Raw genomic sequence first — 57,032 nt, forward strand, 5'->3', positions numbered from 1 at the left:
GGGAATGGCGAAGCCTGCGGGCGAATATTGCAAGCCTTAAAAGATAACAGAGCCAACTTATGAGTTTTGAAACCATTTCCGTTATTGGACTGGGTTACATTGGGCTGCCAACCGCAGCCGTTTTTGCCTCAAAGGGAAAGAAAGTGGTGGGCGTCGATATCAATGCCCACGCGGTTGACACCATCAATCGTGGTGCCATTCATATTGTCGAACCCGATTTGGATCGGGTGGTTCAGGCTGCGGTCGAGCGTGGAGATTTACGTGCTACGACGCAACCCGAAGCCGCTGACGCTTTTTTGATCGCCGTGCCCACGCCCTTTATGGCGGAGCGCCAACCGGACTTACGCTTTGTGCGTGCGGCTGCGCTGTCGATTGCGCCGGTACTGAAAAAAGGCGATCTGGTGATTCTGGAATCGACTTCTCCGGTTGGCAGTACAGAGCAGATGGCCGACTGGCTGGCCGCGGCGCGACCTGATTTGCGTTTCCCACAGCACGACGGGGATCCTGACGTCTTTGTCGCCTACTGTCCCGAACGCGTTTTACCCGGTCAGATCATGACTGAGCTGATCAGCAACGATCGCGTGATTGGTGGCATGACGCCAGCCTGTTCTGCCCGTGCGAGTGATTTGTATCGTATTTTTTTACAGGGCGAGTGCGTCGAGACAAATGCACGCACCGCTGAAATGTGCAAGCTGACAGAAAACAGCTTCCGCGACGTAAACATCGCCTTTGCCAATGAGCTGTCACTAATTTGTGCTGCGCAGCAGATTAATGTCTGGGAGCTTATTGCACTGGCGAATCGTCATCCGCGCGTCAATATCCTGCAGCCTGGGCCAGGCGTCGGCGGGCACTGCATTGCGGTCGATCCCTGGTTTATCGTGGCGCAGAATCCGGACTTAGCACGCCTGATTCGTACCGCTCGCGAAGTAAATGATGCCAAGCCGCACTGGGTGCTGGACCAGGTAAAAAAAGCGCTGGCAGACTGCCTGATGCAGACCGGAAAACGTGCCAGCGATCTGACCATTGCCTGCTTTGGCCTGGCGTTTAAACCGAACATTGATGACCTGCGTGAAAGCCCAGCCATGGAAGTGGCGCACCTGATTGCCGACTGGCATCAGGGCCGCACGTGGGTAACCGAACCGCATATTCAGCAGATTCCCGACATCCTGGCGACACAGGCCACCCTGGTTTCAACCGAGCAGGCGCTGCAGGAGGCGGATATTTTGGTGATGCTGGTCGATCACCATGCATTCCGCCGTGTTGATGCTGCGCACATTACTCAGCAATGGGTTGTTGATACGAAAGGTGTCTGGCGCTAAAAACCTCTGGTTAACAAGGATCCGATTAACTTATGTCTGTCCACGTTAAGGTTAATCCACTCACCTGGGAGAGCCAGTTCTTCGGCTTTGACGCCGTGAGGCTGGAAACCGGGGGGGATCTGTCGCTCGAAAACGCGCTTCGGCACGCCTGCGCGCTGTTTCAAATCAAAGTGTCAGCGGAACAAACCGACATCATCGATGCGTTAAATCAGCATCAGTTTCACCTGGTGGAAGGTGAAGTGGATTTGTCGTTGACGATCAAACGCACCGAACGCCAGACTGGCATTCGTATTGCGCGGGAAACACAAATCCCAGCATTACGCGAAGCCGCATCTCTGGCCTTCCGTCAAAGTCGTTTTCGCACGCCGTGGTTTGCGCCTGATGACAGTGCCCGCTTCTATGCGCAGTGGATCGAAAATGCGGTCCGCGGCACCTTCGATCACCAGTGCCTTGTCGCCAGTGATGAACGCGGCGCGCTTCAGGGCTTTGTCTCTTTACGCGAGGTCGAAGGCGATGCGCGTATTGGCCTGCTGGCGGTGGTGCCTGAGGCGCAGGGACAAAGTATCGGTCAGCGCCTGATGCTGGCTGCAGCGGACTGGGGCCGTGCGCGTCAGCTCGAACGTCTGCGGGTTGCCACGCAAATCAGTAATCTTACGGCGATGCGTCTTTATCTACGCAGTGGCGCGCGTCTTGAAAGCACGGCGTACTGGTTTTACAGGAGAGGTCATGATTCCCTTTAATGCGCCCCCGGTTGTGGGAAGCGAAATCGAGTATATGCAGTCTGCCATGAGCAGCGGCAAGCTGTGTGGCGACGGCGGTTATACTCGCCGTTGTCAGCAGTGGATGGAGCAGCGCTTCGGTAGTGCGAAAGTGTTACTGACGCCTTCCTGTACCGCCTCGCTGGAGATGGCCGCGCTGCTGATCGATATCCAGCCGGGTGATGAAGTGATCATGCCGAGCTACACCTTTGTTTCAACCGCCAACGCCTTCGTATTACGTGGCGCGAAAATTGTGTTCGTGGATGTGCGCCCCGACACCATGAACATGGATGAAACGCTGATTGAAGCGGCGATAACCGATAAAACCCGCGCTATCGTGCCGGTCCACTATGCGGGCGTTGCCTGTGAAATGGATACGATTATGGCGCTGGCGGCACAGTATAAGCTGTTTGTTATTGAGGATGCTGCGCAGGGCGTGATGTCAGCGTACAAAGGCCGGGCATTAGGCACCATTGGTCATATCGGCTGTTTCAGCTTTCACGAAACCAAGAATTACACCGCAGGTGGAGAAGGCGGCGCGACGTTAATTAACGATGCCAGCCTTGTGGAGCGTGCAGAAATTATTCGTGAAAAGGGCACCAATCGCAGTCAGTTTTTCCGGGGACAGGTAGATAAATATACCTGGCGCGATATGGGGTCCAGCTATCTGATGGCTGACCTGCAGGCGGCTTATCTCTGGGCGCAGCTGGAGTCCTCTGTTCGAATTAATCAACAGCGCTTGCGCTTGTGGCAACGTTACTACGATGCCCTGAAGCCGCTGTCGGAAAACGGCAAGATTACATTGCCTTCCATCCCGGCTGATTGTCAGCACAACGCCCATATGTTTTATATAAAGCTGCGTGATGAGAAGCATCGTCAGGCCCTGATCAACTGGCTTAAAGAGGCCGAAATCCTGGCCGTTTTCCATTATATCCCTTTGCACAGTTCGCCTGCGGGCCAGCGTTTTTCACGTTTTGCCGGTGAGGATCGTTTTACTACAGCAGAGAGTGAGCGCTTATTACGTTTACCGCTGTTTTATAATCTGTCGGATAACAATCAGAGCACCGTGATCGGCTCGCTACTGAGCTTTTTTTCCTGATGTCATTAGCCAAAGCATCGTTATGGACCGCCTCATCGACAATAGTAAAAATTGCGGTTGGGCTGCTGGTCGTCAAGTTACTGGCCATCAGCTTTGGTCCGGAAGGCGTGGGCCAGGCCGGTAACTTTCGCCAGCTCATCACCGTGCTGGGCGTGCTGGCCGGAGCGGGTATCTTTAACGGCGTCACCACGTATGTTGCACAATATCAACAACAGCCCCGGCAACTCCGCGCGCTAATCGGCACCGCCTCGGCAATGGTGACGGGCTTCTCAACGCTGCTGGCGCTGGTCTTTTTATTGGCTGCGGCTCCCATCAGCACTGCGCTGTTTGGTCACGATCGCTATCAAAACGTGATACGTATCGTTGCCTTTCTTCAGTTTGGTATTGCGTGGGCAAACCTGCTTCTGGCGTTCATAAAAGGCTACCGTGATGCGCGCGGTAATGCGCTGGCCCTGATTTGCGGTAGCATAACGGGCGTGCTCGGCTACGTGCTGTGTTGGTGGCTGGGGGGCTATGCGGGCGCATTGACCGGGCTGGCTTTGGTACCCGCGTTACTCGTTTTTCCAGCGCTGGTAATACTGAAACGTCGTGTCCCGCTCCCCTTGAGCTGGCTGCGGCCCACCTGGCAGCCGGAAATGGCGCGTCATCTGGCAAAATACACGATTATGGCGCTGATCACCGCCGTCACCCTGCCGGTTGCCTGGGTGATGATGCGAAATCAACTGGCGGCCAGTAACGGCTGGGCCCAGGTAGGATTATGGCAGGGCGTAACCAGTATATCTGATGCTTATCTGCAGTTTATCACCGCGACCTTTAGCGTCTGGCTACTGCCGACACTGGCCCGGTTAGATAACAAAAAGGATATTGCGCGTGAGATCGGCCGGGCGTTACGCTTTGTGTTACCGGCGGTCGCGGCGGCCAGCTTGAGCATGTGGATGATGCGTGATATCGCCATCAGCCTGTTGTTCTCCGCGGCATTTCACGACATGCGGGATTTGTTTGTCTGGCAACTCTGTGGCGATGTTTTCAAAGTCGGCGCCTACGTTTTCGGCTATCTGGTCATCGCGAAAGCCTCATTACGCTTTTATGTGCTGACCGAAATCAGTCAGTTTATTTTGCTGACGCTGTTCTCGCGCTGGCTTATCCCGTTACAGGGGGCCAGTGGGGCAGCGCAAGCCTATATGTTCACCTACGTTACCTATTTCGCGCTCTGCTGTGGCGCATTTATTCTTTACTGCCGAAAAAAATGACTTTAATTCACGTTTTGGGATCCAATATTCCCCATCACAATCTGACGGTGTTGCGTTTTTTTAACGACGTGATGAGCATCGAGCAGCGTGTTACTGCACCGCGTCACTTTATGGTGGTGACATCGCAGCCTGAAAACCTCACCGGTTTTGGCGCTTTGCACATTGAAACCTTTAGCAGTAAGAAAGCGCTGGCTGAGGCGCTGTTGCAGCGGGCGAAAAATCGCGACCAACGCTTCTTTTGCCACGGGCAGTTTAACCCCTGGCTTTGGCTGGCGTTGCTGAGCGGCAGGTTACGCCGTTCTCAACTGTTCTGGCACGTCTGGGGAGCGGATTTGTATGAAGATTCACGCAGCCTGAAGTTCCGGCTGTTTTATTTCCTGCGCCGTGCTGCGCAGGGGCGCGTTGCACACCTGTTCGCCACCCAGGGCGATCTTTATCACTACCAGCAACGCCACAAGTCTGTACCGCAGTCTTTACTGTATTTTCCCACAAAGTTACCTGCAGTCGCCATTACGCCTCATCCAGACAAGACGTTTACCGTGCTGCTGGGTAATTCTGGTGACGCCAGTAACCGCCATATTGAGGGGCTTGCAGCGATCAAGGCTCAGTTTGGCGAAGATGTGCGCATTGACGTGCCGCTGGGTTATCCGCCTGACAATGATGAGTATATCGGACAGATTCAGAACGCCGCCGACAGACTCTTTCCGCAGGGGCAGGTAAGGTTACTGCGGGATAATCTTGCTTTTGACGACTATCTGGCGCTGTTGGCACGCTGCCATTTGGGCTATTTTATGTTCGAACGGCAGCAGGGCGTGGGAACGCTATGTTTGCTGATTCAGGCTAATGTGCCTTTCGCCCTGACGCGTAAAAATCCGTTCTGGCGGGATGTTACCGCGCAGCAGCTTCCTGTCTTGTTCAACGACGATGCGCTGACGCCTGATATCGTCGCAGAGGCGCGTCGGCAACTTGTGGGATGCGATAAACAGCGCATTGCTTTCCTGGCCCCAGGCTATCTGGAAGGCTGGCGAACAGCGTTGCGCCTTTGCGAAGGAGAGCCCTCATGAGTCTTATGGCATTTAGTGGTCTGCTGATCGTGTATGTGCTGTCACTGGTGACCATTGTGACCCTGAACATGCGCGAACTTAAACAGGAACGGTTTAACTTCCACCTGTTTTTTACCTTATTGTTTTTACTGACCTTCTACTTCGGTTTTCCGCTAACCAGTATTCTGGTCTTTCGGTTTGATACGCAGGTGGTTTCGGCGGATTTTCTGCTGCAGGCGATGCTGTCGGCCACGGCGTTTTATGCTATTTACTTTGTCAGTTACAAGGTGCGCCTCAGGCCGGCATCCGCAGCGCCTGCCCGGCCCTGGCTACAAATGAACCGGGTCGAAACGCATCTGACCGGTGGGCTACTGGCGCTGGTGGCGGTTGCAACCGTAACGGTGTTCTTTATCCATAACGGATTTTTGTTATTCCGACTGACGGCCTATAACCAGATCTTTTCCAGTGAAGTGTCTGGCGTTGCACTGAAGCGGTTCTTTTATTTCTTCATCCCGGCGATGCTGATTCCCTATTTCTTGCATCCCACGCGCCGTAACTGGCTGCTGTTTCTCATCATCACGGTCAGCTTTGGCTTACTGACCTACGCGCTGGTTGGTGGCACGCGTGCCAATATCATTATCGCTTTTGCGTTATTTCTGTTTATCGGTATTACACGTGGCTGGATCACATTGTGGATGCTGGCCGCTGCGGGCGTGATGGCGATTGGGGGAATGTTCTGGCTGGCGTTGCGTCGCTACAATCTGGCTGTCATGGGCGACGAGGCTTTTTACACCTTTCTGTACCTGACGCGCGATACGTTTTCGCCATGGGAAAACCTGGCTTTGCTGCTGGAGAATTACCATAAGATAGACTTTCAGGGCTTAGCGCCCATGTGGCGCGATTTCTATGTGTTTATCCCAACCTGGCTGTGGCCCGATCGTCCTCTGTCAGTACTGAACAGCGCTAATTACTTTACCTGGGATGTACTGAACAACCATTCCGGACTGGCGATTTCGCCTACCTTAATCGGTTCGCTACTGGTGATGGGCGGCGTCTGGGCCATTCCGCCAGGCGCTGTGGCCGTTGGGCTCATCATCAAAGCTTTCGACACGCTCTATAAGCGCGGACGCAATGAATCGAATCGTTATACCGGGGCGATTCTGCAAAGCTTTTGTTTCGGTGCCGTATTCAACATGATTGTGCTGGCGCGCGAGGGGCTGGATGCGTTTGGCTCACGTGTTGTGTTTTTCTGTATTATTTTTGCCGCCTGTCTGGGGATGGCGAAATTGCTTTTCTGGTTACTGGATCATGTCGGCCTGATTCGCAGCCGACGTGAGCGGGCGCTTCATAGCCCATCCTGATTAACCTCTGGGATCTAAGGGAAGAATTAAAAAGAGATGAGTACAGTTTCCGAAACGCCACGCTATGTGATTCGCGGCATCACGCTGTACGGCTTTGACAGCATGGCTTCATTTGTGGATTTCCTGATGCCGCATTCCGCTGTCCGGAGCGGCACGCTGGTGGCCATCAATGCGGAAAAAGTGCTGAATGCCGAACAGGATGCAGCGCTGCGTGCTCAAATTCAGCAGGCTGAATTCAAATATCCGGATGGCATCAGCATTGTACGCTCTGTTCGCAAGAAATATCCGCAGGCCTCAGTACAGCGGATTGCAGGGGCCGATCTGTGGGAAGCCTTAATGGAACGTGCCGGACGTAACGGAACGCCGGTGTTTTTGATCGGCGGTCGGCAGGCAGTGTTGGACGAAACCTGCGATAAACTGCGTCGTCAGTGGAACGTGAATATTGTGGGTGCACAGGATGGCTATTTTGTCCCGGCGGAACGCGATGCACTGTTTGCCAGGGTTGCGGCCAGCGGAGCCAGGCTGGTAACGGTAGCGATGGGCTCTCCGCGTCAGGAACTTTTAATGGCCGAGTGTCAGAAGCACTGGCCTGATGCGTTGTATATGGGCGTAGGCGGTACCTATGACGTGTTTACCGGTCATGTAAAGCGCGCGCCTGTAATCTGGCAGAAGCTTGGACTGGAATGGTTTTATCGCTTAATCAAACAGCCCAGTCGCCTACGCAGGCAGTTGAAGCTGGTGAAATATTTGCGTTATCACTGGCGTGGCGATCTGTAAGATCGCTGATTAACGCCAGGTTTTTCGCACGAGTAACGGCATAAATGCGTTAATTGTCGACGAAATGCACAAAGCGTAATCAAACGCGCTATTTTCTTTAAAAAGCACTAGACAGCGTGGGCGCTTATCTCTAGTATGCACATCCGCAACGGCGCTACGCGCCCGTAGCTCAGCTGGATAGAGCGCTGCCCTCCGGAGGCAGAGGTCTCAGGTTCGAATCCTGTCGGGCGCGCCATTTAGTTTGTGCGTAAGAGCTTCGGTGGTTTGAGTACCGCGTTAGTAACAAAGATTTAAATGCTGTGGGTTTGACTTGCAACATTCAGTACAGTGGTGGCTATAGCTCAGTTGGTAGAGCCCTGGATTGTGATTCCAGTTGTCGTGGGTTCGAGTCCCATTAGCCACCCCAGATTTTGCTGGGATACGCGAAGGTGGCGGAATTGGTAGACGCGCTAGCTTCAGGTGTTAGTGTCTTAACGGACGTGAGGGTTCAAGTCCCTCTCTTCGCACCAGGCAAAACAAAATAAAAAAATCGGCGAGTAGCGCAGCTTGGTAGCGCAACTGGTTTGGGACCAGTGGGTCGGAGGTTCGAATCCTCTCTCGCCGACCATTTTTAGAAACCTGTCTGCAAAGACAGGTTTTTTTTCGCCTGAATAAAAGAGGGTGAGAACCTCCGAAGGCGGTTTGCGCCGAGCGCAGCGAGACAACGTTGCGAACGCAACGGCCCGAAGGGCGCGTCCCGCAGGGGCGCGTAATCCTCTCTCGCCGACCATTTTTAGAAACCTGTCTGCAAAGACAGATTTTTTTCCGCCTGAATAAAAGAGGATGAGAACCTCCGAAGGCGATTCGCGCCGGGCGTCAGCGAGACAACGTTGCGAACGCAACGGCCCGAAGGGCGCGTCCNCGTTCAGCGAGACAACGTTGCGAACGCAACGGCCCGAAGGGCGCGTCCCGCAGGGGCGCGTAATCCTCTCTCGCCGACCATTTTTAGAAACCTGTCTGCAAAGACAGATTTTTTTCGCCTGAATGAAAGAGGATGAGCACCGCCGAAGGCGGTTCGCGCCGGGCGTCAGCGAGACAACGTTGCGCAGGCAGTGTCGTCTTTCAGGGGCGAAAATCCGCTCAGACGGGCACGTCATTTCTCCCGGAAGTGAGTCAGAGCGGAGTCATAGTAATGGCTGTCGCAAAAATGAGACGCTTAAGTTACTGTTTTAACAAGGATTGACAAGTCTTTACCTTGTTTGTCGCCTGTATGCGACATCCATTGTCTGGTTTGTCGTAATAACACGACGCTCATCGCAAAGAGAAAGAACCCCAAAAAAAGTATTAAGATATAAGTGACTGATTTATAAAAATAATTAAAATAATAATAACAACTGGCATGGATTATGCAATAATTAACGCGTAGATGCTCATTCCACCTCTTATGTTTGCTTCGGCTACATAAACCTGGGAATGACGCAGAGCCAATTTTGGGTACCTGTTGTCTGCCTGCCTGTATCGCGAAAGTCTTACAGGGTTATCAGACACCACGTTGAGTCGGGTACCTCTCGGTTGTCTAACCGACCTGATCTTACACCTGCTTTTAGCAGGTGTTTTTTTTTGCCTGAAAGCGCAGACACAAAAAAACCGGGCGAGCCCGGTTTTTTACTTAACGCGATGCTGTGCTATCAGGCATCAGGGTTATTTTTCAGCGTCAGCAACAGGCCTTCACGACGCATTTTTGCCGCCTCTTCCGGACGGCGAAGGCGATCGTAAACGTCGGCCAGCCACGCGTAGTCAAAGGCGTCAGGGCGCTGAGCCAGTGCCTGCTGAAGTGCTTCCGCTGCCTGCTGCCATTCACCGTGGCGCATTAACAACTGCCCCAGGGTACTGTGCAACAGGGGCGTCGCGCCATGCTGTTTGATTTGCTGACGTAAGGCTTTTTCCAGTGCCTCTGGGTTGCCGCTCTTAATACGTGGCATCAGCAGCACCAGACGATCATCGTAATGACGTTTAAGCCCATCCAGCAAGATGTCCTGCGCGGTATCGTGGTCGTCACACTCAATCAAATGGTCAATCATCGCTACCTGCAATGATGTCTCATGGCGAGTTTTACGGCTCAGATTGCCCCACCAGCGCTTCAGTCCCTCGCTGCCCTGATCGGCCATCGCCTGGTTCATCAGGCCCAGCCAGGCCTGTTGCTGCAGCAGGGTGCGTTGCTCTTCTGTCCCGACCTCGGATTTTTCCATGGCGGGAAGAATATCCAGCAGTGCGCTCCAGGCGCTGGTGCGGACATATGCCTGCTCAGCCAGACGAAGTACTTCCGGATGACGAGGCGCGACTTCGAGCAGGCGATCGATGCTGTGGCGCGCTGCATGATCTTCACGACGCGCCAATTGAATGCGGGTACGGGTAATTTCGACCGGAATCACATCATTGCCAGCCAGCTCAGCCGCCCGTTCTAGGTGCTGGTTGGCCCGCATTTCATCGCCACGCTGTTGTGCGGCTTCTGCAGCTAGCAGGTAGTTAGCGACAGGCACATCAGCATGCTCTGCGTCTTTAGACAGCAGTTTCTCTACCTGTCTGAAATCCCCTTCCGCCAGTTTCATCAGGGCATTTTGCGTATGGCGCTGGGCACGACGACGCTTACGGCCAGTGAACCAGCCGCGGGTACGCGCGCCGGTGCGAAATAAACGGCGCAGTATCCATTCCACAGCCAGGATCACAAGCAGGCTAATAATCAGGATGATGGCCAGGCCCGTCACGCTGGTTTCAACGTTCCAGTTGTCGGTCTGAATCAGCACGTAGCCCTGATGACCCGCAATCATCGGCCCCAATACAATGCCGGCAATCAGCAGAACAAAGAGGATAAATACCTTAAGCATGATTAGCCTCCCTGCTGATTAGCGGCGGCAGAAGGCTGTGCCATCAGATTACGAACGCGGGTTTGCATCAGCTTTTCAAGCAGCGGCTGGCTCTCCAGGCTGTCGGGCAGATCCATATTGATGTTCTGCTGGCTTAATTCATCCAGCTGGGCCAGAAACGCTTTGGTTGAGGCATCATTGGTGTCATACCACGCGCGTACCCATGTTGAGACGGTTTCAAGCGACTGCTTGTAAATCTCTTCCTGGTGACGTGGTACGGCCTGAGCAGCGATGAGCAGGCGCGAGCGGATGTTCTCACGCAGATAAACATCCTGATTCGGTGCCAGCAGCGGCTGTGCGGTATTATCGCGACGGCGGATGGTAATAAAGTCATCCATAAAGTTATGCCAGCTCTTCACCAGATTCTGACGCCATTCACGAATGGAACTGGAAAGTTCACCGCTGTCGCTGTCCATAGGCGCATCATCGCTGTCGTTATCTGCCAGCCGCAGATTATCCACACCGTTTGATAACTGATTAAGTTTCAAAATGATGCCGTCATAATCCACCTGGGAGATGGCGGAGAGCGTACTGATATCCTGAGTTAACGCACGACGCACGTTCATGACGCTGGGATCGTTCATGTCTGCCAGGCTGGCATCTGCACTTTTCAGCAGCGCTGCAGCGGTGGTCACGTCCTGATCGCTCCACAATTTACGTCCGGCCAGCTTCACCAGGTAGTCAGCCTGGGCCACTAACCAACTGCGCACGTCATTACCTGAAATTGAAGCCATTTTTTCACGCAGCGTTTCCAGCTCTTTGGCCGATGCCGCCTGCTGTGACTGAGCGGTCTCTAATGCTTTTTCTGTCGCGCTCAACTGTTGGGCCAGCTGCTGTTTGTCGCTGTTTGCCTGTTTCTGCAGCGTGGACAGCTGATCACTCAGTTCCTGGTTGGTTTGTGCCTGCAGTTCGGCCTGGTGTTTATCGTTCAGGTATAACCCTGCGCCAATCGCCAGTGCGATGACAATCGCGACTGCTCCCAGCACCATGCCACCATTATTGCGATTGCGCGGTGATTTTTCCTGGGTAGAAGAGGGGCGATCAACCGCTGGTGTGGTTTCGTCAACCACGGCGGAGGTGTCTTTTTGTTCCGTCATATCTGGCACATCCCATTGTTAAGTTCAACATAACGCGCGCAACAGCGCATCGTTATCGGCACCATCGGCTACCTGAATAGTCTGCCAACCAAGATCGGCGGCCAGGGAAGCCAAACGTTCGCTGACGACGACTAGTCGACAGCGGAGCAGCCATTCCTCACGATCGACCTCGGGGAACAGCGAATACAGCTGATGCAGCATCTCACCGCTGGTCACGACCAGCGTGTGAATATTACGATCGCGCCAGCGACGGCCTTCGATGGCGCCGTCATAGTGTTTTTGGCAACGTTGATAGCACTCTGCATAGGTGACCTGCGCGCCACGTGCCGCCAGCGTTTCTGACAGCAGCTCTCGGCCCTGATTCCCTCGAAGGATAAGCGCATGCTTACCCGCTATTTGCTGCAATGTCGCCAGTTTTATCAACTCTTCGCTGGTTTCATGCGCGTGAGGGTAGGTCACCTGCAGGCCGCTGATCGTATGAAAAGCCAAAGCGGTGCTGCGACCAATTGCATAATAGTCTACGTCAGCGGGCCATGCTTTGATGGCGTGCTGTGCAAAGTGAATAACCTGCTGCGAAAGGAGGAAAACGAGATCGCCGCGTTTCAACGTGGCAAGGGTGGCCGGTAACTGCAGGAGATCGTTACCCGGCGCGAATTCTATCAGCGGCAGGCTCCACGCCTGTTTACCCTGGGCGTGCAGGCGCGAGACCAGCTCCGCCGCTGCGGGTTCCGGGCGCGTCACCAGAATCGTCATACGGGAGGTTGCCCCTGATAAACGTCGCGCAGAATTTCACGTGCGCCACCGTTGAGCAACTCGTCTGCCAGCGAAATGCCCATTTGCTCTGCCTGATCGCGAGGCCCACGGCGTTCACCGCTCACCATGACGCTCCCATCGGGTGCACCCACCAGACCGCGAAGCCAAAGTTCGTCGCCTTCAAGTACGGCAAAGCTGCCAATCGGAACCTGGCAGCCGCCTTCAAGTCGGGTATTCATGGCGCGTTCCGCTTTCACACAGACCGCCGTATCATCGTGATTCAATGCCTGTAACAGCGCAATTAACGTGCTGTCGTCTAACCGACATTCGATGCCAACTGCGCCCTGACCCACGGCGGGTAAGGAAATATCCGCAGGTAGCGGTTGGCGAATACGATCGGCCAGGCCAAGTCGATTCAACCCGGCGGCGGCAAGAATAATGGCGTCATATTCGCCAGCATCAAGCTTACTTAATCGTGTGCCCACGTTCCCGCGCAGCGAGCGAATCACCAGATCGGGACGTCGCGCGCTAATCTGGCACTGACGCCGCAGGCTTGACGTTCCAATGACAGCGCCCTGTGGAAGTTCATCAATTGACGCGTAGTGATTGGAGACAAACGCATCGCGCGGATCGTCCCGCTGGCAAATGGTGACCAGGCCCAGGCCTTCCGGAAATGCCACGGGCACGTCTTTCATCGAATGTACGGCCAGATCGGCACGGTTTTCTAACATTGCCTGCTCGAGCTCTTTAACGAACAGCCCTTTCCCCCCCACTTTCGCGAGCGGTGTATCAAGAATGATATCGCCCTTTGTCACCATAGGTACCAGCTCCACGCGCAGGCCAGGATGGGCACTGATCAATCGTTGCTGTACATATTGTGCTTGCCACAGGGCAAGTGGGCTTTGTCGTGTAGCAATTCTGAAAATTTTGTTTAACATGCCGTTAACCATTTAGATCGTTCATCGAATATCCTATCATCGTTGAGGGAATGCTGTCAGTTTCAACGGATTGAAAAGAACCGCCTGCGGATTAAACCTGATATATCAGACAGTAATCTCAGGCCAGGCGCAGAGTGAGCGAAAAGTAGACGAAACCGTGCTAAAATGCAGGTAGCGTAACTTTCTTTACGGTCAATCCAGCGAGTGATAGATTGATCACGTTTCCAGCAATTATCTGCCCGACATCTCTCTTATTAAGCGGCAGAGACTGGAAACAGGGTGCTTAAACTCCAGGACAACCAGGCGAAACGTCTTGTACCTCTATATTGAGACACTAAAACAGAGACTGGATGCAATTAACCAGCTGCGCGTTGATCGCGCACTCGCTGCCATGGGGCCCGCTTTTCAGCGAGTCTACAGTCTGCTTCCGATCTTACTACATTATCAACATCCGCTGATGCCGGGTTACCTCGAAGGTAGCGTTCCCCACGGCATCAACGTTTTCACGCCTGATGAAAACCAACTGCAGCTGCTTGCAGAGTTAACGGGTAAACAGGAACTCTCCCTGGTCGAAGCCCCTAAAGGTGAACTGCCTATCACCGGCATCTACTCAATGGGGAGCACCTCTTCCGTTGGGCAAAACAGCGTGTCCGATTTGGATATCTGGGTTTGCCATCAATCCTGGCTGGATAATGAAGAGCGCCGGAATCTGCAGCGTAAATGTGCGCTGCTGCAAAAATGGTGTGCCTCGCAGGCCATCGAAGTCAGCTTTTTCCTCATTGATGAAAACCGCTTCCGCCACAACGAAAGCGGCAATCTTGGTGGTGAAGACTGCGGTTCTACCCAACATATTTTGCTGCTGGATGAGTTCTACCGCACGGCGGTAAGAATGGCCGGTAAACGTATTCTGTGGAATATGGTGCCAGGCGAAGAAGAGCATCACTATGATGACTACGTGATGTCGCTGTATGCGAAAGGCGTGCTCACGCCAAACGAGTGGCTGGATTTGGGCGGCCTCAGCACGTTATCAGCAGAAGAGTATTTCGGTGCCAGCCTGTGGCAGCTGTATAAAAGTATCGATTCGCCCTATAAAGCGGTGTTGAAAACGCTGCTGCTGGAAGCTTATAGCTGGGAATACCCGGATACCAAACTGCTGGCGATGGATATCAAGCAGCGTCTGCACGACGGAGAAATCGTCTGCTTTGGCCTTGATCCTTACTGTATGATGCTGGAACGCGTTACACGCTATCTCACCAGTATTGACGATCAGCCCCGCCTTGATTTGGTTCGCCGCTGCTTCTATTTAAAAGTTTGCGAAAAACTCAGCAGTGACGATCACCCACAGCGTAGCGGCTGGCGCCGTGAGATCCTGTCGCAGCTGGTTAAAGCCTGGGGCTGGGACGACGAAAAGATTGCTATTCTGGACAACCGTGCCGAATGGAAAATCGAGCGTGTGCGCGAAGCGCACAATGAGTTGCTGGATGCGATGATGCAAAGCTATCGCAACCTTATCCGCTTTGCCCGCCGCAACAATTTAAGCGTCAGCGCCAGCCCGCAGGATATCGGCGTGCTGACCCGTAAATTGTACGCCGCCTTTGAGGCCTTGCCGGGCAAGGTGACGCTGGTTAATCCGCAGATTTCTCCCGATCTGTCCGAATCCAACCTGACCTTCATTCACGTGCCGCCGGGCCGTGCCAACCGGCCAGGCTGGTATCTTTATAACCAGTCGCCGGACATGAGCTCAATCATCAGCCATCAGCCGCTGGAATATAACCGCTATCTTAACAAGCTGGTCGCCTGGGCCTGGTTCAACGGACTGCTGACCAGCAAAACGCGGTTGCACATTAAGGGCAATGAGCTATGCGATCTGGCGCGCCTGCAGGAACTGGTCGACGATGTCTCCAGCCATTTCCCGCTGCGTCTGCCTGCGCCCACGCCCAAGGCGCTCTACAGCCCGTGTGAAATCCGCCATCTGGCCATCATTGTTAACCTTGAGCACGATCCCACCTCGGCGTTTCGTAACCAGGTGGTGCATTTCGATTTCCGCAAACTCGATGTGTTCAGCTTTGGTCAGCAGCAGCAGTGTTTAATCGGCAGTATCGACCTGCTGTACCGTAACTCGTGGAATGAGGTGCGTACGCTGCACTTCAGTGGCGAACAGGCGATGATAGAAGGCCTGAAAACCATCCTGGGTAAAATGCATCAGGACGCTTCCCCGCCTGATACCGTTGAGGTGTTCTGCTACAGCCAGCATTTACGTGGATTGATTCGTACCCGCGTACAGCAGCTGGTGTCAGAGTGCATCGAACTGCGCCTTTCCAGTACGCGTCAGGAGCCAGGGCGGTTCAAAGCACTGCGCATGGCGGGCCAGACCTGGGGGTTGTTCTTTGAACGCATGGGCGTATCGGTTCAGAAGCTGGAAAACGCCGTTGAGTTTTATGGCGCCATTTCCAACAACAAGCTTCACGGCCTGTCGATTAAAGTCGAGTCTAATCAGACGCCACTGCCGCCTGTGGTTAACGGCTATGCCAGCGAAGGGATCATTCAGTTCTTTTTTGAAGATACTACCGACGATCGCGGTTTCAACATTTATATTCTGGATGAAAGTAACCGCGTCGAGGTCTATCACCATTGTGAAGGCAGCAAGGAAGAGCTGGTGCGGGACGTCAGCCGTTTTTACTCCTCGTCGCACGACCGTTTTACCTATGGCTCAAGTTTTATCAATTTTAACCTGCCGCAGTTCTATCAAATCGTGAACACAGGTGAACGTTATCAGGTCATTCCATTCAGAAATCAGGTCCTCACCGATCTCTGTGCCTCACAGCCTGATAACGACAATAACGATTATCAGCCACGCTATCAGGTACATTGAGTTCGGTAAGCCCGCAATGATGCTATCTTGAGGGCTTGCCACAACGCTCACGTGATTAGCTGGCATTTCCTGTTGCTTTTCCAACTTCAACTGCGATGATAAGCATCCAGGTCACAGGACATGAAGAGCATAAAGAATGAAGAAAGCGATAAGCCTGTTAGCAATGACAATGGCATTAACAAGCCTTGCAGGCTGTGGATTAAAAGGACCGCTCTACTTCCCGCCGCAGGACACGCCAAAACAAGCTGCGCCAACGTCAGCACCCACGCAAAAACAGAAAGCCGACGCGTCTAAAGCGGATGTAGGTGGTCTGGTGACGGGTGGTTCAAGCTCAAGCTCACAAATGAAATAACACTTATGGCGCATCCGGCGGAGCAAAAAATGCAGTTCTCCAAAATGCACGGTCTCGGCAATGATTTCATGGTTGTGGATGCCGTAACGCAAAATGTCTTTTTTTCGCCGGAATTGATCCGCCGGCTGTCCGATCGCCATCTCGGGATTGGCTTCGATCAGCTGCTGGTCGTTGAGCCGCCTTACGATCCCGATCTCGACTTTCACTACCGCATTTTTAATGCAGACGGGAGTGAAGTCGCGCAGTGTGGGAATGGCGCCCGCTGCTTCGCCCGTTTTGTTCAGTTAAAAGGGCTGACGAATAAAAGCGATATTCGCGTGAGCACCCAGGCTGGTCGCATGGTTCTGAGCGTTACACCAGACGATCTGGTACGTGTGAATATGGGCGAGCCGAATTTCGAACCCCAGCAGGTGCCTTTCCGCGCCAATAAAGCTGAAAACCTTTACCTGTTACGCGTGGCAGAACAAACGGTGATGTTTGGTGCCGTCTCGATGGGCAACCCTCACTGCGTAATCCAGGTGGAAAGCACGAAAACGGCCCAGGTTGAGCTTCTGGGACCGGTCCTGGAAAGCCATGAGCGTTTTCCGGAACGCGTCAACGTGGGCTTTATGGAAATTATCAGCCCTGAACACATCCGGCTGCGTGTTTATGAACGCGGTGCAGGGGAAACTCAGGCGTGCGGTAGCGGTGCCTGTGCGGCGGTTGCCTGCGGTATCCAGCAGGGTATTTTAAGTCAGAAAGTACGCGTTGATTTGCCAGGCGGCACGTTACATATCGCCTGGAAAGGCGTCGGACAGCCGCTCTACATGACCGGTCCGGCCACACATGTCTACGATGGGTTTATTCACTTATGAAAAATATCGAAGAGCAGGTGGAAAATACTGTCCTGCTGGACGATCAGGCCGTCAGTGATTATCTGCGTCAGAATCCTGATTTCTTTATGCGCAACGCCCGTCAGGTGGAACAGATGGCGGTGCCGCACCCGGTTCGCGGTAGCGTATCGCTGGTGGAATGGCACATGGCGCGCCAGCGCAACCACATCCAGCGTCTGGAAGAAGAAATTACGCTGCTGATGGAGCAGGCGACCGCAAATCAACAGTTATTCTCACGTCTGCTTTCACTGCAAAGTCACCTGGCCGCCGCCAGCTCACTCCAGGATATGCTCAATCGCCTGCATCGCTGGGCGCGCGATCTCGGACTGGCGGGAGCCAATATCCGCTTGTTTAACGACAAGTGGCGACTGGGTGCGCCGTCTGACTTTGTGCAGCTTGGCCTGGCCCGTCAGGCTTTCGAACCGTTACGCATTCAGCGCTTCGGTAATGAGCAGCACTATCTGGGGAATATCAATGGCCCGGAGCTGCTGCTGCTGCTGCCTCAGGCAAAGGCCATTGGTTCAGTCGCCATGTCCCTGATGGGTGACGAGGGCGAGCTTGGCATCATTATCTTCAGTAGCCGTGACAGCCTGCACTATCAGTCGGGCATGGGCACCTTACTGCTTCAGCACCTTTCGCAGATGATACCTGCGCTGCTGGAACGCTGGGTGGAGCGCGCATGAGCAGCGTGTTGCAGGAGACCGTTGACGGCTTTCTGCGCCACCTGAAGGTTGAACGCCAGCTCAGCCCGCTTACCCTGAGCAGCTACGCGCGTCAGCTTGCCGCACTGGTGACAATTGCCGATGAGATGAAAATCAGCGCGTGGTCACAGCTCGATCCCGCCATGGTGCGTAGCATGGCCGCCCGCAGCCGTCGTGCAGGCCTGGCTGCAAGTAGTCTGGCATTACGTCTTTCCGCATTACGCAGTTTCCTTGACTGGCAGGTGAGCCGCGACATGCTGGCGGCTAATCCGGCGAAAGGGATCGCCACGCCGCGCAACGGTCGTCATCTACCGAAAAATATCGATGTTGATGACGTTAACCAGTTGCTGGAGATTGATCTCACCGATCCGCTGGCGATCCGCGATCGTACGATGCTGGAAGTGATGTACGGCGGAGGGTTACGTCTTTCCGAGCTGGTCAATATGGACTGCCGCCATGTCGATCTTGAGGCGGGAGAGGTTTGGGTTTTAGGTAAAGGCAGCAAGGAGCGGCGCGTGCCGATCGGTCGCACCGCCGTCAGCTGGATCCAGCAGTGGTTGCCGCTACGCACCGCGTTTAACCCTGGGGATGATGCGCTGTTTCTCTCCAGCCGTGGCTCTCGTATCTCTGCGCGCAACGTCCAGAAACGCTTTGCCGAGTGGGGAATTAAGCAGGGTCTTTCCAGTCATATACATCCCCATAAGCTGCGCCACTCTTTTGCCACCCATTTGTTGGAGTCGAGTGGCGATCTGCGCGCGGTGCAGGAATTACTGGGCCATGCGAATCTGTCGACCACCCAAATTTACACCCATCTTGATTTCCAGCATCTGGCATCGGTGTATGATGCTGCGCATCCCCGCGCCAAACGAGGAAAGAGTGAATGAAGTTTTATCGCCCTCTGCGTGACATCAAAGCGATCACTTTCGATCTAGACGACACGCTCTACGACAACTATCCGGTGATCCGTAAAACCACGGAAGCCTCTCATGCTGCGCTGCAGGCTTTCCACCCGGCGCTGCGAGCCATAACGCCGGAAGATGTAGCCGCCTCGCGCAGTCAGTTACGTGCAAGCGAACCTGAGATCTACCATGATGTCTCTGAGTGGCGTCGGCGTTCAGTAGAACATGTCATGTGCCAGGCCGGTTTAACGCCATCCGAAGCCGCGGCGGGCGCGACGCAGGTTATGGATGTGTTCCATCAGTGGCGCAGCCAGGTCGATATGCCTGCTGAAACCCATGACACGCTGAACGCCCTGGCGAAGAAAGTGCCGCTGGTGGCGATCACCAATGGCAACGCGCAGCCTGAAAAACTCGGGCTGGCACACTACTTCCAGTTTTCACTCCGGGCGGGGCCAGACGGGCGCGCTAAGCCGTGGCTGGATATGTATCAGCTGGCTGCGCAACGTCTTAATATCGCCCCGGAACACATTCTGCACGTTGGCGACGATCTCACCACCGATGTGGCAGGCGCGATTCGTTTTGGCATGCAGGCCTGCTGGATTAACCTTCGTGAGGGTAATCTCATGCAGATCGAGGATGCCCGTCTGCTGCCACACGTTGAAATTTCCCAGTTGGCATCACTCACCTCGCTGTTATAATGGCTGTAAATTTATCCAGTCTTATGCTTCGCATTTTCTGACTTATTGGTGCTTATGGACGTTTCTGAACTGCTCGACGGTTTGAATGACAAACAGCGCGAGGCCGTTGCGGCGCCGCGCAGTAACCTGCTGGTGCTGGCGGGCGCGGGCAGCGGAAAAACACGCGTTCTGGTGCACCGCATCGCCTGGCTGCTGTCGGTAGAAAACTGCTCGCCGTACTCCATTATGGCCGTGACCTTTACCAACAAGGCAGCCGCAGAGATGCGCCACCGTATTGAGCAGCTCATTGGTACCAGCCAGGGGGGAATGTGGATAGGCACTTTCCACGGTCTGGCACACCGCCTGCTGCGCGCGCATCATCTTGACGCAGGTCTGCCGCAGGATTTCCAGATCCTCGACAGTGAAGACCAGCTGCGCCTGCTCAAGCGCCTGATTAAGGCGATGAACCTGGATGAGAAGCAGTGGCCAGCGCGCCAGGGCATGTGGTACATCAACGGCAAGAAAGATGAAGGTTTGCGGCCGAAGCATATTGAAAGCTACGGCAATCCGGTCGAACAAACCTGGCTGCGGATATATCAGGCCTACCAGGAAGCCTGCGATCGCGCCGGGCTGGTCGACTTTGCTGAACTGTTGCTGCGTGCTCACGAGCTGTGGTTAAACAAACCCCATATCCTGAATCATTACCGTGAGCGCTTCAGTAACATTCTGGTGGATGAGTTTCAGGATACCAACAATATTCAGTACGCCTGGATTCGCATGCTGGCGGGCGACAGCGGCAAAGTGATTATCGTGGGTGACGACGATCAGTCAATTTACGGCTGGCGCGGTGCGCAGGTCGAAAACATTCAGCGCTTTTTAAAGGATTTTCCCGGCGCGGATACCATTCGCCTGGAGCAAAACTACCGCTCGACCAACAACATTTTGAAGTCAGCGAATGCCCTGATCGCCAATAACAACGGCCGACTGGGGAAAGAACTGTGGACTGACGGCAGCGATGGTGAGCCCATTTCGGTTTACTGCGCCTTTAACGAGCTGGATGAATCCCGCTTTGTGGTCAACCGTATCAAGGCCTGGATGGAAAACGGCAATGCGCTGGCGGATTGCGCCATCCTGTATCGCAGCAATGCCCAATCGCGTGTGCTGGAAGAAGCCCTGCTACAGGCCAGCATGCCGTACCGTATCTATGGCGGTATGCGCTTTTTCGAACGTCAGGAAATCAAGGACGCGCTGGCTTATCTGCGACTGATGGCCAACCGCAACGACGACGCCGCCTTTGAGCGCGTGGTGAATACGCCAACGCGTGGTGTGGGCGACCGCACGCTGGATGTGGTGCGTCAGACGGCTCGGGAAAAGCAGATGACCTTATGGCAGGCAACGCGCGAGCTGCTTCAGTCGCGCGCCCTGGCCGGTCGTGCGGCCTCTGCGCTGCAACGCTTCTGTGAGTTAGTGGATTCGCTGGCAAGCGAAACCGTGGATATGCCGCTGCACGTGCAGACCGACAGAGTCATCAAGGATTCTGGCCTGTGGATCATGTACGAGCAGGAAAAGGGTGAAAAGGGCCAGGCCCGTATCGAAAACCTGGAAGAACTGGTGACGGCAACGCGCCAGTTCAGCTACCAGGATGAAGACGAAGATTTGATGCCGCTGCAGGCATTCCTTTCTCATGCGGCTCTCGAAGCCGGGGAAGGCCAGGCGGACAAATGGCAGGATGCGGTGCAGCTGATGACGTTGCACTCCGCGAAAGGCCTGGAGTTTAGCCAGGTGTTTATTGTCGGGATGGAAGAGGGCATGTTCCCGAGCCAGATGGCGCTGGATGAAGGCGGGCGACTGGAAGAAGAGCGTCGCCTGGCTTACGTCGGCGTCACGCGTGCCATGATGAAGCTGACGCTGACCTATGCGGAAACCCGTCGTCTTTACGGTAAAGAAGTCTACCATCGACCTTCACGTTTTATTGGCGAACTGCCTGAAGCCTGTATTGAAGAAGTCCGTTTACGCGCCAGTGTGACGCGACCGGTCAGTCATCAGCGCATGGGCACACCGATCAGCAAAAACGACACGGGATTCGCCCTGGGGCAACGCGTTCGCCACGCCAAATTTGGTGAAGGCACTATTGTGAATCTCGAAGGCAGCGGAGAACACAGCCGCTTGCAGGTGGCGTTTCAGGGCCAGGGGATCAAGTGGCTGGTGGCCGCCTACGCTAAACTGGAAACCGTCTAGGCGCTGGTTGACGACTTTTTCGTCTCAGCGTAACATGCGCGCACTATTATCATGAGAGGACAATGCCTTGGACACGCCCAGTCGATGCTGGCTCATTAACCTGGTTTTCAGGAATAACATCTAAGGCTATCTCATTACGCTGGTAGCCTTAGCGGTTATCAGCGACCTCCCTTTTTAATCCGTCGCACGAGTCAGCACTGATTTATCCTTTATCCGTGTTCAGGTTCGCGGGTCTGCATTCAGACCGGCCGACAGCGTTGTCCCATAAAGTCTGCAATGGGGAGTCTTGCTATGCTGAGCGCATTTAAACTTGATAACAGTCGCCTGACGCGTCTGGAACTGGAAGATGAAAGCGATAAACTGACCACGTCAGTGTGGGTTGACCTGGTCGAGCCTGAAGAAGGCGAGCGCGACCGCGTGCAATCTGAACTGGGCCAGAGCCTGGCAACGCGCCCTGAACTGGAAGATATCGAAGCCTCGGCGCGTTTCTTCGAAGATGAAGACGGCCTGCACATTCACTCCTTCTTCTTTTTTGAAGATGCCGAAGATCACGCCGGTAACTCCACCGTTGCGTTTACCATCCGCGAAGGGCGTTTATATACGCTGCGCGAGCGCGAGCTTCCCGCTTTTCGTCTCTATCGAATGCGTGCCCGTAACCAGACATTGATCGATGGCAATGCCTATGAGCTGCTGCTTGATCTGTTCGAGACGAAAATCGAACAACTGGCAGATGAAATTGAGAACATTTACAGCGCACTGGAAAAGCTCAGCCGCGTCATCATGGAAGGCCAGCAGGGTGAGGAATACGACCAGGCACTCTCGCGTTTAGCCGAGCTGGAAGATATCGGCTGGAAGGTGCGCTTGTGTCTGATGGATACGCAGCGTGCGCTTAATTTTCTGGTCCGAAAAGCCCGTTTGCCGGGTAATCAGCTGGAGCAGGCGCGCGAGATCCTGCGCGATATCGAATCCCTGCTGCCCCACAATGAGTCGCTGTTTCAAAAGGTCAACTTCCTGATGCAGGCGGCGATGGGCTTTATCAACATAGAGCAGAACCGCATCATCAAGATCTTCTCGGTGGTATCCGTGGTTTTCCTGCCACCGACGCTGGTGGCATCCAGCTACGGCATGAACTTTGAGTTTATGCCTGAACTGAAGTGGAGCTTTGGCTATCCTGGCGCCATTTGCCTGATGATGCTTGCAGGCCTGGCACCTTATCTCTATTTCAAGCGTAAAAACTGGCTTTAATCATCAGCACGGGCTGTTAATACGGCCCATTTTGCTGGCCTGCCGCCTTAATTCTGCTACTCTAGCCGCTCAATTTTCATAATTGATTAATCATTCTATGGACGCTCTTTCGTTGCGCTGGCAATGGCTGCTGCTGTTAGTGTCATCTGTATTACTTGGCGCAATCTTCCAGTATTTTCACGTGCCGGCCGCCCTGTTGCTGGGACCCATGATCGTTGGCGTGGTCATGGGCCTGTCCGGTGCCACACTGCGTATTAACAAGCGGTTATTTCTGCTGTCGCAGGCGGTGCTGGGCTGCATGATTGCGCAAAGCCTGTCACCTTCTATCCTGACGCCGCTGCTGCAGGACTGGCCAGTCGTGTTAGCGGTCCTGCTGCTGACGCTGGCCGCCAGCGGGCTGTCGGGTTTTCTGCTGGTGCGTTTCAGCCAGCTTCCGGGCCCGACGGGCGCATGGGGATCTTCCCCTGGTGGTGCCTCTGCGATGGTCGCGATGGCGGGCGAATTTGGCGCGGACGTCCGGCTGGTTGCGTTCATGCAGTATCTGCGGGTGCTGTTTGTGGCGGGCGCGGCGGCCATGGTGGCGCGGATCGGGCTGGGCGATGGCGGTCATGCCGGCTCGCTGGTGTGGTTTCCGGCGCTTAACAGCGGTTTCCTGGTGACAATGTGCCTGGTGGTTTGCAGCGCATGGCTTGGCCCATGGCTGCGTATCCCATCTGGCGCGTTACTGATACCTGCGCTGATTGGTGCAACCCTGCATTCAACCGGTACGGCGGTGCTTCAGATGCCAGAATGGCTGCTTGCCCTGGCGTACGCCATGATTGGCTGGAGCGTGGGGTTACGTTTCACCCGGCCGATCTTCAGGCTGGCGTTAAGCACGCTGCCGCAGATGCTGCTGTCCATTTTTGGCCTGATGCTGCTGTGCGGTGGGCTGGCATGGATGTTAACCCGCGTGTTGCATATTGACCTGATGACGGCGTATCTCGCCACCAGCCCAGGCGGGCTGGACACGGTGGCGATTATCGCTGCCGGAAGCCGGGTAGATATGGCTTTTGTGATGGCGATGCAGACCCTGCGATTATTCACCATCTTACTGACCGGGCCGGCAATGGCGCGCTTTCTTTCACGCTTTGCGCATTCGGCTCCGCGCTGAAAACGCCACGGCATCCAGAATAAAGACCAGCAGAGCCAGCCAGATAAAACCAAAGGTTACCATTTTATCTGGCGTAACGGTTTCACCATAAAACAGCACCGCCAGCAAGAACATCAGCGTAGGGCCCAGATACTGAAAGAAGCCCACCGTTGACAGGCGCAGTCGGGTACAAGCCGCGGCGAAGAACATCAGCGGAATCGTGGTAACAATGCCTGCGGCGATCAGTAACAGGTTCAGGCTCATGGGGTTCGCGCTAAGGTGGCTGGTGCTGCTGTCAGCAAAGCCAAACAGATAGAGCGCGGCCAGCGGAAACAGCCACAGCGTCTCTATCAGCATGCCGCTCTGGGCATCGACCTGAATTTTCTTCCTCATCAGGCCATAAAACGCGAAGCTGAACGCCAGCCCTAAGGCAATCACCGGCACTGAGCCAAATTTCCACAGTTGCAGAAGCACGCCGCCAGCCGCCAGGGCGACCGCCAGCCACTGCAGGCGACGGAAACGTTCACGCAGGAAAATCATGCCAAACACAACGTTAATCAACGGGTTGATAAAATAGCCCAGGCTGGCTTCAAGCATATGCTGATTGTTCACCGCCCAGATAAACAGCAACCAGTTTCCCCCTACCGTTACCGCCGTAAGGGCCAGTAGCAGCACTTTTTTTGGCTGGCGCAGCACGCTTCTGACCTGTCCCCAACTGCGACTCAGGGTAATCAGTAACAACATGAACAGTGCTGACCAGATCACCCTGTGGGTCATGATTTCAGTCGCCGGTACGGCCTTCACTAATTTGAAGTAGGCGGGCGCAATGCCCCAAATAAAGTAAGCGCCAAGCGCAAAGCCGATGCCCTGACGGGTTTGCTGGGTATCCATAATTCATCCTGAAAATTTGTACTGTACCGGAGGTCACTGAAATACAGCGGCGTGACAGAGGGCCGCAATGGTAACGCAGTCCTCGTTATCTCTGTAGCCCGATCTGGCGATAATGCTGGGTCAGTCTTTCTCCTGCTCCAGCGCGCGCTGGCGAGAAAGGCAGATGGCCTGATGATTGTTATCTGCCCATGCAATTAATTGCTGCATGGGTTCGAGAAATGAACGGCCTAAATCCGTCAGGCTGTACTCAACGCGCGGCGGCACTTCCGGATAAAGTGTGCGCAGGATATAGCCATCCATTTCCAGCCGTTTCAGACTGCGTGACAGCACCTGACGGGCAACATCGCCAATATGACGGTGAAGTTCATTGAAACGTAAGGTCTGTTCGGCCAGCGCTTCGAGAATCAATAAACTCCATTTGTCGCCTATCCGGTCAAGCACATCCCGGATGGGGCAAGGTTGTTGATACGTAAAGGTTGCGGGTGAAGATTTGGGCATCGGGTCGGTTCCTGTGCATCGCTAAGCGTCACTTTCAGGTGATTAAGTCACTCTGGTGTGACTTCTTGTTATCCATTTTGCGCGAATGTAACATCCGTCACGACGTCAGTCTATTTTTGTGACCAGGTGTCTGAGCGAAACCCTGTATCGCATTCGACAGACGTCAGGCAATCCCTGTGTACTCAAAATCTGGTGCCTCGCGACCAGCGCTATGACGAACGATCAAGGAGAATAATGATGGTAGCTTTTCTGAAAACCCTGTTACTGGCGGCAGGTATCCTGACCGCGGGTGCAGTTTACGCGGCACAACCTGGCGAAGGCCGCGATATCAAGGTGGAAGAGGCCAATCGTGCACTGGTGATCCATTTCTATGATCAATTTTTTAATCACCACAAGGTCGCTGAAGCGGCCGGGGTTATCGCGGATAATTACCGTCAGCACAATCCCGGCGTGCCAAACGGCAAGGCACCGCTTGTTAACTTTTTTACCGACTATTTCAGGAAAAACCCGCAGTCAAAAGCACGCATCGTCCGAAGTGCGACCGATGGCGATTTGGTCTGGCTGCATGTTCACTCCACCAACGGTGAACACGATCGTGGCCAGGCCGTTACGGATATTTTTCGCGTGAAAAACGGCAAAATTGTCGAGCACTGGGATGTGATTCAGGCTGTACCGGCGACGTCGGCGAACACCAACACTATGTTTTGATTCAGGCAGGATAACGCGTGGCAGTACCCAAACGCTGCCACGCGTTCAGTTCTGTGATCAACCTGTCAGATAGGTGGCTGTGGCGGTCGCGATGTAAACGCCCTGATCATTGTGTAACTCCACCCGCGCCACAGAGACTTTATTGCCGGCACGCAGTAAACGACTGGTGGCGATAAAACGCTCGCCGCGACCGGGACGCAGATAGTCTACCCGCATATCAATCGTTCCCATGCGAGACAGTCGCTGGCGGAGCATTTCCTCACTGATTGTTTCCTCACGCGTCAAGGCATGACTGACGCACACCATGCCTGCCGCCACGTCCAGTACGGCGGCGGTGACCCCACCGTGGAGAATCTGTTGAGCGGCATTGCCGACCAGCATGGTTTTGTTCACAAAACTGATTTCAGCGTAGTCGGCGTCAAGGTGATCCAGTTCCAGACCAAGTGCCTGGTTAAACGGCATATGATAAATAAAAATTTCACCGACCAGGCGGCGAGCGTCCTGCTGAGTCAATAGCACGGATGACATGGTGTTTAGTCCTGAACAGCTGACAAATGAACTGTAGATGTTAATGAGTTGTTTATTCTATGCTTCGCTCGACAGGGTTTCCAGTTTAGGAAATCAGCGCTGATGTTCGCTCACATTTGTGTGTAGAATGTCCTGCTTTTTACAACACCCATTCGCTTTTATGAATACGCAGTTTCCACTGGAGAATCCTATGCGTAAGCATCGCGCCTTGCTGGCGGCAATGTTACTTCCTGCTTTGGCGCAGGCGGACGAAGCCACGATCAAACACGTTCACGATGCACCCCAGGTTCGTGGCAGCATTATTGCCAACCTGCTGGAGCAGCATGACAACCCGTTTGTGCTTTATCCTTACGAAAATAACTATCTGCTTTACACGTACACCAGCGACATTAATAAAGAGGCGATTTCCTCTTATAACTGGGCGCAGAATGCCCGTAAAGACGAAGTGAAATTCCAGCTTAGTCTGGCATTTCCACTGTGGCGCGGCATCCTGGGTGACAACTCCGTGTTAGCCGCGTCCTATACTCAGCGCTCATGGTGGCAGCTATCTAATAAAAAAGAGTCGTCGCCCTTCCGCGAGACAAACTATGAGCCGCAGATTTTCCTGGGCTGGGCGACCGATTATTCGTTTGCCGGCTGGACGCTACGTGATGTTGAAGTGGGCGTGAATCATCAGTCCAATGGCCGTAGCGATCCCACGTCACGCAGCTGGAACCGTGTTTATACCCGCCTGATGGCGCAAAACGGTAATTTCCTCGCAGAGATCAAACCCTGGTTCCGTATTTCTGAGAGCGCCAGCACGGACGATAACCCGGATATTACAAAATACATGGGCTACTATCGGGCGAAAGTGGGCTATGCGATGGGTGACAGCATTTTCAGCGTGGAAGGCAACTATAACTGGAATAGCGGTTACGGCGGCGCTACGCTGGGCTGGAGTTATCCCATCACCCAGCACGTGCGTTTTTACACCCAGCTTTTTAGCGGCTATGGTGAATCTCTCATTGACTATAACCACCGTCAGACTCGTTTAGGCGTAGGTGTGACCCTTAACGATTTGTTCTAACCAACCATTAAGTCAGGAATACAGTGGCAACCTCGGCAGTTCTTAATCAGGAAGCGTTGGCGCAGCAGGTATTGCAGGATACCTTCGGCTACCAGCAGTTTCGTCCCGGTCAGCAGACAATCATAAATGAAGCGCTGAGCGGGCGGGATTGCCTGGTGGTGATGCCGACCGGCGGCGGTAAATCACTCTGCTATCAGATTCCGGCGCTGGTGCGCGAGGGGCTGACACTGGTGGTGTCGCCACTCATCTCTCTGATGAAAGATCAGGTGGATCAGCTCCTGGCAAACGGCGTGGCCGCGGCCTGCCTGAACTCGACCATGACGCGCGAGCAGCAGCAGGTTGTCATGGCCGATTGCCGCAACGGGCGCGTGAAGCTGCTCTATATCGCGCCAGAACGTCTGATGATGGACAACTTTCTTGACAGTCTGGCGCACTGGCAGCCCTGTATGCTGGCCGTTGATGAGGCGCACTGTATTTCCCAATGGGGACATGATTTCCGACCGGAATATGGCGCGCTGGGACAGATGCGCCAGCGCTTTCCCGATCTGCCCGTCATGGCGCTGACAGCGACCGCTGACGAAACGACCCGTCTTGATATCATTAACCTGCTGCATATGCAGGATCCGCTGATTCAAATCAGCAGTTTTGACCGCCCCAATATTCGTTACACGCTGGTGGAAAAATTTAAACCCACTGAGCAGTTGCTGCGTTACGTACAGGATCAGCGCGGTAAATGCGGCATTATTTACTGTAACAGCCGGGCAAAAGTTGAGGATACCGCCGCACGTCTGCAAAGCCGGGGGTTAAGCGTTGGGGCATATCATGCCGGAATTGACAGCGCCCAGCGCGCCCGCGTACAGGAAGCGTTTCAGCGCGACGATTTGCAAATCGTGGTGGCGACCGTGGCATTTGGGATGGGCATCAACAAGCCTAACGTGCGTTTTGTGGTGCACTTTGATATTCCGCGCAACATTGAATCCTATTATCAGGAAACAGGACGTGCCGGACGTGACGGCCTGCCGGCAGAAGCCATGATGCTCTACGATCCTGCTGATATGGCCTGGCTGCGCAAATGCCTGGAAGAGAAGCAGCCTGGCCCGTTACAGGATATTGAACGTCACAAGCTGAATGCGATGAATGCTTTTGCCGAAGCGCAGACCTGCCGTCGTTTGGTGCTGCTGAACTACTTTGGTGAAGGACGTCAGCAGCCCTGCGGGAACTGCGATATTTGCCTCGATCCGCCTAAGCGCTATGACGGCCTGGTGGAAGCCCAAAAGGCACTCTCCAGTATTTATCGCGTCGGCCAGCGCTTTGGTATGGGCTACATTGTTGAAGTATTGCGCGGTGCCAATAATCATCGCATCCGCGAACAGGGACACGACAAGCTGCCCGTTTATGGGCTGGGTAAAGAAAACAGCCACGAGCATTGGGTCAGCGTCCTGCGTCAGCTGATTCATCTGGGGCTGGTGACGCAAAACATCGCCATGCATTCTGCGCTGCAGCTAACTGAAGCGGCCCGACCGGTATTGCGCGGTGAAGTTCCGCTGATGCTGGCGGTGCCAAGACTGATTACCGCCAGACCGAAAAGCAGCGGGTCGGCCAAAGTGTATGGCGGCAACTACGACCGCAAGCTGTTTGCCAAGCTGCGTAAACTGCGTAAAGCGATAGCCGACGAAGAGAATATTCCGCCCTACGTTGTGTTTAACGATGCAACCTTGCTGGAGATGGCAGAGCAGATGCCGGTGAGCGCCTCAGAAATGCTCAGCGTGAACGGCGTGGGGCACCGCAAACTGGAACGTTTCGGTAAGCCGTTTTTGCTGATGATTAAAGAACATCTCGATGAAGAGTAAAGAGGAGTTACCATGTTGATTTTGTTCGGCACGATTGCCCTGGTCCATCTTGTTGCCCTTATGAGTCCCGGCCCGGATTTCTTTTTTGTCTCGCAAACCGCCGCCAGCCGTTCGCGCAAAGAAGCGATGTTGGGCGTTCTGGGCATTACCCTGGCGGTCATGATCTGGGCCGCGGTAGCGTTGATGGGCCTGCATCTGATTTTGCAAAAGATGGCCTGGCTACACCAAATCATCATGGTCGGTGGCGGACTCTATCTACTATGGATGGGTTGGCAGTTAATTGGCTCAGCCCGTCAGCGCCACAAACAGCCCGTACAGCAGGAACCTGTCGTCGAACTGCCCAGGAAAGGCATGAGCTTTATTAAAGGCCTGCTGACCAACCTGTCGAATCCCAAAGCGGTTATCTACTTTGGTAGCGTCTTTTCCTTGTTTATCGGTAACGATGTGGGGGGGCTGGAACGCTGGGGGCTGTTCGTCCTGATAAGCGTTGAAACCTTCGCCTGGTTTTCCCTGGTCGCGGCTGTTTTTGCCCTGCCGTGGATGCGGGATAAGTATCAACGTGCTGCGAAGTGGGTAGACGGTGTTGCGGGCGTGCTGTTTGCCGGTTTTGGCATTCATCTGATCCTGTCGCGCTGAGAGTCGCTTACCGGACACGTCAGTCGTTACGGCAAGCCGCCGACAGCGTCACTGTCGTGCGGCAGCCTCAGCCGGGTCAGGCGATACGTCTGGCGCTGGCCAGCAGTCCCCCAATCGCGATGAATAAGCCGCCGAAAATGCGGTTCATTAGCTTCATCTGCCTGGGCCCTTTGATCCATCCTGCAATGCGCGTGGCTAATGTGGCATAGCCAATCATGACGATGATATCCACCAGAACGGTTGTGACGCCCAGCACCAGATACTGCAGCATCAGCGGCTGGTGAGGCAGGATAAACTGGGGAAACAGCGCCGCCAGAAACACAATGCTTTTGGGATTCGTCAGGTTCACCATTACTGCCCGCTTGAACAGGCGACGACGCGGCATGGCTTTCGACATAGCGTTGAGGTCAATCGCGCCCGCAGTGCGCCACTGTTGGATGCCCAACCAGACCAGATAGCCTGCACCGGCCCACTTTAAAATCTCAAACGCCAGCAGCGACTGGGAAAAAAGCGCCCCAAGACCGATCCCCACCAGGGCGATATGCAGGGCAAGACCAACTTGCAGGCCTGAAATAGACGCGACCGCACCACGATAACCGTGGCTGATGCCCGTGCTCATGGTGTTAATGGCACCAGAGCCGGGTGAAAGGCTAAGAATTGTGGTGGTAAGAAGATAAGTCAGCCACCATTCGATGGTCATGGGTTGTACTCCCTGTCACGTCTGAAGTGTGACACAATACGCCAGAATGCTGCGCAGGGCTATGGACATCATGCGGCCGTTCAGACTCTTTTTTTCCGGCAATCAGGAGGGCGGATGAAGCAACACAGAGCAAGCTGGCTGCAACGCGAAAAGGCCTTCGCTGCCTTCGCGACCGGCCCACTGCTTGATTTCTGGCACAGCCGTGAAGAGTGTGAATTTACCGGTGTTGAAAATCTGACCTTGCGTTACGTTCGGTTCATTTCACCGCAACACAAGCGCGTGATTGTAATCGTTCCCGGGCGCATTGAGAGCTACGTTAAATATCCCGAGCTGGCCTACGATCTGTTTCACTGTGGGTTCGATGTGATCGTGCTCGATCACCGTGGTCAGGGGCGATCCGATCGGCTGCTGGATGATTCGCATCTTGGACATGTGGTGGAGTTTTCCCACTATGTCGATGACCTTGAAACGCTCTATCTGAAAGAGATTGTGAGCCGTCATTATCAACAACGTTATGCGTTGGCGCATTCAATGGGGGGCGCAATTCTGGCCCTGTTCCTGGCGCGTCAGCCTGGCGCGTTTCACGCTGCGGCTCTGGTTGCGCCGATGTTTGGCATCGCGCTGCCGTTACCCTCTTTTCTGGCGCATAAGATCCTCGACTGGGCAGAGAAACGACCTGCCGTTCGCGATGGTTATGCATTAGGCACGGGGCGCTGGCGGGCTCATCCCTTTGGCATTAACCGTCTGACGCACAGTCATGAACGTTATCGTCGCAGCCTGCGTTTTTATGCGGACGACCCGGCGATTCGTGTTGGCGGTCCCACCTATCACTGGGTTCGGGAAGGCATTCATGCCGGACGCAACATATTCAGTCAGGTTGATAAAATAACGACGCCGCTACTGCTGCTTCAGGCAAGCGAAGACAGCGTGGTGGATAACCGCTCACAAGATCTGTTTTGCGCCGCCATGGCGGCAGCCGGTCATCCCTGTGAGGGCGATAAGCCCCAGGTTATTAAAGGTGCACGCCACGAGATTCTGTTTGAAAAAGACAGCATGCGCGCCGAAGCATTGAATGGGATCGTCGATTTCTTTTTATCGCATCACTAGTTATCCGTTTACATTACCGGCTACGGCCAACCGACACAGATACCCGAGGTTTTCATGTACCACATTGTTGTGTCCGACCTGGACGGCACACTGCTCTCACCCGAACACCGCCTCACGCCTGATGCCCGAGAAACGTTGCAGCAGCTGGTGGCAAAAGGCATTCACTTTATTTTCGCCACGGGCCGACATCACATTGATGTCGGACAAATGCGCGACAAGCTGGGGATTCCGGCGTATATGATTACGTCAAACGGTGCCCGCGTGCATAATCCAGCCGGCGAACTGATTTTTAGCCATAACCTGGATTGGGATATCGCCCAGGACCTGTTCGGCCTGCAGTACCATCATCCGGAAGTGCTGACGCATGTTTATCGTGACGATGAGTGGTTTGTCAGCCGCTGCAGTCCGGCAGAGAAAGATTACTTTCGCGAATCTGATTTTCATTATCAGGTTTATGAACCGGGCATATTGCCCACTGACGGCATCAGCAAAGTCTTTTTCACCTGCGAAGAGCCTGAACACCTTATTCCAATGGAGCTGGCGATTGAAGCGCGTTGGGGAGACAGGGTCAACGTCAGTTTTTCACTGCCCACCTGTCTGGAAGTGATGGCGGGCGGCGTTTCAAAAGGCCACGCGCTCGAATCTGTGGCAAAACAGTTAGGCTTTACGCTGAAAGACTGTATTGCCTTTGGTGATGGTATGAACGACGTCGAAATGCTGAGTATGGCGGGCAAGGGCTGCATTATGGCTAATGCGCACCAGCGCCTGAAAGATACCCTGCCAGAGCTGGAAGTGATTGGCAGCAATGTTGAGGATGCCGTGCCGGCGACGCTCAGAAAGTTGTATTTATCGTAGTGCGCCTGAGCAGAAGGCCGGTTAACCGGCCTTCTGACGGCTAGGCCAGTTTTTGCTTGTGTTTATGCTCGCTGACCATGGTGAGCAGCAACAAAATCACTGCCAGCACACAGCCCACAATCATGACTAAAAATCCGCCATCCCAGCCAAAATAGTCCACCGTGTAACCCACAATGGCGCTGGCTGCAACCGATCCTCCCAGATAACCGAACAGCCCGGTAAAGCCCGCGGCCGTCCCGGCGGCTTTTTTCGGCGCCAGCTCCAGCGCGTGGAGTCCTATCAGCATCACCGGCCCGTAGATCAGGAAGCCAATAATAATCATACAGGCCATGTCCACACCGGGATGACCCGGCGGATTTAACCAGTAAACCACCGTTGCGATGGTCACCAGCGTCATAAAGAACACGCCCGTCGCGCCACGGTTTCCGCGAAACACCTTATCGGACATCCAGCCGCACAGTAGCGTGCCAGGGATCCCCGCATACTCATAGAAGAAGTAAGCCCAGGACGACTTATCCAGCGTGAAGTGTTTCACCTCTTTGAGGTAAGTCGGTGACCAGTCCAGAATGCCGTAACGCAGCAGATAAACAAACACGTTTGCCAGGGCGATATACCAAAGTAATTTATTCGGCAGAACATACTTCATGAAGATTTGTTTCGCTGTGAACTCTTCTTCATGGCTTTCGTTGTAGTCAGCCGGATAATCGTTTTTGTAGGCTTCGATGGGCGGCAGACCGCAGGACTGCGGCGTATCCCGCATCAGGGCAAAGGCCAGGATGGCGATGACAATGGCGCCAAAGGCCGGCATATAAAGGGCCGCCTTCCAGTCGTTAAACCAGGCCATTCCCAGCAGAAACAGCAGGGGAGGAATGCCGCCGCCGACGTTATGGGCACAGTTCCACACCGAGACAATGCCGCCGCGTTCCTTTTGCGACCACCAGTGCACCATAGTGCGTCCGCAGGGTGGCCAGCCCATTCCCTGAAACCAGCCACAAATAAACAACAGCACAAACATCACCATGATGCTGGAGGTTGCCCAGGGAACAAACCCCATGAACAGCATCACGAAAGCGGCCAGGATCAATCCTGCGGGTAAAAAGACCCGTGGATTAGAGCGGTCGGACACCGAGCCCATAATAAACTTGGAAAAGCCGTAAGCGATGGAGATACCGGAAAGCGCAAACCCCAGATCGCCTCGTGAGAAACCCTGTTCAACCAGATAAGGCATGGCCAGGGCAAAATTCTTTCTGACGAGGTAGTAAGCCGCATAGCCAAAGAAAATACCGATAAAAATTTGCCAGCGCAGGCGGCGGTAGAGTGGATCGATACGATCCTCTGCCACCTGAGGCTGGTGTGGTGCAGGTTTAAAAATACTTAACATTAGGGTGGCCCTCCGGGCGCATTATGGTTTTGATTCCCAGCAGGTTGGGTCGAAAGAAAAAAGGGTGCTCGCAATGCACCATTTCGCGCAGAGAATAGACAGAGGCGGACTGGGTTACTGTGATGAATGACAAATTTGTTACAGTTTTATTACAGTAAGGCGCGAAAATGCCAGGCAGATGCGCTTTTTCGCCCATTTTTAACCTCAGGCATGCTCTCCTGAGCGGATAAAAGTCGGGGTGAGGGATCGTTGCCTGATCGCCTGGTAAATAACCAGATGTCAACCAGATAATGCAGCTCTGATTCAGGACATTGTTTACACTGACGCTCTGTTTATTTCGGGGTTGTTACCGTGCTTTTATTGATTGTTACTACCATTCTGTGGGCATTCTCCTTTAGCCTGATCGGTGAATACCTTGCCGGGCAAGTGGACAGCTGGTTTTCAGTGCTGATGCGCCTGGCGCTGGCCGCCATTGTGTTTCTGCCGTTCCTGCGCTGGCGCGGCTATCGGCCTTCGACGCTCTTGCTCTATATGCTGGTAGGGATGTTGCAGCTGGGCATTATGTATTTGCTGAGTTTTGAAGCCTATCTGTATCTGAGCGTGTCAGAATTCCTGCTGTTCACCGTAATGACGCCGCTGTATGTCACCTTAATCTACGACCTGATAAGTCGAAGGCCCCTGCGCGTGGGCTACATTTTCAGTGCGCTGCTGGCCGTTGCTGGCGCGGCAATCATTCGTTATGACAAAGTCAGCGATAACTTCTGGTTTGGTCTGCTGCTGGTCCAGTTGGCGAATATCTGCTTCGCGGCGGGGATGGTGGGCTACAAACGTTTGCAGGAAACCCGTCCAATGCCGCAACATACGGCGTTTTCATGGTTTTATCTGGGCGCGGTTCTGATTGCGATCGTTGCCTGGGCAGCCTGGGGCAATCCCCATAAATTGCCTACCACGACGCTGCAATGGGGCATTCTGGTCTGGCTGGGCGTCGCGGCTTCGGGGCTGGGCTACTTTATGTGGAACTACGGCGCGACGCAGGTCGATGCCGGCACGTTGGGCATTATGAATAACATGCACGTTCCGGCCGGCTTATTGGTGAACCTGGCGATATGGCAGCAGAAGCCGCACTGGCCAAGCTTTATCGCAGGAGCCATCGTGATTATGGCGTCGCTGTGGGTCCATAAGCGCTGGGTGGTAGGCAACAGCGCAAGATAGTCCGGGGCGGGCCTTGCCAGCGAGTAAACCGTTGCGGGAAAGGAATGCAGGGCATCTGGGCTGGAAACAGGCTGTGAACGCCCCTGAGCCTGACCGGAAGCAGACCGCATGACAGGCGGGCTGCTTCCGGTCAGAGCGTTTCTGATTAAGCGGGTTTACCTGTGGCGGGCCGATGAATCATCGTCAGCCCTTTAAGAAAATTACGCAGGATCTGGTCACCGCACTCGCGGTAGTTTTTATGGTCCGGTTTGCGGAAGATCGCGCTAATCTCAGCCTGAGAGACCGTAAAGTTGGCTTTTTTCAGCACGTCAGGAATGTCGGTAGTTTTTAAATCAAACGCGATGCGCAGCTTTTTCATAAAGATATTGTTGTTCATCTTGCGCTCGATGGAGGGCGCAGGCGCGTCTTCACTTTTTCCGCGGCGATGAAAAATTAAACCGTTAAGAAAATATCCCATCACCACATCGGGGCAGGGGCGAAACGCCGCATCCTCATCTTTCTTCAGCCAACTGGTGATGTCCGCCTGAGCCACTTCACATTCAGCCAGCGCAAAAATCGCCACCATTTTGGCATCGTTCAGATCGAGCATATAGCGCACGCTGCGCAGAATATCGTTGTTAGTCATGGTGAGATCTTCTCATGGTAAATCGACAGGCTGCGCATTATAGGGGATTTTGCCTGCTATCGCGCAGCTTTGTCACTCACGCAATAAAACCTTCGCAGGATGCGCGGCGTCCCTGACAAAGGGCAGATGCTCGCAGGCATGCTGACGGGCAAACCGCATAAATGCTTCCAGTACCGGCTGGCGCTGTTCGCCGTCGCGCACAGCGGCGTAAAGACGACTCCATAACCCTTCGCCCAGCGTTTTGGTGATCACCAGGCCCTGTTTTTCAAAACTTTCGACGACCCAGTGCGGCAGCGCAGCAATCCCCATGCGCGCCGAGACCATTTGAATCATCAGCAGCGTGTTATCGACATTCTTGAGCGCCGGACTGATCCCCGCAGGTTGCAGAAAGTGGCGCCAGATATCCAGGCGCTGGCGCTGTACCGGATAAATCATTAGCACTTCATCCGCCAGGTCTTCAGGTGAAATGTGTTCAACCTGCGCCAGAGGGTGATCTGGCGCCAGCACCAGGCGGACTTCGAAATCAAACATAGGTGAATAGAACAAGCCTGAGCGCGGCAGGATATCCGACGTCAATACAATATCCAGTTCGCCCTGCTGCAGCGCGGGCTGCGGATCAAAGGTTACGCCCGATTTAAAATCCATCATCACCTGGGGCCAGCTCTGACGAAACTTATCTAAAGCCGGTGTCAGCCACTGAATGCAACTGTGGCATTCGATCGCGACGCGCAGCGTGGTCTGATGCGGTTCGTGGCAGGCCTGAAGCGCCTGCTGAATTTGCGGCAGTATCTGCTCTGCCAGCTGCAATAAAATTTCGCCCTGCGGGGTAAAACGCAGTGGCTGACTTTTACGAACAAACAAACGAAATCCCAGCCGCTGTTCCAGATCGCTGAACTGATGTGATAACGCCGACTGTGTCTGATGAAGCTGAGCCGCAGCAGCAGCCAGCGAGCCCGTATTCTGCAGAGCCTGAAGCGTCCGGAGGTGTTTGAATTCGATCATGAGAGTCCTTCACATCGAAGCTGAATAATTTGCGCTTGAGCGACATACAGTACCCGCAGAATATAGCGGTGTAAACATCTGGACGGCTAAACATCATTGGCGACCCGCCAAAGCCGAAGACTTTCTGGAGAATAGTGAATGACTATCTTAAATCATACTCTCGGTTTTCCACGTATTGGTCTGCGTCGCGAGCTGAAAAAAGCACTTGAAAGCTACTGGGCTGGCAACAGCACGCAGGAAGAATTACAGGCGGTGGGTCGCGAACTGCGTGCGCGCCACTGGCAACAACAAAAAGCGGCCGGCGTCGATAAAGTGCCGGTGGGCGATTTTGCCTGGTACGATCATATTCTGACGACCAGCCTGATGCTGGGCAACGTGCCTACTCGCCATCGAAATCAGGACGGATCGATTGATCTGGATACGCTGTTCCGCCTGGGCCGGGGGCGTGCACCGACGGGTGAGCCGGCCGCGGCGGCAGAAATGACAAAATGGTTCAACACGAACTATCACTACATCGTGCCAGAATTCACGCAAGGCCAGTCGTTTTCTTTAACCTGGACCCAACTGCTGGATGAAGTGGACGAGGCGCTGGCGCTGGGTCATAACGTTAAGCCTGTGTTGTCAGGACCGTTAACCTACCTCTGGCTGGGTAAGGTAAAAGGAGAACCCTTTAATCGTCTGTCACTACTGAACGATATTCTGCCCGTTTACCAGCGGGTCCTGACCGAACTGAACGCGCGCGGCGTTGAGTGGGTACAGATTGATGAACCCGTCCTGGCGCTGGAACTGCCACAGGAATGGCGCGAGGCCTTCAAAGCGGCTTACGCTGCGTTAAACGGGCAGGTCAACCTGCTGCTGACCACCTACTTCGACAGTATCGGCCAGAATCTGGATATTATCCGCACGTTGCCAGTGCAGGGCCTGCATGTGGATCTGGTGCAGGGGCAAGATGATATCCAGCAGGTGAACCAACAACTGCCCGCAGACTGGGTGTTATCTGTCGGCGTGATCAATGGCCGCAACGTCTGGCGTGCCGATCTCAGCCGTTGGTTTGAGCGTCTGCAGCCGCTGATCGCCTCACGTGAACATCTGTGGATTGGCACGTCCTGCTCGTTGCTGCACAGCCCCATTGATCTGAGTGTGGAGACCCGTCTGGACGAGGAGGTGAAAAGCTGGTTTGCCTTTGCCTTGCAAAAATGTGATGAGCTGTCGCTACTGAGTACGGCGCTTCGCCGCAACGATCCCGCATCGCTGGAGGAATGGAGCGCACCGGTTCAGGCACGTGCGCACTCCCGCCGCGTCCACAACGCGGCTGTCGCACTGCGTCTGACAAATGTTCAGGCCAAAGACACTGAACGTGCCAGCCCTTACGCCGGGCGTGCCAGCACACAACGTCAGCGTTTCAACCTGCCCGCCTGGCCAACCACCACCATCGGTTCCTTCCCGCAGACCACTGAAATTCGTGGATTACGACTCGACTTCAAAAAAGGCGCGATTGATCGCGCGCATTACCGTACCGGTATCGCGGAACACATTAAGCAGGCGATAGCTGAGCAGGAGCGTTTGGGACTGGACGTGCTGGTTCACGGCGAGGCGGAACGCAACGATATGGTGGAATACTTTGGCGAGAACCTGGACGGCTTCGTCTTTACACAAAATGGTTGGGTACAAAGCTACGGTTCACGTTGTGTTAAACCGCCGGTCATTATTGGTGATGTCAGCCGTCCTGAAGCCATTACCGTGGCGTGGGCAACCTATGCGCAGTCCCTGACTGACAAGCCGGTAAAAGGTATGTTGACCGGCCCGGTCACCATTCTCTGTTGGTCATTCCCGCGGGAGGATGTATCACGTGAAACGATCGCCAAACAGATTGCACTGGCGCTGCGGGATGAAGTTGCGGATCTGGAACACGCCGGCATTGGCATTATTCAGATTGATGAGCCTGCATTGCGTGAAGGATTACCGCTGCATCAGTCCGACTGGGCAGATTATCTGCGCTGGGCCGTGGAGGCGTTTCGGTTAACCGCCGCTGTCGCGAAAGACGAGACGCAGATTCACACGCATATGTGTTACTGCGAGTTTAACGACATTATGGCATCCATTGCGGCACTGGATGCGGATGTGATTACCATCGAAACCTCACGTTCCGATATGGATTTGCTGGACGCATTCAACGCATTTGAGTATCCGAATGAAATCGGGCCCGGCGTGTACGATATTCACTCCCCCAATGTACCCGACGTCGAGTGGATAGAAAATCTGTTACGCAAGGCCGCACAGCGTATCCCTGAGGAACGTCTGTGGGTGAATCCGGACTGCGGCCTGAAAACCCGCGGCTGGCGCGAAACCCGACAGGCGTTGGCTAACATGGTCAAAGCGGCAAGAAACCTGCGGGGCGAAACCGCCTGATTTCCTGGTGTTGTGTCAATACGTTGTCAGTATGTTGGGGCGCCTGAGCGCCCCTTTTTTCAGTCACTTCGCGGGGGCAACACCGTATTGCGCAAACCAGGCTAACATGCGCGCCCAGCCATCGGTGGCCGATTCGGCGTGATAGCTTGGACGATAGTCGGCGTTAAAAGCATGTCCGGCCTCGGGATAAACAATGATCTCAGCTTTGGCATTGGCCGCGTGCAGTGCCTGACGCATCTGCTCGACGCTCTCCAGCGGAATGCCGTCATCCTGACCTCCATACAACCCCAGCACGGGCGCGTTTAGATCAACGGCGATATCGATAGGATGTTTTTGCTGCTTCATGGTTTTTTCACCCACCAGGCGACCATACCAGGCTACGGCGGCGCGCAGTTGCGGGTTGTGCGCGGCATAAAGCCAGCTGATGCGTCCGCCCCAGCAGAAACCGGTAATCCCCATGCGGCGAATATCTCCCCCGTTACGGGCAGCCCAGTTCGCCGCGTGATCGAGATCTGCCAGCACCTGGCTGTCGGGCACTTTACTGACCAGCTCTTTGAACAGGGTAGGGATGTCGTTGTAATCGTTGGGATCGCCTTCACGGAAGTACAGTTCTGGCGCGACGGCCAGATAGCCCTCCAGCGCCAGCCGACGGCAAATGTCGCGAATATGTTCGTGAACGCCAAAAATTTCCTGTACCACCAGCACGACCGGCAACGGACCTTCTGCTGACTGCGGCTTCGCATAAAAAGCCGGCAGGTTTTCACCCTGGCTCGGAATGGAGGTTTCCCCCGCATGGATGTTGGCGCTGTCGGTAATAATGGTGGTCGCTGCTGTGGGCTGAACTGCCGGAGCAAACGCGCCTGCAGCTGATTTTTGTGTCATATTATCTTCGGTTTTCATCGTTCTCTCCGTGCAAGCATAGGCGCAATCACGTAACTATAGCCTGGCCACCCATGACAGGCACCGGGCATTGAGTAACAGAGCTGTTAACCAATAAAATTACACTTCTCTTTAACATTCCCGCGATAGCTTCCACATCACCATATGTAGCAATACGCAAGGCGAGAGATGGATGTGTGATCTAAATCACCTTATTTTTCTTTGGGAATGTAACTTTCATTTTCTTAAGTGAATTTAGTCACATATTTACCTCGCCCGGTGACGTAAAGTGGCGTAAAAATTTTCCTTAACCCGGAGTCTGATATGAAACAGTCTGACGTATTCCATCTTGGCCTGACTAAAGCTGACCTGCAGGGGGCAACGCTGGCCATCGTTCCTGGCGATCCAGAGCGCGTGAAAAAGATTGCCGGACTGATGGAAGATGCACAGCATCTTGCTTCCCATCGCGAGTTCACCACCTGGCTGGCGAAGCTGGATGGCAAACCGGTTGTTGTGTGTTCGACAGGTATTGGCGGACCTTCTACATCGATTGCCGTTGAGGAACTGGCACAGCTTGGCGTGCGTACGTTCCTGCGCGTGGGAACCACTGGGGCGATTCAGCCCCATATCAACGTCGGCGATGTTTTGGTCACCACAGCATCAGTGCGCCTGGACGGTGCCAGCCTGCATTTCGCCCCCATGGCGTTTCCGGCAGTGGCGGACTTTACCTGTACGACGGCATTAGTCGCGGCGGCGGAAGCCTGTGGCGCTAAAACCCATATCGGTATTACGGCCTCTTCTGACACCTTTTACCCGGGTCAGGAACGATACGATACCTTTTCAGGCCGTGTCGTAAAAAGCTTCCAGGGCTCTATGCAGGAGTGGCAGCAGATGGGCGTGTTGAACTACGAGATGGAGTCGGCGACCCTGTTAACCATGTGTGCCAGCCAGGGGCTGAGAGCCGGGATGGTAGCGGGCGTTATCGTCAACCGCACCCAAAAAGAGATTCCGGATGCCGTCACGATGAAGCAGACGGAAAGCGACGCGGTGAAAATCGTGGTGGAAGCCGCGCGCCGTTTACTGTAATTCCCCTGTTTTAACAGACAGGCCCGTGATCGGGCCTGTCTGTCCTGCCACTCACAAGCCTTTGCGTCGCCTCTTCCAACGCCAGCAAATATATCTGGACATTCATACAGTGCGAATTTACCTTTTCCTTCATTAGCCTGACCAGCGGGGAAAATATGGATCAGCACATCATTATCTACATCTGCCTGGCGCTTGCCGGCCTTGGTGTGGGCTGGATACTGGCGCAAATGCGGGTCGGCCATCAGCTGGCCAGCTTTTCTACAGAACGTCGCCTGCTAAACGAGGGACAACAGCGTCAGCAGCTGCATATCGACCAGCTCCAGCAACAGGTGCAGCAGCGTGAACAGGAGCTGAGACAGCTTCATGGCGCGTTAAGCGGGGCTAATGAGCGCCTGCAACAGCTCGACTACTGGCGCAACGAGAGCGAACAACTCACCCGTGAACTTCGTAATCAGCTCGAAGTGAACAGCGCGCAGGAAGCAGAGCTGCGCGAGGTCACGATTCGTCTGGAAGAAACCCGCTTTGCAGCAGAAGAAAAACAGCGACTGCTGACAAACAGCGAGCAGCGACTCAGCGCGCAGTTTGAAAATCTGGCCAACCGTATTTTTGAAAACAGTGGACGTCGGGTTGATGAGCAGAATCGTCAAAGTCTTAACAGCCTGATAGGGCCGCTCCGGGAGCAGCTTGACGGGTTTCGCCGCCAGGTGAATGAAAGCTTCGGTGCCGAAGCCCGTGAGCGCCACACGCTCACTCACGAGATTCGTCAGCTGCAGCAGTTAAATGCCCAGATGGCTCAGGAGGCGCTTAACCTCACGAAGGCGCTCAAAGGCGACAATAAAATTCAGGGCAACTGGGGCGAAGTGGTACTGAGCCGGGTGCTGGAAGCTTCTGGGCTGCGTGAAGGCTATGAGTACGACATTCAGGTCAGCATGCAGAATGAACAGCAAAGCCGGATGCAGCCGGATGTGATTGTTCGCCTGCCACAGGGAAAAGATGTGGTTATCGACGCTAAAATGACGCTGGTGGCCTACGAGCGTTATTTTAATGCCGATGACGATGTGGAACGCGAGCAGGCTATTCAGGAACATGTCAGCGCCATGCGCGGGCACATTCGCCTGCTGGGCCGCAAAGATTATCAACAATTGCCCGGTTTACGCTCGCTGGATTATGTGTTGATGTTTATTCCTGTTGAGCCGGCCTTCCTGTTGGCTATCGATCGTCAGCCCGAACTCATCAGTGAAGCCCTGCAGCAGAACATCATGCTGGTCAGCCCAACTACGCTGCTGGTGGCGCTGCGGACGATTAATAATCTCTGGCGCTATGAGCACCAGAGTCGTAATGCACAGCGCATTGCAGAGCGGGCCTCCAGACTGTATGACAAAATGCGGCTGTTTGTAGACGATATGAGCGGGATTGGTCACAGCCTTGATAAGGCGCAGAACAGCTATCGTGAGGCGATGAAGAAACTGGCAGAGGGGCGGGGCAACCTTATCGCCCAGGCTGAAGGTTTTCGCGATCTGGGTGTAGAAGTAAAACGCGCCATTAACCCGCACCTGGTTGAACAAGCCATGCCTGAGAATGAGCACGACAGTGAGCAAAATGACAAGGACAACGCAGACGAAAGTCATGAGCGGGTTCGGCACCTCCGCGAATAAGCAGGTCACCAGCGTGCCTGACCTCTATGACTCTGATACACTTCAGTGAGTATTGTTTGTGGAGCAGGTAAAACCGATGGCAGATGAATCACAGCAGGAAACTACCCATTTTGGCTTTCAGACGGTCGCCAAAAGCGAGAAAGCCGACAAAGTCGCGGACGTGTTTCACTCCGTAGCGGCAAAATATGACCTGATGAACGATTTAATGTCGTTTGGCGTCCATCGAGTCTGGAAGCGTTTTACCATTGACAGCAGCGGCGTGCGCCGTGGTCAGCGCGTGCTGGATCTGGCGGGTGGAACCGGCGATCTGACCGCGAAATTTTCGCGCCTGGTGGGTGAAACTGGTCAGGTTGTGCTGGCTGACATTAACAGCTCAATGCTGAAAATGGGCCGGGAAAAACTGCGTAATCTGGGCGTGGTAGGCAACGTCAGCTATGTGCAGGCCAACGCCGAAGCATTGCCGTTTCCTGATAACTATTTTGACTGCATCACTATTTCGTTCGGTCTGCGTAACGTGACTGAAAAAGAGAAGGCACTGGCCTCGATGTTCCGCGTGCTGAAGCCAGGTGGACGTTTACTGGTGCTGGAGTTCTCTAAACCTGTTATCGAACCCCTTAGCAAAGCTTACGATGCTTACTCGTTCCATATTTTGCCCCGTATTGGGCAACTGGTCGCCCAGGACGCAGAAAGCTATCGCTACCTTGCTGAGTCAATTCGCATGCATCCCGATCAGGAAACCCTGAAAGCGATGATGAATGACGTGGGATTCGAAAACACGACCTATTCCAACATGACGGGTGGGATTGTGGCGCTGCATCGTGGGTTTAAATTTTAACCATTATGGCGATGACCTTAACACCTGTAATGACCGCCGGTATTGAAACGGCGTTAAACCGCATACTGTATCGCGATCGTAGCCTGAAAAGCGCACGTCAGCGCCTGGTCGGCAAGGTACTGATGCTGCGTTTAAGTGAGCTATCCTGGCCGCTGGTGCTGGTGTTCAGTGAGCAGCAGCTTGACGTGCTCAGTGACTGGCAGGACAGCAGTGACTGCACGGTCATTACCCAGCTTAAGTCCCTGCCAAAGTTACGCGATCGCCAGCAGCTGACGACCTTGATTCGTAGCGGTGAGCTGCAGGTTGAAGGTGACTTGCAGGTGGTTCAGCAGTTTTCTGCGCTGATGGATTTGGCCGAGCTGGATCCCGCTGAATACCTTGCTCCCTGGATCGGTGATATCGCCGCTCAGGGGATGAGCCAGGGCGCGCAGCGTGCATGGCGTTTTTTCAAAGCAGAAACGCAACGGCGTCAGGACTATCTTGGTCAGGCATTAACCGAAGAGTGGCGGGTTGCGCCGGGCGCCCTGGAATTTGCCTGGTTCTCTGAGGAGGTTAGCGCGATGGAACGTTCGCTTGAGGCGCTTGATGCGCGTCTGGCACAGCTGGAGGCGAAATGAGTTTTGGAGAGATCCGCCGGTTATATTTTATTATTAAGGTGTTTTTGACTTACGGCCTTGATGAACTGATTCCGCAGATGCGCCTGACTCTTCCGCTCAGGCTATGGCGGCGCTGCATTTTCTGGATCCCCAACCAGCACAAGCAAGAACTCCTTGGCGTGCGTTTGCGTATGGCGATGGAGCAGTTGGGCCCGGTCTGGATCAAGTTTGGTCAGATGCTGTCGACGCGCCGTGACCTGTTTCCCCCGGTGATTGCCGATGAGCTGGCTGTCCTGCAGGACCGCGTTGCCCCCTTTGATGGCGTTAAAGCGAAAGCGCAGATCGAAGCCTCAATGGGCGCACCGATTGAATCCTGGTTTGATGACTTCAATATCATTCCACTGGCCTCAGCCTCTATCGCTCAGGTACATACCGCAACCCTGAAATCCAATGGCAAGAACGTCGTTATCAAGGTAATCCGCCCGGATATCCTGCCGGTCATCAAAGCGGACATGAAACTCATCTACCGCATTGCCCGCTGGGTACCACGATTGCTGCCGGATGGCCGCCGTCTGCGCCCGGTTGAAGTGGTACGGGATTATGAGAAGACCCTGCTTGATGAATTAAACCTGTTGCGTGAAGCCGCCAATGCCATTCAGCTTCGCCGCAACTTTGAAAACAGCCGCATGCTGTATGTGCCAGAGGTTTATTCGGACTATTGCAGTGAATCCATGATGGTAATGGAGCGCATTTACGGCATTCCCATTTCTGATGTGGCGACGCTGGAGCAGCACGGCGTCAACATGAAGCTGTTAGCAGAACGCGGTGTGCAGGTATTCTTTACCCAGGTTTTCCGCGACAGCTTCTTTCATGCCGACATGCATCCGGGCAATATCTTTGTCAGTTACGATCATCCTGAAGATCCTCAGTATATCGGCATTGACTGCGGCATCGTCGGTTCGCTGAATAAAGAAGATAAGCGCTATCTGGCCGAGAACTTTATTGCCTTCTTCAATCGTGATTACCGCAAAGTGGCGGAACTGCATGTCGATTCGGGCTGGGTGCCTGCCGATACCAACGTTGAAGACTTCGAGTTCGCTATCCGTACCGTATGCGAGCCCATTTTTGAGAAACCGCTGGCAGAAATCTCGTTTGGGCATGTGCTGCTGAACCTGTTTAACACGGCGCGTCGCTTCAATATGGAAGTCCAGCCGCAGCTGGTGCTGTTGCAAAAAACCTTGCTTTACGTTGAAGGCATCGGTCGCCAGCTCTATCCACAACTGGACCTTTGGAAAACGGCAAAACCCTTCCTTGAGGACTGGATTAAGGATCAAATCGGGATTCCGGCGATTATCCGTGCGGTAAAGGAAAAAGCCCCTTACTGGGCAGAAAAACTGCCAGAACTGCCAGAGTTGTTTTACGACAGTATGCGGCAGCATAAGCAATTACGCCTCAGCGTGGATAAACTCGCGAACGATTTAAGTGTCCAACGTTCACGTCAGCAGCAGGCGCGTTACCTGTTTGGCGTAGGCGCGACGCTGTTGATTAGCGGAACGGCGGTGCTCCTCAGCAGGCCTGAGTGGGACCTGTTTCCTGCGGCATTAATGGCGGCGGGCTTTGTCAGTTGGTTAATCGGCTGGCGTAAGACAAACTGATTGTCACCTGCGCCAGAAACGCGGTAATGTCGCTGATTCGGACCCGAATAAACACGGGTTTCGTGGTGCATGACCCCGCAGTTTTTAACAATAAAATCGAGGCTATCTCATGGGCGGTATTAGTATTTGGCAGTTGTTAATTATTGCCGTGATTGTGGTTCTTCTGTTCGGTACCAACAAATTACGTAATCTGGGTTCGGATTTGGGTTCTTCTATCCGTGGGTTTAAGAAAGCCATGAGCGATGAAGACGATAAAAAGGATCAACCGAAAGAGCAGGATGCTGATTTCCATGCCAAAACGCTGGCGGATAAACAGCCAACGTCGGCTCAGAAAGATGACGTCAAGAACGACAAGCAGGTGTAAGCCGTGTTCGATATTGGTTTTGGTGAATTGGTATTGGTGTTCGTGATCGGGCTGATCGTTCTTGGCCCGCAACGTCTGCCCCTTGCGGTAAAAACGGTCATGGGCTGGATCAGAGCGATCCGCTCGCTGGCCGCCAATGTCCAGAGTGAGCTGGCGCAAGAACTCAAGCTTCAGGAGCTGCAAGACAGCCTGAAAAAGGTGGAAGAAGCCGGCCGGGGCACGCTGTCCCCCGAGCTGAAGGAATCCATGGAAGAGCTGCGGAAAACGGCTGATTCAATGAAACGCTCGGTCAAGCAGAGCATTGATATTGAAAGAGACGAAGACGAAGCCAATACCATCCATTCACCTCACCCTGCATCGACCACCGAAACGCTGCACCCCGTTACACCTGCCGCCAGCGAACATCAGTCGCAGGCACCTGTGCAGGCTCCGCTGGCGACGTCTGAACCTGCGGCTTCTCAACCGGCCGACAGCCGCGTTGAGCCCTCCCCGGTTCAGCCGCGACCTGCCTCAGGGCATGCCAGTGCACCGGCACAGTCGCCCGCTCATGCCGATGCGCAAACCGCGGCTAAGCCCGTTAGCGCTGTGCCGTCGGCAGGTTCAGTTTCTACTCCTTCTGCAAGTGATGAGCGATAATGGCCGTTGAAGATACCCAACCCCTGATCAGCCATTTGATTGAGCTGCGTAAGCGTCTGCTGAACTGTATTGTTGCCGTGTTAGTCATCTTTCTGGCGCTGATTTACTTTGCCAATGATATCTACCATGCGGTGGCGTCGCCGCTCATTAATCAGATGCCCGCGGGCGCCAGCATGATCGCCACGGATGTCGCGTCACCGTTTTTTACCCCGATCAAGCTGACCATGATCGTATCGGTATTCCTTGCCGTTCCGGTTATCCTCTACCAGGTCTGGGCCTTTGTCGCGCCAGCCCTCTATCGCCACGAACGCAAGTTGGTCATGCCGTTGCTGTTCTCCAGTACGTTGCTGTTTTACGTGGGCGTCGCTTTTGCTTACTTCATCGTCTTTCCGCTGGCCTTTGGTTTTTTCGCCAAGACCGCGCCCCAGGGCGTCACTATTGCAACGGACATTACCAACTATCTTGATTTCGTGATGACGCTGTTCATGGCCTTTGGCGTGGCATTTGAAGTGCCGGTCGCGATTGTGCTGCTCTGCTGGACGGGCATTACCAACCCCGATGATTTGAAAAAGAAACGCCCCTATATTCTGGTTGGCGCGTTCGTTGTTGGGATGCTGCTCACACCACCAGACGTTTTTTCCCAAACTTTGCTCGCTATTCCGATGTACTGCCTGTTTGAAGTCGGCGTATTCTTCTCACGTTACTATGTGGGAAAAGGCCGCCAGGCAGAGGATGAGGAACATAACGCCGATTCCTGATGTCTGATTGGGCACAACCCGCAAGGCGGGAGAGGAAAGTCAAAAACCGCCGCCAGGCGGTTTTTGTTTAGGGTGTTATTGATAAAGAGTGGAAAAAATATGTTTGATATCGGTGTAAACCTGACCAGCACGCAGTTCGCCTCCGATCGGGAAAAGGTGATCTCACGCGCGCGCGAAGCGGGCGTCACCGGCATGTTGATTACCGGCACCAACGCACTTGAAAGTCAGCAGGCGCAGAAACTGGCTGAGGCCCATCAGGATTATTGTTGGTCAACCGCTGGCGTGCATCCCCATCATGCCAGCGAATGGTCAGCGGACGTTGCTAACACGCTGCGCCGTCTGGCAGAGAAAAAAGACGTAGTGGCAATAGGTGAATGCGGTCTGGATTTTAATCGTAGCCTGTCCGCTCACCAGCAGCAGGAGTATGCGTTTGACGCTCAGTTGGCACTGGCGGCAGAGCTTAATATGCCGGTGTTTCTTCACTGCCGGGAAGCCCACGAGCGCTTTGCGGCAGTTCTTGAACCCTGGCTGCCCAAATTGCCTGCTGCAGTGATTCACTGCTTTACCGGCACGCGCGAGGAGCTAACCGCTTGCCTGGACATGGGGCTGTCGGTAGGGATTACGGGCTGGGTATGCGATGAGCGTCGAGGTATCGCGTTGCGTGGGATGCTGCCACTGATTCCGGCAGAGCGGTTATTACTGGAAACGGATGCACCTTACCTTCTGCCGCGTGATATGCGTCCCCGTCCCACGTCGAGACGAAATGAACCCTGCTTCTTGCCGCATATCCTGCAGCAGGTCGCAAACTGGCGCGGGGAGAATGTCGAGATGCTGGCACGTCAGGTGGATCACAATGCGCGTAAACTGTTCGGGCTGATTTAGGCTTTACGGAACTGCCGGTTATCCACGCTGCGTACGACCTGCTTGTTGAGCAGATTCAGCAACAGAATTGAGCGTGCTTCGCCATCCGGTTCAGAGAATATCGCACGCAAGCCCTCGAACGTGCCTTCGGTGATGATCACTTCATCACCGTTTTGCGGCGTTTCGGGATCGAGCAACGTCTGGGGGACGTCGGTTTGCAAGGCATCAATCACCAGGGCGGGCACGGTTGCCGGTGTTGTACCAAAGCGCACAAAATGGCTGACGCCACGCGTACTGCTTATGGTCGTGGTATGAATGGCTTCCGGATCAAATTCGATAAACAGATAGTTTGGAAACAGCGGCTCACTAACGGTCGTCCGCTTACCGCGCACGATCTTCTCCATCGCGATCATTGGACTCAGGCATTTTACCTCTTGCCGCTCAAGATGCTCTTTCGCACGCAATAGCTGCCCACGTTTGCAATAGAGTAAATACCAGGATTCCATAACTGCTCCCAATGAATGGACGCTAAGAATAGCAAACCTCCAGCCAGAGTTATAGCGCATTGGGGCCTGTAACGCGGCGTTGCCTGGAAAATAAACTAAGATTGTTCTGAATGATCAGTGCCACCGCATAAAGTGAGTAAACGTGAGTCATTCGCAACCCACGGGGCAATAACGATCGCCGTACCCAGCCTGACCGTTGTAAGTTACAGGCCAGGTAAAAGATGGGGCGCATAAAGCTCAACACATCCCTACAATCAGCCCTATAATGGCCCATTCACTCTGGCCGGAAAGTTGAAGCCGCATGAAATATCAGGATTTAAGAGACTTTATTGCGCTGCTTGAACAGCGTGGTGAACTGAAGCGTATATCGCACGAGATCGACCCCGAACTGGAAATGACGGAAATTGCTGACCGCACCTTACGTGCAGGCGGCCCGGCATTATTGTTTGAGAACCCTAAGGGTTACGACATGCCCGTTCTGTGCAACCTGTTTGGCACGCCAAAGCGCGTGGCGATGGGTATGGGGCAGGAAGAGGTCAGCGCACTGCGAGAAGTGGGCGAACTGCTGGCCTTTCTCAAAGAACCCGAGCCGCCAAAAGGCTTCCGTGACCTGTTCAGCAAAATGCCGCAGTTTAAGCAGGTGCTGAATATGCCCACCAAAAGGTTGCGCAATGCACCCTGTCAGGAAGAGGTCTTCAGCGGCGATGAGGTCGATCTAACGCGGATTCCGGTCATGAAATGCTGGCCAGGCGATGCAGCACCCTTAATTACCTGGGGGCTCACGGTAACCCGCGGTCCGCATAAAGAGCGACAAAACCTGGGCATTTATCGCCAGCAGGTGATTGGTAAAAACCGTCTTATCATGCGCTGGCTTTCTCATCGCGGCGGGGCACTTGATTATCTGGAGTGGACGAAAGCCCATCCTGGCGAGCGTTTCCCGGTATCTGTTGCGCTGGGTGCCGATCCGGCGACAATTCTTGGCGCGGTGACCCCGGTACCGGACACGCTGTCAGAATATGCGTTTGCGGGCCTGCTGCGGGGGAATAAAACCGAAGTGGTCAAATGTATTTCCAACGATCTGGAAGTGCCTGCCAGCGCGGAAATCGTGCTGGAAGGCTACATTGAACCCGGCGATATGGCCCCGGAAGGCCCCTATGGCGACCATACGGGCTACTATAATGAAGTCGATAGCTTCCCGGTTTTTACCGTAACGCATATTACTCAGCGGCATCAGCCTATTTATCACTCGACCTACACCGGACGTCCGCCAGATGAGCCAGCTGTCCTTGGCGTGGCGTTAAATGAAGTGCTGGTGCCGATTCTGATTAAGCAGTTCCCGGAAATCGTCGACTTTTATTTACCACCCGAAGGATGCTCCTACCGGTTGGCGGTCGTCACGATTAAAAAACAGTATGCCGGTCATGCCAAGCGCGTAATGTTTGGCGTTTGGTCGTTTCTTAGACAGTTCATGTACACCAAATTTGTTATTGTGTGTGACGACGATGTTAATGCCCGTGACTGGAACGACGTCATCTGGGCAATTACTACGCGTATGGACCCGGCGCGCGATACCGTATTGGTAGAAAACACGCCAATCGATTATCTTGATTTTGCGTCACCGGTGTCAGGACTGGGTTCTAAAATGGGCCTGGATGCGACGAATAAATGGCCGGGCGAGACACAACGAGAGTGGGGCACGCCGATTGTTAAAGATCCGGCAGTCACTGCGCGTATCGACGCTATCTGGGATGACCTCGGTATTTTTAAACAGCCATCACAGCGTTGATGGCGCGCAATAACCATAAAGACGACCCGACAGAGGGAACGCATGACAACGTTAAGCTGTAAAGTAACTTCAGTTGAAGCGATTACCGACACGGTGTATCGCGTTCGCCTGATTCCGGAAGCGGAATTTAGCTTTCGTGCAGGACAGTATCTTATGGTAGTGATGGATGAGCGCGACAAGCGTCCGTTTTCTGTAGCCTCTACGCCAATGGAAACCGAAATCATTGAGCTGCATATCGGCGCGTCGGAGCTTAACCTGTATGCGATGGCCGTGATGGATCGCATCCAGCAAGACGGGCAAATCGTTGTTGATATTCCCCACGGCGACGCATGGTTGCGCGAAGAGAGTGACAAACCGTTAATTCTGATTGCGGGCGGCACGGGCTTTTCCTATGCGCGCTCCATCTTACTGACGGCGCTTGCTCAACAGCCTGATCGCGACATTGCGATTTACTGGGGCGGCCGTGAGCTGAAACACCTGTACGATATGGATGAACTGGACGCGCTGGCCATTAAGCATCCTAATCTCAAAGTGATTCCGGTAGTAGAACAGCCTGAAGCAGGCTGGCAGGGTCGTTCTGGCACCGTATTAACGGCCGTCATGCAGGACTTTACTACGCTGAGTGAGCATGAGATTTATATCGCCGGGCGCTTTGAAATGGCAAAAATTGCGCGCGATCGCTTCTGTTCTGAGCGTGGCGCAGTGGAATCACAGATGTATGGCGATGCCTTTGCCTTTATCTGATTTCATTTAGCAAGAAAAAACCCGCCCCTGACAGGCGGGTAAATCCCACAATAACGTCCCAACGTATCAAACGCGTTCGATAACGGTGGCGATGCCCTGACCCAGGCCAATACACATTGACGCCAGACCAAACTGCGCATCGCGGCGTTCCATAATATTCAGCAACGTCGTACTGATGCGTGCGCCTGAGCAGCCCAGCGGATGACCCAATGCGATGGCGCCGCCATTTAAGTTGACCTTGTCATCCAGTTTGTCTGACAGGCCCAAATCCTTAATGCAGGGCAGAACCTGCGCTGCAAAGGCTTCGTTAAGCTCGAAGATGTCAATGTCGTTCACGCGTAGCCCAGCGCGTTTAAGCGCCAGCTTGCTGGCGGGCACCGGACCGTAGCCCATGATTGAGGGATCGCAGCCCACCACCGCCATACTTTTAATACGGGCGCGGGGTTTCAGCCCCAGCTCCCGTGCGCGGCTTTCACTCATAATCAGCATGGCGGCTGCCCCATCTGACAGGGCTGAGGATGTGCCTGCGGTCACCGTCCCGGTCACGGGATCAAATGCAGGTCGCAGTGCCGCAAGGCCTTCCAGGCTGGTATCTTCACGGATCACTTCATCAAAGTCATAGCGTTTCAGCACGCCGTCGGCGTCGTGGCCGTGTATCGCAACAATTTCATTTGCGAAATCGCCGCGCTGTGTCGCCTGCCAGGCGCGCTGATGGGAGCGCAAAGCGAATGCATCCTGCTGCTCGCGGCTAATGTGGTGCATGCGCGCCAGCATCTCTGCGGTTAATCCCATCATCCCTGCCGCTTTCGCAACGGTACGCCCTAAGCCGGGATGAAAATCAACGCCATGGTTCATGGGTACATGTCCCATGTGCTCCACACCACCGATCAAACAGGCATGTGCATCTCCCACCATAATGGCGCGTGCGGCATCGTGTAGGGCCTGCATTGAGGATCCACACAGACGGTTGACCGTTGTGGCGGGTACGACATGCGGGATTTCGGCCAGCAGCGCGGCGTTGCGGGCAATATTAAAGCCTTGCTCCAGCGTTTGCTGTACGCAGCCCCAGACGATGTCATCCAGGGTGGCAGCATTGACTGCCGGATGCCGACTTAACAGTTCACGCATAACGTGCGCTGACAGGTCTTCTGCACGTACGTGACGAAAGGCACCGCCTTTCGAGCGGCCCATTGGCGTGCGCACTGCGTCAATAATGACTACATTTTCCATTTTTTATCACCTCAGGCGCTTCTGAACGCGGCTTCATCAATCGGTTTGACGGCGGGATACCAGCTTTCATGTTGGCGCGCTTTTTCTGACAGCAGGGCAGGCAGCTCATACAGGCCGCCCAGTGCCGTATAGCGTTTCGCCTGATCCACGACATTACTGTTACCCAGCGTGTCGAGATAACGGAAAGCCCCACCACGGAATGGCGGGAATCCCAGGCCGTACACCAGCGCCATGTCTGCCTCGGCAGGTGAAGCAATAATCTTCTCTTCCAGACAGCGGACAACTTCATTAAGCATTGGCAGCATCATGCGGTTCAGGATTTCTTCATCACTGAAGATCCGCTTAGGCTGGCAGGCAGGTTCAAGCAGCGCATCGACCTCGGGATCAGAGACTTTTTTAGGTTTCCCTTTTTTGTCTTCTTCCCAACGCCAGAAGCCTTTACCGTTTTTCTGACCAAAGCGTTTTGCTTCAAACAGAATATCGATAGCATCGCGATAGTCCTTTTTCATACGCTGTGGGAAACCATCCGCCATCACGCTTTGCGCATGATGTGCGGTATCAATCCCCACGACATCCAGCAGCCAAGAAGGGCCCATTGGCCAGCCAAACTGTTTTTCCATCACTTTATCGATTTGGCGGAAATCCGCACCATCGCGCAACAACATGCCGAACGCGGCAAAATAAGGGAACAGAACACGGTTTACGAAGAAGCCCGGACAGTCATTCACCACGACAGGGGTTTTGCCCATCTTGCTGGCCCATGCCACGACTTTACCCAACGTCGCTTCACTGGTTTTCTCTCCGCGAACCACTTCTACCAGCGGCATACGGGGAACCGGATTAAAGAAGTGCATACCGCAAAAGTTTTCGGGACGCTGCAGTGCCTGCGCCAGCTGGCTGATGGGGATCGTAGAGGTATTCGAGGCCAGGATGGCATCACTGCGCATATGCTTTTCTGTTTCAGCCAGCACACTGGCTTTGATCTGTGGATTTTCGACCACGGCTTCGACCACGACATCGGCCTGATCAAATCCGGCATAATCCAGCGTAGGTTGAATGGTGGCAATGACGGCAGCCAGCTTATTCCCGTCTATCTTACCTCGCTCCAGCTGCTTGTTCAGAAGCTTACTGGCTTCGTTCATGCCCAGGGTCAGCGCCTGCGGATGAATATCCTTCATCTTGACCGGCACACCTTTCCACGCCGACTGATAGCTGATGCCGCCACCCATAATCCCGGCGCCCAGCACGGCAGCCTGCTTCGGCGCACCATTTTCGCTGCTGCGTTTTTTTGCCAGCCCTTTAATGTACTGATCGTTGAGGAAAATTCCGACGAGCGCGCGAGCCACATCCGATTGCGCCAACGGAACAAACGCCGCCGTTTCCAGTTTTAACGCATCGTCACGTCCTAATGCGGCTGCGGCCTCGATCGTCTTCACGGCGGTGAGCGGCGCAGGATAATGTTTCCCGGCCGTTTGCATGACCATGCCTTTAGCGATCGTAAAACTCATTGCGGCCTCGACAGGGCTGAGTTTTAACGGCGCTAATTTAGGGGCGCGACGTGCCCGCCAACTGCCATCACTGGCTGCCGCTTTAAGCATTGTCAGCGCTGCATCGCGCAGTTTATCAGGGCTGACAACTGCATCGACCAGACCCAGCCTGAGCGCAGCCATACCATCAATATCTTTACCTGCCGCAATGATTTCCAGCGCGCTGTCAGCACCCAACAGGCGAGGCAGCCGAACGCTGCCGCCAAAACCCGGCATGATGCCCAGCTTGGTTTCAGGTAAGCCCAGGCGGGCGGTCGGCGTGGCAACCCGTAAGTCCGTCGCCAGAACACATTCACAGCCACCGCCCAGCGCGTAGCCATCGATCGCGGCGATGGTGGGAACGGGTAAATCTTCCAGACGATTAAAAATGCTGTTTGCGAACGTCAGCCACTGGCTCAGCTTTTCCGTTGGCGCGTCAAAAAGCGCAAGGAATTCGGTGATGTCAGCCCCAACGATAAAGGCGGGTTTAGCTGAGCTCAGAAGCACGCCGCGCAGATCGGCGTGTTGCTCCAGCACAGCAATCGCTTCGCCGAGGCTGGCAACGGTTTGTGTATCCAGCTTATTAACGGAGCCGGGGGCATCAAACACCAGCTCGACAATGCCGTCGTCCAACTGATTAAGAGTGAGGTTAGCGCCTTGGTAGAGCATGTACGTCTCCTGAAACCGCGAAAGGTGATCTGGTCATACCAGATGATCGTGAGTTTGGGAGCGATGTTAATTTTTTGCAAACAGCTCTTTGTTTATTTGCTAACAAGATCACAGCCTCCCTGAACCCGGCATCCGTATTTAGGCTGTGATAAACTGCGGCTTTTCCGGACACTGGAGAGGCGGCAATGGATTCATTAAAAAGCTTGTATCACGCGCATATTACGACCTTGCAACAACGTGCTCAGCAGGTATTGGCACGTCATAAACTGGATGCCATGCTGATCCATTCCGGCGAGTTGCTCACCGTGTTTCTGGACGATCATACTTATCCGTTTAAGGTTAACCCGCAATTTAAGGCCTGGGTGCCCGTAACCCAGGTGCCAAACTGTTGGTTGTGGATTGACGGTGTGAACAAACCGAAGTTGTGGTTTTACTCTCCGGTGGACTACTGGCATAACGTTGAACCGCTTCCGCACAGTTTCTGGACCGATGACGTTGAGATTATCGGCCTGGCAAACGCGAATGCCATCGGCGATCTTCTGCCAGCCCAACGTGAAAACGTCGCCTACATTGGCCCGGTGATCGAACGTGCGGCGCAATTAGGGATTAAGGCGGGAAATATTAATCCAAAAGGCGTGATCGATTTCCTGCATTACCATCGCAGCATAAAAACCGATTACGAGCTCAGCTGTATGCGTCAGGCGCAAAAAATTGCCGTGGCCGGGCATCGTGCGGCGAAAGAGGCCTTTTCTGCCGGCCTGAGTGAATTTGATATCAATCAGGCTTACCTGACGGCAACCGGACATCGCGATACCGATGTGCCCTATGGCAATATCATCGCCCTGAATGAGCATGCCGCCGTGTTGCACTACACCAAACTGGACCATCAGCCACCTGCTAAGCGTTACAGTTTTTTGATTGATGCCGGAGCGGAATATCAAGGCTATGCCGCCGATCTGACGCGCAGTTATGCCGCACAAAGCGGCACGCTGTATGCCAAAATGGTTGAAGCGATGAATACGGAAGAGCTGGCGTTGATTGCTACGCTGAAAGCGGGCGTGCGCTACACCGATTATCATCTGCAAATGCATCAACGTATTGCGAAATTGCTGACGAAGTTTGATTTGGTGCACGGGATAAGCGAAGAGGCGCTTGTAGCCGAGGATTTGACCGGCCCCTTTATGCCACACGGTTTAGGCCATCCGCTGGGCTTGCAGGTCCACGATGTCGCGGGCTTTATGCAGGATGAAACCGGTACGCACCTGGCCGCGCCAGAGCAATATCCTTATCTGCGCTGCACCCGGGTTATCCAGCCTGGGATGGTGTTAACCATTGAGCCAGGCTTCTATATTATTGATTCACTGCTGGCCCCGCTGCGAGAAGGCAAATTCAGCGCGCATTTTAACTGGCAGGCACTGGATGCGCTTAAGCCTTATGGCGGTATCCGCATTGAGGACAACGTGATTATCCATGCGAACCGCGTCGAAAACATGAC

General features: G+C 54.2%; 53 protein-coding genes, 4 tRNA genes and 2 other RNA genes (2 of these 59 running past the window's edge). 44 read left to right on the plus strand and 15 right to left on the minus strand.

All coding sequences use genetic code 11. The features are described 5' to 3' along the window. The 14 genes from wecB to ACPXSQ_RS19585 form a co-directional block, all read left to right on the plus strand. A protein-coding gene (gene wecB / locus ACPXSQ_RS19520; protein ID WP_078829282.1) for a non-hydrolyzing UDP-N-acetylglucosamine 2-epimerase crosses the window boundary here: on the plus strand, positions 1-63 show its 3' portion. Its footprint begins 1,068 nt before the window's first position; only the last 63 of its 1,131 coding nucleotides appear in the window; the start codon falls outside the window, past its left edge; the stop codon is at positions 61-63. Then, a complete protein-coding gene (wecC, locus tag ACPXSQ_RS19525) occupies positions 60-1,319 on the plus strand; it encodes a UDP-N-acetyl-D-mannosamine dehydrogenase (RefSeq protein ID WP_013024055.1) in 1,260 nt (419 codons plus the stop codon). Before wecB ends, wecC begins: the two co-directional genes overlap by 4 nt. Before the next feature lie 32 nt (positions 1,320-1,351). Then, complete coding sequence (rffC, locus tag ACPXSQ_RS19530; RefSeq protein ID WP_014606998.1) at positions 1,352-2,059, plus strand: dTDP-4-amino-4,6-dideoxy-D-galactose acyltransferase; 708 nt, start codon at positions 1,352-1,354, stop codon at positions 2,057-2,059. Then, complete coding sequence (gene rffA / locus ACPXSQ_RS19535) at positions 2,046-3,176, plus strand: dTDP-4-amino-4,6-dideoxygalactose transaminase (protein ID WP_116197980.1); 1,131 nt, start codon at positions 2,046-2,048, stop codon at positions 3,174-3,176. Before rffC ends, rffA begins: the two co-directional genes overlap by 14 nt. Continuing rightward, positions 3,176-4,426 (plus strand): lipid III flippase WzxE, encoded by a 1,251-nt coding sequence (wzxE, locus tag ACPXSQ_RS19540; protein ID WP_128392446.1) that lies wholly within the window; start codon positions 3,176-3,178, stop codon positions 4,424-4,426. The genes rffA and wzxE overlap by 1 nt, the downstream gene beginning before the upstream one ends. Next, positions 4,423-5,490 (plus strand): TDP-N-acetylfucosamine:lipid II N-acetylfucosaminyltransferase, encoded by a 1,068-nt coding sequence (locus ACPXSQ_RS19545; RefSeq protein ID WP_161611026.1) that lies wholly within the window; start codon positions 4,423-4,425, stop codon positions 5,488-5,490. Before wzxE ends, ACPXSQ_RS19545 begins: the two co-directional genes overlap by 4 nt. Next, positions 5,487-6,830: an ECA oligosaccharide polymerase gene (gene wzyE / locus ACPXSQ_RS19550; RefSeq protein WP_014606994.1), complete on the plus strand. Its 1,344-nt coding sequence runs from the start codon at positions 5,487-5,489 to the stop codon at positions 6,828-6,830. Before ACPXSQ_RS19545 ends, wzyE begins: the two co-directional genes overlap by 4 nt. Before the next feature lie 36 nt (positions 6,831-6,866). Continuing rightward, positions 6,867-7,607 (plus strand): lipopolysaccharide N-acetylmannosaminouronosyltransferase, encoded by a 741-nt coding sequence (gene wecG / locus ACPXSQ_RS19555; RefSeq protein ID WP_078829277.1) that lies wholly within the window; start codon positions 6,867-6,869, stop codon positions 7,605-7,607. Positions 7,608-7,765: 158 nt separating this feature from the next. After that, a tRNA-Arg gene (locus tag ACPXSQ_RS19560) sits at positions 7,766-7,842 on the plus strand. A 95-nt stretch (positions 7,843-7,937) separates the two neighbouring features. Further along, a tRNA-His gene (locus ACPXSQ_RS19565) sits at positions 7,938-8,013 on the plus strand. 16 nt (positions 8,014-8,029) lie between these two features. Next, positions 8,030-8,116: transfer RNA gene (locus ACPXSQ_RS19570), tRNA-Leu, on the plus strand. A gap of 21 nt (positions 8,117-8,137) precedes the next feature. Further along, a tRNA-Pro gene (locus tag ACPXSQ_RS19575) sits at positions 8,138-8,214 on the plus strand. Between the two features lie 32 nt (positions 8,215-8,246). Next, positions 8,247-8,376: non-coding RNA, RtT sRNA (locus ACPXSQ_RS19580), on the plus strand. Positions 8,377-8,408: 32 nt separating this feature from the next. Next, positions 8,409-8,588, plus strand: a non-coding RNA gene (locus ACPXSQ_RS19585) — RtT sRNA. Between the two features lie 686 nt (positions 8,589-9,274). On the opposite strand, the gene hemY is transcribed toward ACPXSQ_RS19585, so the two are convergent. The 4 genes from hemY to hemC are packed head-to-tail and all read right to left on the minus strand — an operon-like array spanning position 9,275 to position 13,298. Further along, positions 9,275-10,471 (minus strand): protoheme IX biogenesis protein HemY, encoded by a 1,197-nt coding sequence (gene hemY, locus ACPXSQ_RS19590; protein ID WP_022623767.1) that lies wholly within the window; start codon positions 10,469-10,471, stop codon positions 9,275-9,277. Positions 10,472-10,473: 2 nt separating this feature from the next. Further along, the gene (hemX, locus tag ACPXSQ_RS19595) at positions 10,474-11,607 is read right to left on the minus strand and encodes a uroporphyrinogen-III C-methyltransferase (RefSeq protein WP_014595008.1); all 1,134 of its coding nucleotides are present in this window, start codon (positions 11,605-11,607) and stop codon (positions 10,474-10,476) included. A gap of 24 nt (positions 11,608-11,631) precedes the next feature. Next, entirely contained in the window at positions 11,632-12,360 is a 729-nt protein-coding gene (hemD, locus tag ACPXSQ_RS19600) for a uroporphyrinogen-III synthase (RefSeq protein WP_015701294.1), read from the minus strand. Beyond that, positions 12,357-13,298 carry a hydroxymethylbilane synthase gene (gene hemC / locus ACPXSQ_RS19605; protein ID WP_029569333.1) on the minus strand — a complete coding sequence of 314 codons (942 nt, stop codon included), beginning with the start codon at positions 13,296-13,298 and terminating at the stop codon, positions 12,357-12,359. The genes hemD and hemC overlap by 4 nt, the downstream gene beginning before the upstream one ends. A 313-nt stretch (positions 13,299-13,611) precedes the next feature. Here hemC and ACPXSQ_RS19610 point away from each other — a divergent pair, with 313 nt between their 5' ends. From ACPXSQ_RS19610 to ACPXSQ_RS19655, 10 genes are all read left to right on the plus strand, one after another. Beyond that, positions 13,612-16,170 (plus strand): class I adenylate cyclase, encoded by a 2,559-nt coding sequence (locus ACPXSQ_RS19610; RefSeq protein WP_426144246.1) that lies wholly within the window; start codon positions 13,612-13,614, stop codon positions 16,168-16,170. Positions 16,171-16,306: 136 nt separating this feature from the next. Beyond that, positions 16,307-16,522 (plus strand): LPS translocon maturation chaperone LptM, encoded by a 216-nt coding sequence (gene lptM / locus ACPXSQ_RS19615; RefSeq protein WP_013024069.1) that lies wholly within the window; start codon positions 16,307-16,309, stop codon positions 16,520-16,522. 29 nt (positions 16,523-16,551) lie between these two features. Then, positions 16,552-17,376 carry a diaminopimelate epimerase gene (gene dapF, locus ACPXSQ_RS19620; protein WP_015701292.1) on the plus strand — a complete coding sequence of 275 codons (825 nt, stop codon included), beginning with the start codon at positions 16,552-16,554 and terminating at the stop codon, positions 17,374-17,376. Continuing rightward, positions 17,373-18,077, plus strand: coding sequence for a DUF484 domain-containing protein (locus tag ACPXSQ_RS19625; RefSeq protein ID WP_013024071.1), 705 nt, complete (start codon positions 17,373-17,375; stop codon positions 18,075-18,077). The genes dapF and ACPXSQ_RS19625 overlap by 4 nt, the downstream gene beginning before the upstream one ends. Then, a complete protein-coding gene (gene xerC / locus ACPXSQ_RS19630; RefSeq protein WP_013024072.1) occupies positions 18,074-18,979 on the plus strand; it encodes a tyrosine recombinase XerC in 906 nt (301 codons plus the stop codon). The genes ACPXSQ_RS19625 and xerC overlap by 4 nt, the downstream gene beginning before the upstream one ends. After that, on the plus strand, positions 18,976-19,692 hold the full coding sequence (yigB, locus tag ACPXSQ_RS19635) for a 5-amino-6-(5-phospho-D-ribitylamino)uracil phosphatase YigB (protein ID WP_014595013.1): 717 nt from the start codon (positions 18,976-18,978) through the stop codon (positions 19,690-19,692). Before xerC ends, yigB begins: the two co-directional genes overlap by 4 nt. 54 nt (positions 19,693-19,746) lie before the next feature. Further along, positions 19,747-21,909 carry a DNA helicase II gene (uvrD, locus tag ACPXSQ_RS19640; protein WP_014606986.1) on the plus strand — a complete coding sequence of 721 codons (2,163 nt, stop codon included), beginning with the start codon at positions 19,747-19,749 and terminating at the stop codon, positions 21,907-21,909. A gap of 67 nt (positions 21,910-21,976) precedes the next feature. Then, positions 21,977-22,033 (plus strand): YsgD/CorL family protein, encoded by a 57-nt coding sequence (gene ysgD, locus ACPXSQ_RS19645; RefSeq protein WP_349887138.1) that lies wholly within the window; start codon positions 21,977-21,979, stop codon positions 22,031-22,033. A gap of 167 nt (positions 22,034-22,200) precedes the next feature. Next, entirely contained in the window at positions 22,201-23,154 is a 954-nt protein-coding gene (gene corA, locus ACPXSQ_RS19650) for a magnesium/cobalt transporter CorA (RefSeq protein ID WP_014606985.1), read from the plus strand. A 97-nt stretch (positions 23,155-23,251) separates the two neighbouring features. Beyond that, positions 23,252-24,304, plus strand: coding sequence for an AbrB family transcriptional regulator (locus ACPXSQ_RS19655; RefSeq protein ID WP_024471029.1), 1,053 nt, complete (start codon positions 23,252-23,254; stop codon positions 24,302-24,304). On the opposite strand, the gene rarD is transcribed toward ACPXSQ_RS19655, so the two are convergent. Together rarD and ACPXSQ_RS19665 are read right to left on the minus strand one after the other, a co-directional pair. Continuing rightward, on the minus strand, positions 24,275-25,174 hold the full coding sequence (rarD, locus tag ACPXSQ_RS19660; RefSeq protein WP_014595016.1) for an EamA family transporter RarD: 900 nt from the start codon (positions 25,172-25,174) through the stop codon (positions 24,275-24,277). The genes ACPXSQ_RS19655 and rarD overlap by 30 nt on opposite strands. A 120-nt stretch (positions 25,175-25,294) precedes the next feature. Continuing rightward, positions 25,295-25,672 carry a winged helix-turn-helix transcriptional regulator gene (locus ACPXSQ_RS19665; RefSeq protein WP_013024078.1) on the minus strand — a complete coding sequence of 126 codons (378 nt, stop codon included), beginning with the start codon at positions 25,670-25,672 and terminating at the stop codon, positions 25,295-25,297. A gap of 234 nt (positions 25,673-25,906) precedes the next feature. On the opposite strand from ACPXSQ_RS19665, the gene ACPXSQ_RS19670 reads away from it, so the two are divergent. Continuing rightward, entirely contained in the window at positions 25,907-26,380 is a 474-nt protein-coding gene (locus ACPXSQ_RS19670; protein WP_029570847.1) for a nuclear transport factor 2 family protein, read from the plus strand. Positions 26,381-26,437: 57 nt separating this feature from the next. Here the strand turns inward: ACPXSQ_RS19670 and ACPXSQ_RS19675 are convergent, their stop codons facing one another. Next, complete coding sequence (locus tag ACPXSQ_RS19675; RefSeq protein ID WP_014595018.1) at positions 26,438-26,908, minus strand: thioesterase family protein; 471 nt, start codon at positions 26,906-26,908, stop codon at positions 26,438-26,440. Between the two features lie 190 nt (positions 26,909-27,098). On the opposite strand from ACPXSQ_RS19675, the gene pldA reads away from it, so the two are divergent. Genes pldA through rhtC form a run of 3 tightly spaced genes read left to right on the plus strand, consistent with a single transcriptional unit; the run spans position 27,099 to position 30,460 of the window. Beyond that, a complete protein-coding gene (gene pldA, locus ACPXSQ_RS19680; protein ID WP_014606982.1) occupies positions 27,099-27,974 on the plus strand; it encodes a phospholipase A in 876 nt (291 codons plus the stop codon). Between the two features lie 23 nt (positions 27,975-27,997). Beyond that, positions 27,998-29,824 carry an ATP-dependent DNA helicase RecQ gene (gene recQ / locus ACPXSQ_RS19685; protein ID WP_013024082.1) on the plus strand — a complete coding sequence of 609 codons (1,827 nt, stop codon included), beginning with the start codon at positions 27,998-28,000 and terminating at the stop codon, positions 29,822-29,824. A gap of 12 nt (positions 29,825-29,836) precedes the next feature. Continuing rightward, positions 29,837-30,460 (plus strand): threonine export protein RhtC, encoded by a 624-nt coding sequence (gene rhtC, locus ACPXSQ_RS19690; RefSeq protein WP_013024083.1) that lies wholly within the window; start codon positions 29,837-29,839, stop codon positions 30,458-30,460. A gap of 76 nt (positions 30,461-30,536) precedes the next feature. Here the strand turns inward: rhtC and rhtB are convergent, their stop codons facing one another. Then, a complete protein-coding gene (gene rhtB / locus ACPXSQ_RS19695) occupies positions 30,537-31,160 on the minus strand; it encodes a homoserine/homoserine lactone efflux protein (RefSeq protein ID WP_013024084.1) in 624 nt (207 codons plus the stop codon). A 114-nt stretch (positions 31,161-31,274) separates the two neighbouring features. Here rhtB and pldB point away from each other — a divergent pair, with 114 nt between their 5' ends. Beyond that, on the plus strand, positions 31,275-32,267 hold the full coding sequence (pldB, locus tag ACPXSQ_RS19700) for a lysophospholipase L2 (protein ID WP_014595021.1): 993 nt from the start codon (positions 31,275-31,277) through the stop codon (positions 32,265-32,267). 54 nt (positions 32,268-32,321) lie between these two features. Further along, complete coding sequence (yigL, locus tag ACPXSQ_RS19705; RefSeq protein WP_013024086.1) at positions 32,322-33,122, plus strand: sugar/pyridoxal phosphate phosphatase YigL; 801 nt, start codon at positions 32,322-32,324, stop codon at positions 33,120-33,122. Positions 33,123-33,162: 40 nt separating this feature from the next. Here yigL and glpT read toward each other — a convergent pair whose 3' ends face one another. Next, positions 33,163-34,503: a glycerol-3-phosphate transporter gene (gene glpT, locus ACPXSQ_RS19710; protein ID WP_013024087.1), complete on the minus strand. Its 1,341-nt coding sequence runs from the start codon at positions 34,501-34,503 to the stop codon at positions 33,163-33,165. A 351-nt stretch (positions 34,504-34,854) separates the two neighbouring features. On the opposite strand from glpT, the gene ACPXSQ_RS19715 reads away from it, so the two are divergent. Further along, positions 34,855-35,715 carry a carboxylate/amino acid/amine transporter gene (locus tag ACPXSQ_RS19715; RefSeq protein ID WP_013024088.1) on the plus strand — a complete coding sequence of 287 codons (861 nt, stop codon included), beginning with the start codon at positions 34,855-34,857 and terminating at the stop codon, positions 35,713-35,715. Between the two features lie 145 nt (positions 35,716-35,860). On the opposite strand, the gene ACPXSQ_RS19720 is transcribed toward ACPXSQ_RS19715, so the two are convergent. After that, positions 35,861-36,340 carry a DUF1456 family protein gene (locus tag ACPXSQ_RS19720; RefSeq protein WP_426144247.1) on the minus strand — a complete coding sequence of 160 codons (480 nt, stop codon included), beginning with the start codon at positions 36,338-36,340 and terminating at the stop codon, positions 35,861-35,863. Positions 36,341-36,412: 72 nt separating this feature from the next. Continuing rightward, complete coding sequence (gene metR / locus ACPXSQ_RS19725) at positions 36,413-37,342, minus strand: HTH-type transcriptional regulator MetR (RefSeq protein WP_014595023.1); 930 nt, start codon at positions 37,340-37,342, stop codon at positions 36,413-36,415. 138 nt (positions 37,343-37,480) lie between these two features. Here metR and metE point away from each other — a divergent pair, with 138 nt between their 5' ends. After that, positions 37,481-39,751: a 5-methyltetrahydropteroyltriglutamate--homocysteine S-methyltransferase gene (gene metE / locus ACPXSQ_RS19730; protein ID WP_105088844.1), complete on the plus strand. Its 2,271-nt coding sequence runs from the start codon at positions 37,481-37,483 to the stop codon at positions 39,749-39,751. Between the two features lie 63 nt (positions 39,752-39,814). Here the strand turns inward: metE and ACPXSQ_RS19735 are convergent, their stop codons facing one another. Next, positions 39,815-40,651: a dienelactone hydrolase family protein gene (locus ACPXSQ_RS19735; protein WP_013024092.1), complete on the minus strand. Its 837-nt coding sequence runs from the start codon at positions 40,649-40,651 to the stop codon at positions 39,815-39,817. A gap of 303 nt (positions 40,652-40,954) precedes the next feature. Here ACPXSQ_RS19735 and udp point away from each other — a divergent pair, with 303 nt between their 5' ends. From udp to tatD, 9 genes are all read left to right on the plus strand, one after another. After that, complete coding sequence (gene udp, locus ACPXSQ_RS19740; RefSeq protein ID WP_029570849.1) at positions 40,955-41,716, plus strand: uridine phosphorylase; 762 nt, start codon at positions 40,955-40,957, stop codon at positions 41,714-41,716. A gap of 155 nt (positions 41,717-41,871) precedes the next feature. After that, complete coding sequence (gene rmuC / locus ACPXSQ_RS19745; RefSeq protein WP_014595025.1) at positions 41,872-43,371, plus strand: DNA recombination protein RmuC; 1,500 nt, start codon at positions 41,872-41,874, stop codon at positions 43,369-43,371. Between the two features lie 76 nt (positions 43,372-43,447). Next, on the plus strand, positions 43,448-44,206 hold the full coding sequence (ubiE, locus tag ACPXSQ_RS19750; protein WP_014595026.1) for a bifunctional demethylmenaquinone methyltransferase/2-methoxy-6-polyprenyl-1,4-benzoquinol methylase UbiE: 759 nt from the start codon (positions 43,448-43,450) through the stop codon (positions 44,204-44,206). An 11-nt stretch (positions 44,207-44,217) separates the two neighbouring features. Then, positions 44,218-44,823: a ubiquinone biosynthesis protein UbiJ gene (gene ubiJ / locus ACPXSQ_RS19755; protein ID WP_026021046.1), complete on the plus strand. Its 606-nt coding sequence runs from the start codon at positions 44,218-44,220 to the stop codon at positions 44,821-44,823. Continuing rightward, positions 44,820-46,457 (plus strand): ubiquinone biosynthesis regulatory protein kinase UbiB, encoded by a 1,638-nt coding sequence (ubiB, locus tag ACPXSQ_RS19760; protein WP_014606977.1) that lies wholly within the window; start codon positions 44,820-44,822, stop codon positions 46,455-46,457. Before ubiJ ends, ubiB begins: the two co-directional genes overlap by 4 nt. A gap of 109 nt (positions 46,458-46,566) precedes the next feature. Further along, positions 46,567-46,821, plus strand: a complete 255-nt coding sequence (gene tatA / locus ACPXSQ_RS19765) for a Sec-independent protein translocase subunit TatA (protein WP_013024098.1) — start codon at positions 46,567-46,569, stop codon at positions 46,819-46,821. Positions 46,822-46,824: 3 nt separating this feature from the next. Continuing rightward, a complete protein-coding gene (gene tatB, locus ACPXSQ_RS19770) occupies positions 46,825-47,457 on the plus strand; it encodes a Sec-independent protein translocase protein TatB (protein WP_089517710.1) in 633 nt (210 codons plus the stop codon). After that, positions 47,457-48,215, plus strand: coding sequence for a Sec-independent protein translocase subunit TatC (tatC, locus tag ACPXSQ_RS19775; protein WP_013024100.1), 759 nt, complete (start codon positions 47,457-47,459; stop codon positions 48,213-48,215). Before tatB ends, tatC begins: the two co-directional genes overlap by 1 nt. A 99-nt stretch (positions 48,216-48,314) precedes the next feature. Continuing rightward, entirely contained in the window at positions 48,315-49,097 is a 783-nt protein-coding gene (gene tatD / locus ACPXSQ_RS19780; protein WP_426144248.1) for a 3'-5' ssDNA/RNA exonuclease TatD, read from the plus strand. Here the strand turns inward: tatD and rfaH are convergent. Continuing rightward, entirely contained in the window at positions 49,094-49,582 is a 489-nt protein-coding gene (rfaH, locus tag ACPXSQ_RS19785; protein ID WP_014606974.1) for a transcription/translation regulatory transformer protein RfaH, read from the minus strand. The genes tatD and rfaH overlap by 4 nt on opposite strands. A 301-nt stretch (positions 49,583-49,883) precedes the next feature. On the opposite strand from rfaH, the gene ubiD reads away from it, so the two are divergent. Next, positions 49,884-51,368 (plus strand): 4-hydroxy-3-polyprenylbenzoate decarboxylase, encoded by a 1,485-nt coding sequence (gene ubiD, locus ACPXSQ_RS19790; protein ID WP_013024103.1) that lies wholly within the window; start codon positions 49,884-49,886, stop codon positions 51,366-51,368. A gap of 42 nt (positions 51,369-51,410) precedes the next feature. Continuing rightward, positions 51,411-52,112: an NAD(P)H-flavin reductase gene (gene fre / locus ACPXSQ_RS19795; RefSeq protein ID WP_014595029.1), complete on the plus strand. Its 702-nt coding sequence runs from the start codon at positions 51,411-51,413 to the stop codon at positions 52,110-52,112. Between the two features lie 66 nt (positions 52,113-52,178). Here the strand turns inward: fre and fadA are convergent, their stop codons facing one another. Together fadA and fadB are read right to left on the minus strand one after the other, a co-directional pair. Then, positions 52,179-53,342 carry an acetyl-CoA C-acyltransferase FadA gene (fadA, locus tag ACPXSQ_RS19800; protein ID WP_089517708.1) on the minus strand — a complete coding sequence of 388 codons (1,164 nt, stop codon included), beginning with the start codon at positions 53,340-53,342 and terminating at the stop codon, positions 52,179-52,181. An 11-nt stretch (positions 53,343-53,353) separates the two neighbouring features. After that, a complete protein-coding gene (fadB, locus tag ACPXSQ_RS19805; RefSeq protein WP_014606972.1) occupies positions 53,354-55,537 on the minus strand; it encodes a fatty acid oxidation complex subunit alpha FadB in 2,184 nt (727 codons plus the stop codon). Between the two features lie 185 nt (positions 55,538-55,722). Between fadB and pepQ the strand changes: the two genes are divergently transcribed. Continuing rightward, a protein-coding gene (gene pepQ, locus ACPXSQ_RS19810) for a Xaa-Pro dipeptidase (RefSeq protein WP_013024107.1) crosses the window boundary here: on the plus strand, positions 55,723-57,032 show its 5' portion. Its footprint extends 22 nt past the window's final position; the window shows 1,310 of its 1,332 coding nt (coding positions 1-1,310); it begins with the start codon at positions 55,723-55,725; the stop codon falls past the right edge of the window.

The organism is Pantoea sp. EEL5, assembly GCF_049892805.1.
Classification (GTDB): Bacteria; Pseudomonadota; Gammaproteobacteria; order Enterobacterales; family Enterobacteriaceae; genus Pantoea; species Pantoea ananatis.

Coding starts and splice junctions, on each gene's coding strand:
- wecC (WP_013024055.1), top strand. CDS start 60: ATGAGTTTTGAAACCATTTCCGTTATTGGACTGGGTTACATTGGGCTG.
- rffC (WP_014606998.1), top strand. CDS start 1,352: ATGTCTGTCCACGTTAAGGTTAATCCACTCACCTGGGAGAGCCAGTTC.
- rffA (WP_116197980.1), top strand. CDS start 2,046: ATGATTCCCTTTAATGCGCCCCCGGTTGTGGGAAGCGAAATCGAGTAT.
- wzxE (WP_128392446.1), top strand. CDS start 3,176: ATGTCATTAGCCAAAGCATCGTTATGGACCGCCTCATCGACAATAGTA.
- ACPXSQ_RS19545 (WP_161611026.1), top strand. CDS start 4,423: ATGACTTTAATTCACGTTTTGGGATCCAATATTCCCCATCACAATCTG.
- wzyE (WP_014606994.1), top strand. CDS start 5,487: ATGAGTCTTATGGCATTTAGTGGTCTGCTGATCGTGTATGTGCTGTCA.
- wecG (WP_078829277.1), top strand. CDS start 6,867: ATGAGTACAGTTTCCGAAACGCCACGCTATGTGATTCGCGGCATCACG.
- hemY (WP_022623767.1), bottom strand. CDS start 10,471: ATGCTTAAGGTATTTATCCTCTTTGTTCTGCTGATTGCCGGCATTGTA.
- hemX (WP_014595008.1), bottom strand. CDS start 11,607: ATGACGGAACAAAAAGACACCTCCGCCGTGGTTGACGAAACCACACCA.
- hemD (WP_015701294.1), bottom strand. CDS start 12,360: ATGACGATTCTGGTGACGCGCCCGGAACCCGCAGCGGCGGAGCTGGTC.
- hemC (WP_029569333.1), bottom strand. CDS start 13,298: ATGTTAAACAAAATTTTCAGAATTGCTACACGACAAAGCCCACTTGCC.
- lptM (WP_013024069.1), top strand. CDS start 16,307: ATGAAGAAAGCGATAAGCCTGTTAGCAATGACAATGGCATTAACAAGC.
- dapF (WP_015701292.1), top strand. CDS start 16,552: ATGCAGTTCTCCAAAATGCACGGTCTCGGCAATGATTTCATGGTTGTG.
- ACPXSQ_RS19625 (WP_013024071.1), top strand. CDS start 17,373: ATGAAAAATATCGAAGAGCAGGTGGAAAATACTGTCCTGCTGGACGAT.
- xerC (WP_013024072.1), top strand. CDS start 18,074: ATGAGCAGCGTGTTGCAGGAGACCGTTGACGGCTTTCTGCGCCACCTG.
- yigB (WP_014595013.1), top strand. CDS start 18,976: ATGAAGTTTTATCGCCCTCTGCGTGACATCAAAGCGATCACTTTCGAT.
- uvrD (WP_014606986.1), top strand. CDS start 19,747: ATGGACGTTTCTGAACTGCTCGACGGTTTGAATGACAAACAGCGCGAG.
- corA (WP_014606985.1), top strand. CDS start 22,201: ATGCTGAGCGCATTTAAACTTGATAACAGTCGCCTGACGCGTCTGGAA.
- ACPXSQ_RS19655 (WP_024471029.1), top strand. CDS start 23,252: ATGGACGCTCTTTCGTTGCGCTGGCAATGGCTGCTGCTGTTAGTGTCA.
- rarD (WP_014595016.1), bottom strand. CDS start 25,174: ATGGATACCCAGCAAACCCGTCAGGGCATCGGCTTTGCGCTTGGCGCT.
- ACPXSQ_RS19665 (WP_013024078.1), bottom strand. CDS start 25,672: ATGCCCAAATCTTCACCCGCAACCTTTACGTATCAACAACCTTGCCCC.
- ACPXSQ_RS19670 (WP_029570847.1), top strand. CDS start 25,907: ATGATGGTAGCTTTTCTGAAAACCCTGTTACTGGCGGCAGGTATCCTG.
- ACPXSQ_RS19675 (WP_014595018.1), bottom strand. CDS start 26,908: ATGTCATCCGTGCTATTGACTCAGCAGGACGCTCGCCGCCTGGTCGGT.
- pldA (WP_014606982.1), top strand. CDS start 27,099: ATGCGTAAGCATCGCGCCTTGCTGGCGGCAATGTTACTTCCTGCTTTG.
- rhtC (WP_013024083.1), top strand. CDS start 29,837: ATGTTGATTTTGTTCGGCACGATTGCCCTGGTCCATCTTGTTGCCCTT.
- rhtB (WP_013024084.1), bottom strand. CDS start 31,160: ATGACCATCGAATGGTGGCTGACTTATCTTCTTACCACCACAATTCTT.
- pldB (WP_014595021.1), top strand. CDS start 31,275: ATGAAGCAACACAGAGCAAGCTGGCTGCAACGCGAAAAGGCCTTCGCT.
- yigL (WP_013024086.1), top strand. CDS start 32,322: ATGTACCACATTGTTGTGTCCGACCTGGACGGCACACTGCTCTCACCC.
- glpT (WP_013024087.1), bottom strand. CDS start 34,503: ATGTTAAGTATTTTTAAACCTGCACCACACCAGCCTCAGGTGGCAGAG.
- ACPXSQ_RS19720 (WP_426144247.1), bottom strand. CDS start 36,340: ATGACTAACAACGATATTCTGCGCAGCGTGCGCTATATGCTCGATCTG.
- metR (WP_014595023.1), bottom strand. CDS start 37,342: ATGATCGAATTCAAACACCTCCGGACGCTTCAGGCTCTGCAGAATACG.
- metE (WP_105088844.1), top strand. CDS start 37,481: ATGACTATCTTAAATCATACTCTCGGTTTTCCACGTATTGGTCTGCGT.
- ACPXSQ_RS19735 (WP_013024092.1), bottom strand. CDS start 40,651: ATGAAAACCGAAGATAATATGACACAAAAATCAGCTGCAGGCGCGTTT.
- udp (WP_029570849.1), top strand. CDS start 40,955: ATGAAACAGTCTGACGTATTCCATCTTGGCCTGACTAAAGCTGACCTG.
- rmuC (WP_014595025.1), top strand. CDS start 41,872: ATGGATCAGCACATCATTATCTACATCTGCCTGGCGCTTGCCGGCCTT.
- ubiE (WP_014595026.1), top strand. CDS start 43,448: ATGGCAGATGAATCACAGCAGGAAACTACCCATTTTGGCTTTCAGACG.
- ubiJ (WP_026021046.1), top strand. CDS start 44,218: ATGACCTTAACACCTGTAATGACCGCCGGTATTGAAACGGCGTTAAAC.
- ubiB (WP_014606977.1), top strand. CDS start 44,820: ATGAGTTTTGGAGAGATCCGCCGGTTATATTTTATTATTAAGGTGTTT.
- tatA (WP_013024098.1), top strand. CDS start 46,567: ATGGGCGGTATTAGTATTTGGCAGTTGTTAATTATTGCCGTGATTGTG.
- tatC (WP_013024100.1), top strand. CDS start 47,457: ATGGCCGTTGAAGATACCCAACCCCTGATCAGCCATTTGATTGAGCTG.
- tatD (WP_426144248.1), top strand. CDS start 48,315: ATGTTTGATATCGGTGTAAACCTGACCAGCACGCAGTTCGCCTCCGAT.
- rfaH (WP_014606974.1), bottom strand. CDS start 49,582: ATGGAATCCTGGTATTTACTCTATTGCAAACGTGGGCAGCTATTGCGT.
- ubiD (WP_013024103.1), top strand. CDS start 49,884: ATGAAATATCAGGATTTAAGAGACTTTATTGCGCTGCTTGAACAGCGT.
- fre (WP_014595029.1), top strand. CDS start 51,411: ATGACAACGTTAAGCTGTAAAGTAACTTCAGTTGAAGCGATTACCGAC.
- fadA (WP_089517708.1), bottom strand. CDS start 53,342: ATGGAAAATGTAGTCATTATTGACGCAGTGCGCACGCCAATGGGCCGC.
- fadB (WP_014606972.1), bottom strand. CDS start 55,537: ATGCTCTACCAAGGCGCTAACCTCACTCTTAATCAGTTGGACGACGGC.